The organism is Streptomyces sp. NPDC085900, assembly GCF_044540925.1.
Taxonomy (GTDB): Bacteria; Actinomycetota; Actinomycetes; order Streptomycetales; family Streptomycetaceae; genus Streptomyces; species Streptomyces gilvifuscus.
In genome coordinates, this window is the sequence record NZ_JBITSP010000016.1 from 1 (window position 1) to 56,195 (window position 56,195).

55 protein-coding genes (1 of these 55 running past the window's edge) are annotated in these 56,195 nt (G+C 72.0%); 28 read left to right on the top strand and 27 right to left on the bottom strand.

Annotated features, from left to right (window positions below; translation table 11 throughout):
• Both ACIGDI_RS38380 and ACIGDI_RS38385 read right to left on the bottom strand, forming a co-directional pair.
• Positions 1-686 (bottom strand): maltotransferase domain-containing protein (locus ACIGDI_RS38380; RefSeq protein WP_399906770.1); only part of this gene is annotated, 686 nt, incomplete at its 3' end.
• A 119-nt stretch (positions 687-805) separates the two neighbouring features.
• Entirely contained in the window at positions 806-1,057 is a 252-nt protein-coding gene (locus ACIGDI_RS38385; protein WP_200701343.1) for a DUF5133 domain-containing protein, read from the bottom strand.
• Between the two features lie 242 nt (positions 1,058-1,299).
• Between ACIGDI_RS38385 and ACIGDI_RS38390 the strand changes: the two genes are divergently transcribed.
• The gene (locus ACIGDI_RS38390; protein ID WP_200701344.1) at positions 1,300-1,803 is read left to right on the top strand and encodes a pep a2; all 504 of its coding nucleotides are present in this window, start codon (positions 1,300-1,302) and stop codon (positions 1,801-1,803) included.
• A 26-nt stretch (positions 1,804-1,829) separates the two neighbouring features.
• On the top strand, positions 1,830-3,947 hold the full coding sequence (gene glgX, locus ACIGDI_RS38395; protein ID WP_399907095.1) for a glycogen debranching protein GlgX: 2,118 nt from the start codon (positions 1,830-1,832) through the stop codon (positions 3,945-3,947).
• A 3-nt stretch (positions 3,948-3,950) separates the two neighbouring features.
• On the opposite strand, the gene ACIGDI_RS38400 is transcribed toward glgX, so the two are convergent.
• Positions 3,951-4,754, bottom strand: a complete 804-nt coding sequence (locus ACIGDI_RS38400) for a VOC family protein (RefSeq protein WP_200701346.1) — start codon at positions 4,752-4,754, stop codon at positions 3,951-3,953.
• Positions 4,755-4,948: 194 nt separating this feature from the next.
• On the opposite strand from ACIGDI_RS38400, the gene ACIGDI_RS38405 reads away from it, so the two are divergent.
• Complete coding sequence (locus ACIGDI_RS38405) at positions 4,949-5,269, top strand: ANTAR domain-containing protein (protein WP_399906772.1); 321 nt, start codon at positions 4,949-4,951, stop codon at positions 5,267-5,269.
• 36 nt (positions 5,270-5,305) lie between these two features.
• Here ACIGDI_RS38405 and ACIGDI_RS38410 read toward each other — a convergent pair whose 3' ends face one another.
• Entirely contained in the window at positions 5,306-6,100 is a 795-nt protein-coding gene (locus ACIGDI_RS38410; protein WP_399906774.1) for a SigB/SigF/SigG family RNA polymerase sigma factor, read from the bottom strand.
• 258 nt (positions 6,101-6,358) lie between these two features.
• On the opposite strand from ACIGDI_RS38410, the gene ACIGDI_RS38415 reads away from it, so the two are divergent.
• The 4 genes from ACIGDI_RS38415 to ACIGDI_RS38430 all read left to right on the top strand — a co-directional run bounded on the left by ACIGDI_RS38415 (position 6,359) and on the right by ACIGDI_RS38430 (position 9,219).
• Positions 6,359-6,811, top strand: coding sequence for a MarR family winged helix-turn-helix transcriptional regulator (locus ACIGDI_RS38415; RefSeq protein WP_399906776.1), 453 nt, complete (start codon positions 6,359-6,361; stop codon positions 6,809-6,811).
• Positions 6,808-7,689 (top strand): ABC transporter ATP-binding protein, encoded by an 882-nt coding sequence (locus tag ACIGDI_RS38420; RefSeq protein ID WP_399906778.1) that lies wholly within the window; start codon positions 6,808-6,810, stop codon positions 7,687-7,689. Before ACIGDI_RS38415 ends, ACIGDI_RS38420 begins: the two co-directional genes overlap by 4 nt.
• Positions 7,649-8,503: an ABC transporter permease gene (locus ACIGDI_RS38425; RefSeq protein ID WP_390627789.1), complete on the top strand. Its 855-nt coding sequence runs from the start codon at positions 7,649-7,651 to the stop codon at positions 8,501-8,503. Before ACIGDI_RS38420 ends, ACIGDI_RS38425 begins: the two co-directional genes overlap by 41 nt.
• Before the next feature lie 194 nt (positions 8,504-8,697).
• Positions 8,698-9,219 carry a hypothetical protein gene (locus ACIGDI_RS38430; RefSeq protein ID WP_200701352.1) on the top strand — a complete coding sequence of 174 codons (522 nt, stop codon included), beginning with the start codon at positions 8,698-8,700 and terminating at the stop codon, positions 9,217-9,219.
• A 12-nt stretch (positions 9,220-9,231) separates the two neighbouring features.
• Here ACIGDI_RS38430 and hemC read toward each other — a convergent pair whose 3' ends face one another.
• The 3 genes from hemC to ACIGDI_RS38445 all read right to left on the bottom strand — a co-directional run bounded on the left by hemC (position 9,232) and on the right by ACIGDI_RS38445 (position 12,281).
• The gene (gene hemC / locus ACIGDI_RS38435) at positions 9,232-10,167 is read right to left on the bottom strand and encodes a hydroxymethylbilane synthase (RefSeq protein ID WP_399906781.1); all 936 of its coding nucleotides are present in this window, start codon (positions 10,165-10,167) and stop codon (positions 9,232-9,234) included.
• Between the two features lie 302 nt (positions 10,168-10,469).
• A complete protein-coding gene (gene ligD / locus ACIGDI_RS38440; RefSeq protein WP_399906783.1) occupies positions 10,470-11,450 on the bottom strand; it encodes a non-homologous end-joining DNA ligase in 981 nt (326 codons plus the stop codon).
• Between the two features lie 81 nt (positions 11,451-11,531).
• Complete coding sequence (locus tag ACIGDI_RS38445) at positions 11,532-12,281, bottom strand: SDR family oxidoreductase (RefSeq protein WP_399906785.1); 750 nt, start codon at positions 12,279-12,281, stop codon at positions 11,532-11,534.
• A 114-nt stretch (positions 12,282-12,395) separates the two neighbouring features.
• On the opposite strand from ACIGDI_RS38445, the gene ACIGDI_RS38450 reads away from it, so the two are divergent.
• Entirely contained in the window at positions 12,396-13,097 is a 702-nt protein-coding gene (locus ACIGDI_RS38450; protein WP_399906787.1) for a TetR/AcrR family transcriptional regulator, read from the top strand.
• A 127-nt stretch (positions 13,098-13,224) separates the two neighbouring features.
• Here ACIGDI_RS38450 and ACIGDI_RS38455 read toward each other — a convergent pair whose 3' ends face one another.
• Positions 13,225-14,703 carry an MFS transporter gene (locus ACIGDI_RS38455; protein ID WP_399906789.1) on the bottom strand — a complete coding sequence of 493 codons (1,479 nt, stop codon included), beginning with the start codon at positions 14,701-14,703 and terminating at the stop codon, positions 13,225-13,227.
• Between the two features lie 263 nt (positions 14,704-14,966).
• Here ACIGDI_RS38455 and ACIGDI_RS38460 point away from each other — a divergent pair, with 263 nt between their 5' ends.
• The 5 genes from ACIGDI_RS38460 to ACIGDI_RS38480 all read left to right on the top strand — a co-directional run bounded on the left by ACIGDI_RS38460 (position 14,967) and on the right by ACIGDI_RS38480 (position 19,608).
• Positions 14,967-15,617 (top strand): TetR/AcrR family transcriptional regulator, encoded by a 651-nt coding sequence (locus ACIGDI_RS38460; protein WP_399906791.1) that lies wholly within the window; start codon positions 14,967-14,969, stop codon positions 15,615-15,617.
• 91 nt (positions 15,618-15,708) lie between these two features.
• Complete coding sequence (locus tag ACIGDI_RS38465) at positions 15,709-16,227, top strand: MarR family winged helix-turn-helix transcriptional regulator (protein WP_399906793.1); 519 nt, start codon at positions 15,709-15,711, stop codon at positions 16,225-16,227.
• Between the two features lie 114 nt (positions 16,228-16,341).
• Positions 16,342-16,722, top strand: coding sequence for a DoxX family protein (locus tag ACIGDI_RS38470; RefSeq protein WP_200701359.1), 381 nt, complete (start codon positions 16,342-16,344; stop codon positions 16,720-16,722).
• Positions 16,719-17,189 (top strand): peroxiredoxin, encoded by a 471-nt coding sequence (locus ACIGDI_RS38475; protein WP_399906795.1) that lies wholly within the window; start codon positions 16,719-16,721, stop codon positions 17,187-17,189. Before ACIGDI_RS38470 ends, ACIGDI_RS38475 begins: the two co-directional genes overlap by 4 nt.
• Before the next feature lie 76 nt (positions 17,190-17,265).
• The gene (locus tag ACIGDI_RS38480) at positions 17,266-19,608 is read left to right on the top strand and encodes a SpoIIE family protein phosphatase (RefSeq protein WP_399906797.1); all 2,343 of its coding nucleotides are present in this window, start codon (positions 17,266-17,268) and stop codon (positions 19,606-19,608) included.
• Here ACIGDI_RS38480 and ACIGDI_RS38485 read toward each other — a convergent pair whose 3' ends face one another.
• The 4 genes from ACIGDI_RS38485 to ACIGDI_RS38500 all read right to left on the bottom strand — a co-directional run bounded on the left by ACIGDI_RS38485 (position 19,609) and on the right by ACIGDI_RS38500 (position 22,681).
• The gene (locus ACIGDI_RS38485; protein ID WP_272178898.1) at positions 19,609-20,043 is read right to left on the bottom strand and encodes a cupin domain-containing protein; all 435 of its coding nucleotides are present in this window, start codon (positions 20,041-20,043) and stop codon (positions 19,609-19,611) included.
• A 116-nt stretch (positions 20,044-20,159) separates the two neighbouring features.
• The gene (gene ligD, locus ACIGDI_RS38490; RefSeq protein ID WP_399906800.1) at positions 20,160-21,176 is read right to left on the bottom strand and encodes a non-homologous end-joining DNA ligase; all 1,017 of its coding nucleotides are present in this window, start codon (positions 21,174-21,176) and stop codon (positions 20,160-20,162) included.
• Between the two features lie 6 nt (positions 21,177-21,182).
• Positions 21,183-21,794: a DNA polymerase ligase N-terminal domain-containing protein gene (locus tag ACIGDI_RS38495; protein ID WP_399906802.1), complete on the bottom strand. Its 612-nt coding sequence runs from the start codon at positions 21,792-21,794 to the stop codon at positions 21,183-21,185.
• Positions 21,795-21,850: 56 nt separating this feature from the next.
• The gene (locus ACIGDI_RS38500; RefSeq protein WP_399906804.1) at positions 21,851-22,681 is read right to left on the bottom strand and encodes an aldo/keto reductase; all 831 of its coding nucleotides are present in this window, start codon (positions 22,679-22,681) and stop codon (positions 21,851-21,853) included.
• Between the two features lie 245 nt (positions 22,682-22,926).
• Between ACIGDI_RS38500 and ACIGDI_RS38505 the strand changes: the two genes are divergently transcribed.
• Positions 22,927-23,901 carry a TauD/TfdA dioxygenase family protein gene (locus tag ACIGDI_RS38505; protein WP_399906805.1) on the top strand — a complete coding sequence of 325 codons (975 nt, stop codon included), beginning with the start codon at positions 22,927-22,929 and terminating at the stop codon, positions 23,899-23,901.
• 2 nt (positions 23,902-23,903) lie between these two features.
• Here ACIGDI_RS38505 and ACIGDI_RS38510 read toward each other — a convergent pair whose 3' ends face one another.
• Both ACIGDI_RS38510 and ACIGDI_RS38515 read right to left on the bottom strand, forming a co-directional pair.
• A complete protein-coding gene (locus ACIGDI_RS38510; protein ID WP_399906807.1) occupies positions 23,904-24,935 on the bottom strand; it encodes an LLM class flavin-dependent oxidoreductase in 1,032 nt (343 codons plus the stop codon).
• 91 nt (positions 24,936-25,026) lie between these two features.
• Entirely contained in the window at positions 25,027-26,532 is a 1,506-nt protein-coding gene (locus ACIGDI_RS38515; RefSeq protein ID WP_399906809.1) for a metallophosphoesterase family protein, read from the bottom strand.
• Positions 26,533-26,647: 115 nt separating this feature from the next.
• Between ACIGDI_RS38515 and ACIGDI_RS38520 the strand changes: the two genes are divergently transcribed.
• A complete protein-coding gene (locus ACIGDI_RS38520; RefSeq protein ID WP_399906811.1) occupies positions 26,648-28,924 on the top strand; it encodes a zinc-dependent metalloprotease in 2,277 nt (758 codons plus the stop codon).
• A gap of 25 nt (positions 28,925-28,949) precedes the next feature.
• Here the strand turns inward: ACIGDI_RS38520 and ACIGDI_RS38525 are convergent, their stop codons facing one another.
• The 7 genes from ACIGDI_RS38525 to ACIGDI_RS38555 all read right to left on the bottom strand — a co-directional run bounded on the left by ACIGDI_RS38525 (position 28,950) and on the right by ACIGDI_RS38555 (position 36,033).
• Positions 28,950-29,903: an MHYT domain-containing protein gene (locus tag ACIGDI_RS38525; RefSeq protein WP_399906813.1), complete on the bottom strand. Its 954-nt coding sequence runs from the start codon at positions 29,901-29,903 to the stop codon at positions 28,950-28,952.
• 185 nt (positions 29,904-30,088) lie between these two features.
• Positions 30,089-31,228, bottom strand: a complete 1,140-nt coding sequence (locus tag ACIGDI_RS38530) for a site-2 protease family protein (RefSeq protein WP_399906815.1) — start codon at positions 31,226-31,228, stop codon at positions 30,089-30,091.
• A gap of 89 nt (positions 31,229-31,317) precedes the next feature.
• A complete protein-coding gene (locus tag ACIGDI_RS38535; RefSeq protein WP_399906817.1) occupies positions 31,318-32,370 on the bottom strand; it encodes a class I fructose-bisphosphate aldolase in 1,053 nt (350 codons plus the stop codon).
• 116 nt (positions 32,371-32,486) lie between these two features.
• Entirely contained in the window at positions 32,487-33,512 is a 1,026-nt protein-coding gene (locus ACIGDI_RS38540) for a 6-phosphofructokinase (protein WP_399906819.1), read from the bottom strand.
• A 282-nt stretch (positions 33,513-33,794) separates the two neighbouring features.
• The gene (locus ACIGDI_RS38545) at positions 33,795-34,337 is read right to left on the bottom strand and encodes an FABP family protein (protein WP_399906821.1); all 543 of its coding nucleotides are present in this window, start codon (positions 34,335-34,337) and stop codon (positions 33,795-33,797) included.
• A gap of 68 nt (positions 34,338-34,405) precedes the next feature.
• Positions 34,406-34,858, bottom strand: coding sequence for a hypothetical protein (locus ACIGDI_RS38550; protein ID WP_399906823.1), 453 nt, complete (start codon positions 34,856-34,858; stop codon positions 34,406-34,408).
• A gap of 50 nt (positions 34,859-34,908) precedes the next feature.
• Positions 34,909-36,033: an MFS transporter gene (locus ACIGDI_RS38555; RefSeq protein WP_399907097.1), complete on the bottom strand. Its 1,125-nt coding sequence runs from the start codon at positions 36,031-36,033 to the stop codon at positions 34,909-34,911.
• 487 nt (positions 36,034-36,520) lie between these two features.
• On the opposite strand from ACIGDI_RS38555, the gene ACIGDI_RS38560 reads away from it, so the two are divergent.
• Positions 36,521-38,914, top strand: a complete 2,394-nt coding sequence (locus ACIGDI_RS38560; RefSeq protein ID WP_399906825.1) for a M4 family metallopeptidase — start codon at positions 36,521-36,523, stop codon at positions 38,912-38,914.
• 62 nt (positions 38,915-38,976) lie between these two features.
• Here the strand turns inward: ACIGDI_RS38560 and ACIGDI_RS38565 are convergent, their stop codons facing one another.
• The 4 genes from ACIGDI_RS38565 to ACIGDI_RS38580 all read right to left on the bottom strand — a co-directional run bounded on the left by ACIGDI_RS38565 (position 38,977) and on the right by ACIGDI_RS38580 (position 42,366).
• A complete protein-coding gene (locus ACIGDI_RS38565) occupies positions 38,977-40,176 on the bottom strand; it encodes a glycoside hydrolase family 64 protein (protein WP_399906827.1) in 1,200 nt (399 codons plus the stop codon).
• A 190-nt stretch (positions 40,177-40,366) separates the two neighbouring features.
• On the bottom strand, positions 40,367-41,122 hold the full coding sequence (locus ACIGDI_RS38570; protein WP_399906829.1) for a dienelactone hydrolase family protein: 756 nt from the start codon (positions 41,120-41,122) through the stop codon (positions 40,367-40,369).
• A gap of 119 nt (positions 41,123-41,241) precedes the next feature.
• Positions 41,242-41,862 carry an L-threonylcarbamoyladenylate synthase gene (locus ACIGDI_RS38575; RefSeq protein ID WP_399906831.1) on the bottom strand — a complete coding sequence of 207 codons (621 nt, stop codon included), beginning with the start codon at positions 41,860-41,862 and terminating at the stop codon, positions 41,242-41,244.
• A gap of 9 nt (positions 41,863-41,871) precedes the next feature.
• The gene (locus ACIGDI_RS38580; protein ID WP_399906833.1) at positions 41,872-42,366 is read right to left on the bottom strand and encodes an FBP domain-containing protein; all 495 of its coding nucleotides are present in this window, start codon (positions 42,364-42,366) and stop codon (positions 41,872-41,874) included.
• Between the two features lie 72 nt (positions 42,367-42,438).
• Here ACIGDI_RS38580 and ACIGDI_RS38585 point away from each other — a divergent pair, with 72 nt between their 5' ends.
• From ACIGDI_RS38585 to ACIGDI_RS38615, 7 genes are all read left to right on the top strand, one after another.
• Entirely contained in the window at positions 42,439-43,017 is a 579-nt protein-coding gene (locus tag ACIGDI_RS38585) for a TetR/AcrR family transcriptional regulator (RefSeq protein ID WP_399906835.1), read from the top strand.
• A 16-nt stretch (positions 43,018-43,033) separates the two neighbouring features.
• Positions 43,034-44,218, top strand: a complete 1,185-nt coding sequence (locus ACIGDI_RS38590) for a GDSL-type esterase/lipase family protein (RefSeq protein ID WP_399906837.1) — start codon at positions 43,034-43,036, stop codon at positions 44,216-44,218.
• Positions 44,219-44,321: 103 nt separating this feature from the next.
• The gene (locus tag ACIGDI_RS38595; RefSeq protein WP_399906839.1) at positions 44,322-45,857 is read left to right on the top strand and encodes a helix-turn-helix domain-containing protein; all 1,536 of its coding nucleotides are present in this window, start codon (positions 44,322-44,324) and stop codon (positions 45,855-45,857) included.
• 263 nt (positions 45,858-46,120) lie between these two features.
• Positions 46,121-47,470 carry a transaminase gene (locus ACIGDI_RS38600; protein WP_399906840.1) on the top strand — a complete coding sequence of 450 codons (1,350 nt, stop codon included), beginning with the start codon at positions 46,121-46,123 and terminating at the stop codon, positions 47,468-47,470.
• Positions 47,471-47,585: 115 nt separating this feature from the next.
• Positions 47,586-48,026 (top strand): Lrp/AsnC family transcriptional regulator, encoded by a 441-nt coding sequence (locus ACIGDI_RS38605; protein WP_399906842.1) that lies wholly within the window; start codon positions 47,586-47,588, stop codon positions 48,024-48,026.
• 62 nt (positions 48,027-48,088) lie between these two features.
• Positions 48,089-48,325 carry a hypothetical protein gene (locus tag ACIGDI_RS38610; protein ID WP_142148669.1) on the top strand — a complete coding sequence of 79 codons (237 nt, stop codon included), beginning with the start codon at positions 48,089-48,091 and terminating at the stop codon, positions 48,323-48,325.
• A gap of 220 nt (positions 48,326-48,545) precedes the next feature.
• Positions 48,546-49,073, top strand: coding sequence for a hypothetical protein (locus tag ACIGDI_RS38615; RefSeq protein WP_399906844.1), 528 nt, complete (start codon positions 48,546-48,548; stop codon positions 49,071-49,073).
• Between the two features lie 77 nt (positions 49,074-49,150).
• On the opposite strand, the gene ACIGDI_RS38620 is transcribed toward ACIGDI_RS38615, so the two are convergent.
• Positions 49,151-49,714 carry a hemerythrin domain-containing protein gene (locus ACIGDI_RS38620; RefSeq protein WP_399906846.1) on the bottom strand — a complete coding sequence of 188 codons (564 nt, stop codon included), beginning with the start codon at positions 49,712-49,714 and terminating at the stop codon, positions 49,151-49,153.
• Between the two features lie 178 nt (positions 49,715-49,892).
• Here ACIGDI_RS38620 and ACIGDI_RS38625 point away from each other — a divergent pair, with 178 nt between their 5' ends.
• A complete protein-coding gene (locus tag ACIGDI_RS38625) occupies positions 49,893-51,089 on the top strand; it encodes an amidohydrolase (RefSeq protein ID WP_399906848.1) in 1,197 nt (398 codons plus the stop codon).
• 81 nt (positions 51,090-51,170) lie between these two features.
• On the opposite strand, the gene ACIGDI_RS38630 is transcribed toward ACIGDI_RS38625, so the two are convergent.
• Complete coding sequence (locus tag ACIGDI_RS38630) at positions 51,171-52,094, bottom strand: hypothetical protein (RefSeq protein ID WP_399906850.1); 924 nt, start codon at positions 52,092-52,094, stop codon at positions 51,171-51,173.
• A 150-nt stretch (positions 52,095-52,244) separates the two neighbouring features.
• Between ACIGDI_RS38630 and ACIGDI_RS38635 the strand changes: the two genes are divergently transcribed.
• The 4 genes from ACIGDI_RS38635 to ACIGDI_RS38650 all read left to right on the top strand — a co-directional run.
• On the top strand, positions 52,245-53,615 hold the full coding sequence (locus ACIGDI_RS38635; RefSeq protein ID WP_399906852.1) for a diacylglycerol/lipid kinase family protein: 1,371 nt from the start codon (positions 52,245-52,247) through the stop codon (positions 53,613-53,615).
• Complete coding sequence (locus ACIGDI_RS38640) at positions 53,612-54,238, top strand: phosphatase PAP2 family protein (RefSeq protein WP_399906854.1); 627 nt, start codon at positions 53,612-53,614, stop codon at positions 54,236-54,238. The genes ACIGDI_RS38635 and ACIGDI_RS38640 overlap by 4 nt, the downstream gene beginning before the upstream one ends.
• 228 nt (positions 54,239-54,466) lie before the next feature.
• A complete protein-coding gene (locus ACIGDI_RS38645) occupies positions 54,467-55,372 on the top strand; it encodes a peptidoglycan-binding protein (RefSeq protein WP_399906856.1) in 906 nt (301 codons plus the stop codon).
• A gap of 115 nt (positions 55,373-55,487) precedes the next feature.
• Positions 55,488-56,195: the 5' portion of a PfkB family carbohydrate kinase gene (locus ACIGDI_RS38650; RefSeq protein ID WP_399906858.1), read on the top strand. 192 nt of this gene lie beyond the right edge of the window; 708 of the gene's 900 nt are visible here — the first part of the coding sequence; it begins with the start codon at positions 55,488-55,490; the stop codon falls past the right edge of the window.

Consider the following 56,195-nt stretch of genomic DNA (forward strand, 5'->3'; position numbering starts at 1 on the left):
GGCAGCCGCCGCGCCGCGGTACGGAAGGTGCCGTGCGGTTCCTCGGCGGTGCCCTCCGAGCGCGGGAAGAACTCGTACCAGGCGCCGTACAGCGCGCGCTCGCGCTCCACCAGCAGCGGCAGCGTCTCCGAGGCCGTCACCAGCTCCCGCAGCGGATGCGCGGCCAGCACCGCGTCCACCTCCGGCGTCAACGCCGCCGCCAGCCGCGTGGCCACGGGCAGTGAGTCGTCGCGCAGCACCTCCGTCGCCGCCAGCACGGCCGCGCGGCCGGCTCCCGCGGGCACCCCGGCGGCCACCCGCTGCAACAGGTCGGCGCCCTCCTCCAGCACCAGTCCGACGTCGATGCCGGCCGGGACCTTGATGCGGGCGTGCCGGCGCCAGGTGGCGACCGGGTCGCTCCAGGCCTCGACGCGGTAGGTCCACCGGCCCTCCGAGGTGGGCGTGACCTCCGCGCCCCACACGTCGGTGCCGGGGGCGAGCTCGCGCATCGGCGTCCACGGGCCGTGCGTGCCCTCCGGGTCGGTCAGGACGACGTTGGCCGCGACCGCGTCGTGGCCCTCACGGAAGACGGTCGCGGTGACCTCGAAGGTCTCACCCGCGACCGCCTTCGCCGGACGTCTTCCGCACTCCACGACCGGGCGGACATCACGCACCGGGATTCGGCCGATGGCCGGGATCGAACTCATGGGTCTCGCCTCCGCCGTGCTCAGGACCGGGCCGTTCGCCCGATCGGGGATTTCCAGCCGCGCCGGAAGGCCCTGCCTCCCCGCGGGTGAAGCCGGTCCGCCGGTGGCGGACCTCCGTGCTAGGCGGTGCCTGCCCGGGGCCGTTCGTTCTGCTCCCCGAGGTAGGCGCCCAGGCTGCTGCGCAGATAGCGCTCGGCGGCGTCGGCGGCCTCGCGCGCACAGCGCTTGCCCATCAGCACACACAGCGTGTAGCCGGAGTCCTCGAAGGTGGCTCGCACCGTGCGGTCGGCAGGGGAGGCGAGCATGACGCGCTCCCAGGCCCGGTACCGCCGCAGTTGCCGGGCCACTTCGGCTTTTGCCGGTAGCAGCATGACGCCGTTCACCTTCCGGGATGTGACAAGCACGGGCAGAGAGAGGTCTTCACACATGGTGCATGTATGGCCACGCAACGTCTTGTTGGGGCTTCAACAACGCGCTCGTGTTGCACGAATGGCGTACCACTCCCACGCTTGAGGTGACTCAGAAGCGATCAGCGCTCACGCTCCGCGTTCGGTGGCCCGTCCCGCCCGGGACGAGGAGGAGCGGGAGCTTCGCCGGTGAGGAGCCAACGAAGATGAAGACCGCAGTGCCCTGCTACTACCACCTCGACGTGGAAGTCAGTCCGGAGCGGGTCGGACAGGTCAGGCGCATCCTGGCCGCACACCTCAGGCTCTGGGACCTGGAAACACTGGTCGAGCCGGTCTGTCGCGGCGCCGAGCTGCTGCTCAACGCCATCGACGAGCACGCCACGGACAAGAACACGTCGATCGAGTTGTGGTGGAACGGTCAGCACCTGATCACCGCCATCGGGGAGAACGACTGCGAACTGCGCCCGGACCAGGACCTGCGGGCCTGTCTGGAGCACATCGCCGTGATGAGCGACGGCTGGGGGTGCTGCGCCACCGACACCGGCAGCAAGGTCATCTGGTTCTCGCAGCGCGCCCGCGCCGGCGAACGCGTGCCGCTGGTCCCCGTGGCGCCCGCGCCCAGCCTGCGCGCGGTGCTGCAAGTGCCCCGCGAGGTGCCGGTCGCGGCCCTCGCGGGCGAGTCGAGCGGCGTGCTGGAGGCCGCCCGGTGACCGCGAAGCGCCGCCGCAAGGCAGGGGTGCCCGTGTGGAGCGGGCACCCCTACCCGTTGGGAGCGTCCTTCGACGGGGAGGGCACCAACTTCGCCCTCTTCAGCGAGGTCGCCGAACACGTCGAACTGGTCCTCGTCGAGGACGACGGCACAGAGCGCCGTGTCCCCATGACCGAGGTCGACGGCTTCGTCTGGCACTGCTACCTGCCGAAGACCGGTCCCGGCCAACGCTACGGCTACCGCGTGCACGGTCCGTGGCAGCCGGAGTTGGGCCACCGGTGCAATCCGGCGAAGCTCCTCCTCGACCCCTACACCCGGGCGGTGGACGGCCAGGTCGACAACCACGCCTCCCTGTTCGAACGGGCGTCGCACGGCCGCTCCCGCGCGGACAGCGCCGGCCACACCATGCTCGGGGTGGTCACGGACGCGGCCTTCGACTGGGGCGACGACCGGCCGCCGCAGCACTCGTACGCCGAGACGGTCATCTACGAGGCCCACGTCCGCGGACTGACCCGCACCCACCCCGAGGTCCCCGCCGAACTGCGGGGCACCTACGCCGGTCTCGCCCACCCCGCGGTGACCGACCACCTGACCTCGCTGGGCGTGACGGCCGTCGAACTGATGCCGGTGCACCAGTTCGTGCAGGACGGCGTGCTGCGCGACCGCGGTCTGTCCAACTACTGGGGCTACAACACGATCGGCTTCTTCGCCCCGCACAACGCCTACGCCGCCAACGGCACCCGCGGTCAGCAGGTCACCGAGTTCAAGGCGATGGTCAAGGCCCTGCACGCGGCGGGCCTCGAAGTGATCCTCGACGTCGTCTACAACCACACCGCCGAGGGCAACGAGAAGGGCCCCACGCTGTCCTTCCGCGGCATCGACAACGCCTCCTACTACCGCCTGGTGGACGGCGACTGGCGGCACTACTACGACACCACGGGCACCGGCAACAGCCTGCTGATGCGGCACCCGTACGTACTGCAGCTCATCATGGACTCGCTGCGGTACTGGGTGACCGAGATGCACGTCGACGGCTTCCGCTTCGACCTCGCGGCCACCCTGGCACGGCAGTTCCACGAGGTGGACCGGCTGTCGGCGTTCTTCGACCTGATCCAGCAGGACCCGGTCATCAGCCGGGTGAAACTCATCGCGGAACCGTGGGACGTGGGCGAGGGCGGCTACCAGGTGGGCAACTTCCCGCCGCTGTGGTCGGAGTGGAACGGCAAGTACCGTGACGCCGTGCGGGACTTCTGGCGCGCGGAGGAACACACGCTCGGCGAGTTCGCCTCCCGCCTGACCGGCTCCTCCGACCTGTACCAGCACAGCCGGCGCCGCCCGCGCGCCAGCGTCAACTTCGTCACCGCGCACGACGGTTTCACCCTGCGCGACCTGGTGTCGTACAACGACAAGCACAACGAGGCCAACGGCGAGGGCAATCGGGACGGTGAGAGCGACAACCGGTCCTGGAACTGCGGCGCCGAGGGCGACACGGACATCCCCGGCGTGCTGGAACTGCGCGCCCGCCAGCAGCGCAACTTCCTTGCCACACTGATGCTTTCGCAGGGCATCCCGATGCTCTGCCACGGCGACGAACTGGGCCGCACGCAGGGCGGCAACAACAACGCCTACTGCCAGGACAACGAGGTCTCCTGGATCGACTGGCGGCTGACCGGCGAACAGCGCGACCTGGTCGACTTCACCAGGTACGTCATCGGGCTGCGCGCCGCCCACCCCGTGCTGCGCCGGCGGCGCTTCTTCCGCGGCGAGACGCCGACCCACGCCCGCCAGCCGTTGCCGGACTTGGTGTGGCTGGCGCCGGACGCGCGGGAGATGACGGAGGAGGACTGGCAGCGCGGCGACGCGCACTCCGTCGCGGTCTTCCTCAACGGCGACGCCATCGTCGAACCCGACCCGTGCGGCCGCCCGGTGGTGGACGACTCCTTCCTGCTGCTGTTCAACAGCTACTGGGAGCCGGTGGAGTTCGTGCTCCCGGACGTCTCCTACGGCGAACGGTGGACGACCCTCCTCGACACCGCGATCACGCAGGGGCCGCCGGACGAGACCGAGCACAAGGCGGGCGCGGAGACGACCGTCGAGGCGCGCAGCCTGGTCCTTCTGACCCGGCCGTCGCGCAGGCCCCGCTGAGGGTCAGCGTTCCTTGCGCGAGGTGACCGTGAACTGCGCGCCGTCCGTGTCGCGCAGCACGGCCTCGTCGCCGCCCTTGGACAGGACGCTGCCGCCGTGCCGCTCCGCGGCCCGGACACAGGCCGTCACGTCCTCGACCGCGAAGTGGATCTGCCAGTGCGGCCGAATGGTGGGGTCGGGGGCCGCCCCGAGCGCGCCCGACTCGATACGGGCCACGATGTCGCCCTGGCTGCGCAGCACCACCTCGCCGCCCTCGTAGCGGACCTCGCAGCAGCCGGCGCGCTCGGTCGCCCAGTCCAGGACCTCGCCGTAGAAGATGGCGGCGTCGAAGGCGTCGCGGGTGTGCAGCCGGATGAAGGCGGGGGCGGCCGCGCGCCACTTCTCCCAGTCGGAGAACAGCTCGCCCTCCCAGATCCCGAAGGTCGCGCCGTCCCGGTCGGCGAGCAGCGCCGCCCGGCCGGGCGGGAAGGAGAGCGGGCCGACGGCCGCCGTACCGCCGCGTTCCTGCGCGCGGGCCGCGGCCTCGTCGGCGCTCGGCACGGCGAAGTACGGGGTCCAGGCCACGGCCATCTGCCACATGGAGGCCACGGCGGCGATGCCCGCCACCGGGGTGTCGCCCATCATGGCGATCCGGAACCGGTCGCCGAGCTTGGCGGAGCGCAGCCGCCAGCCCAGCACGGCTCCGTAGAAGTCCTCGGCGACGTCGAGGTCGCGGCTGGTCAGACTCACCCAGCAGGGTGCGCCGAACACGGAGTGCGAGGAGACCACCTCTTTGGCGGCGGTGGGGCGTGTCGTGTCGTCGTTCATGGCAGTCGCGTCCTGGTCTCGTCGACCGGCCGTCACCGGTCTGTCACCAGTGTCCAACCGGAACCGCTCCGTGCGCCTGCCGAGTACCCCGGAAGAGGCCGCGAAACGGCCGAGAGGCCCGGTGGCGCGGGCCTGCGGGAGTGGTGAGGATGGAGGAGACCGAAAGAGTTTCGACCATGCGCCGGGGAGGTGCGATGCCCAGGGACGGGGGCTCGGAGCGGATCTTCGAGCTGCAGGAGGAAGTGCAGCAGCTCAAGGAGGCGGTCGCCTCGCACGCCGTCGTCGACCAGGCGATCGGGATGGTCGTCGCGCTCGGCCGCGTGGGGCCGGACGAGGGCTGGCAGGTGCTGAAAGAGGTCTCCCAGCACACGAACATCAAGCTGCGGAACGTGGCCGAGCTCATCCTCACCTGGGGCCGCAGCGGGGCCATGCCCGCGGAGATCCGTGCGGAGCTGGAGGACGCGCTGGACCGGTTCGGCCCCACGCAGATACCGGGGGAGCCACCGGAGCAGTGACCGGTCCGCCCCGCGCGGGGCCGGACGCGGCGCGGCTCAGCCGGTCTGCGCGAGGAGTTCCTCCCGCAACTGGGCGAAGCAGCCACTGAGCAGCCGGGACACGTGCATCTGCGAGATGCCGAGCTGCTGGGCTATGCGGCTCTGTGTCATGCCGCGGAAGAACCGCAGGTAGAGGATGGTTCGCTCGCGCTCGGGCAGTGCCTGCAGGCAGGGTGCGACCGCCACACGGTCGACGACGACGTCGTACGCCGGATCGGGGCCGCCGATCGCGTCCGCGAGGGCGTAGCCGTCGGTGCCGGGCATCTCGGCGTCGAGGGACAGGGCGGAGAAGCACTCCAGGGCCTCCATACCGATGCGCACCTCGTTCTGGCTCAGCCGTGTGTGCAGGGCGATCTCGGCGACCGTAGGCGAGCGGCCCGGGACGGTCTGGGACAGCTCCTTGGCGGCCTGCCTGACCCGGTTGCGCAGGTCCTGGACCCGGCGCGGCACGTGCAGCGTCCACATGTGGTCGCGGAAGTGCCGCTTGATCTCGCCGGTGATGGTCGGCACCGCGTACGCCTCGAAGGCGTGCCCGCGGGCCGGGTCGTAGTGGTCGACGGCCTTGACCAGACCGAGGGCCGCGACCTGGTAGAGGTCTTCGAGGCTCTCGCCGCGCCCCTTGAAGCGGACGGCGATCCGCTCGGCCATGGGCAGCCACATCTGGACCAGCTCGTCCCGCAGCGCCTTGCGCTCGGGACCGTCGGGGAGCCCTGCCAGCCGTTCGAAGGCCGCTGCCGTGTCAGGGGCGTCGTTGTGCGGATGGGGCTTGTTTCTACCGGTGGTGACGCGCATCGCGCGCACCTCCCTCGGGCGGTGCCGGGTGGACAGACACCATGGGAGAAACGGGCTCGGACCAGCGGAGACATCCGGGGCCAGGCCGGCTCCCACGGACGTGCCTCCTGTCCGAAGCACTCAATGCACATGCCCGGGGTAGCCACATTCAAAACAAATCAGACATTCCGGCGGCGTCTGGTGCGATGTGGAGGGGTCGCCCGCACGCTTGACCGTTCCTTGGGGCCATTACCTCTGCTACAGAGGTAAATTCGGGACGTGGAATCGGAAGCCTTCCCGGACGAGCTCGTCGACGCCCTCGTCGGAGTCCAGCGGCGCCTCAGACGCCGACTGCGCCGGCAGATCGCCCCACAACTGCGCGGCGCCGAGGTCGAACTGCTGCGCCTGGTCGTGGACCGGCCCGGAGTCGGCATCTCGGGCGCCGCCAAGGACCTCCATCTGGCGGGCAATTCGGTGTCCACGCTGGTCAACCAGCTCTCCCGGCAGGGCTATCTGGTGCGCGAGACGGACCCCGCCGACCGGCGGGCCGCCCGGCTGATGCCGACCCCCGCCGCCGACGCGCGGCTCGCCGAATGGCGCAAACGGTGCGGAGAACTCGTCCGTGACGGTCTGTCCGGGCTGAACGAGACGGACCGGGAAGCGCTGCGCGCCGCCGTTCCCGCGCTGCGCAGGCTCGCCGAGAACCTGTACGAGGAGGCGGAGGAGTCATGACGAACGACGCGGGCGCACCCCGGGCCGGCACGGGCGCTCCAGGGGTCGTGGACACCCCGACGGCCGACGCCGTCTCCTGCATCCGGCTCGCCTACGAGTTCGGCGAGACCCGCGCGGTCGACGACCTCGAACTGTCCGTGGCGCAGGGCGAGGTCTTCGGACTGCTCGGCCCCAACGGCGCGGGCAAGACCACCGCGATCCGCTGCATCACCACCCTGCTCCCGGTCCCCGCCGGCATGGTCCGCGTCTTCGGCCACGACGCCGCCAAGGAACGCATGGCCGTACGCCGCCTGCTCGGCTACGTGCCGCAGCAGCTCTCCGCCGACGCCGGGCTCACCGGGCGCGAGAACGTCGCCCTGTTCGCCCGCGTCTTCGACGTCTCCCGCCGCGAGCGCGGCGCGCGTGTCGCGCAGGCCCTGGCGGCCGTCGACCTCACCGACGCCGCCGACCGGCTCGCCGGCACCTACTCCGGCGGCATGGTCCGCCGCCTCGAACTCGCCCAGGCCCTGGTCAGCGCGCCCCGGCTGCTGATCCTCGACGAGCCGACCATCGGCCTCGACCCCATCGCCCGCACCGGCGTGTGGGAGCACATCAACGCCGTACGGGACGCCACCGGCATGACCGTGCTGGTGACCACCCACTACATGGACGAGGCCGACCAGTACTGCGACCGGGTCGGTCTGATGCACCGCGGCCGCATCCGAGCCCTCGGCACCCCGGCCGAACTGCGCCAGGGCCTGGCCGAACGCCGGGGGACGGACACCCTGCCCACCCTGGAGGACGTCTTCCGCGACGTCGCCGGCAGTGGCCTCGACGACAAGTCAGGAGATTTCCGTGATGTCCGAAGCACCCGCCGCACCGCCCACCGCGTCGGCTGAGCGCACGGACGGCATCGACCTGCTGCTGCGCCCGCCCCAGCCCCGCGCGGGCTGGCGTCTGCTGCCCGCCCGGGTGGCGGCGATGTGCGCCGTCGAACTGCAGAAACTGCGCCACGACCGCACCGAGCTCTACACCCGCGCGGTGCAGCCGGCCCTGTGGCTGCTGATCTTCGGTCAGACCTTCACCCGGATCAAGGCGATCCCGACCGACGGCATCCCCTACGTCGACTACCTGGCACCCGGCATCATCGCCCAGTCCGCGATGTTCATCGCCATCTTCTACGGCATCCAGATCATCTGGGAGCGCGACGCCGGCATCCTCAACAAGCTTCTGGTCACGCCCACTCCGCGCTCGGCGCTGATCACCGGCAAGGCCTTCGCCGCCGGCGTGAAGTCGCTGATCCAGGCCGTCGTCGTCATCGTGATCGCAGCGCTGCTCGGCGTGGCGCTGACGTGGAACCCGCTCAAACTCCTCGGCGTGGCGGCGATCGTCGTCCTCGCGTCCGCCTTCTTCTCCTGCCTGTCCATGACCATCGCCGGCGTCGTCCTCAGCCGCGACCGGCTCATGGGCATCGGACAGGCCATCACCATGCCGCTGTTCTTCGGCTCCAACGCCCTGTACCCGGTGTCCATCATGCCCGGCTGGCTTCAGGCGATCAGCAGGTTCAACCCGCTGAGCTATCAAGTGGACGCCCTGCGCGGCCTCCTCCTCGGCACGCACGCGCACGTCGCCCTCGACCTCGCGGTGCTCCTCGTGGCCGCCGTGCTCGGCATCACCGCGGCCTCCTCACTGCTGGGCCGGCTCGCCCGGTGATCACGCCGTTCGGAACGTGATGTGCGGCACGCACCCTCCCACGGACGTGTGCCGCATTTCGCCGATTGTTCCTGCGCACGGCTTGATCAGTGATCAAAGGTGATGAATTCGCTGGCCACAGCGCATTCTGCTCATTTGACAGTGCGCTGAGCACACAGATAGGAAGCAGCTCTCTGAGGTCGAAGAGGTGGATTGTGTACGAGCCGAACGTGGTCGGGGACTGGCAGGAGTACGACGAGCATGCCGGTCTGCGTGTCCGCGTCCACCGCCTGGAAGCCGCCGAGCCGCCGCGCGGCCGGGACGACGCGGCCGCCGGCCTCACCTACTTCTGCGTCCGCGTGACCGTCGAGAACCGCGGCGACCGGCCCTCGACCATCCACCTCGAGGACGGTCAGATCGACGTGCGGATCGGCCCGGACGGCGAGGCCGCGTTCATCGACTGGCGCAACTCGCAGTTCATCGAGGGCTTCGACGTCTACCCGCTGCGCCGGGCCACCGCCGTGCTGTTCGCGGCCGGCCCGGAGGGCTCCCTGAGCCAGGTCGACGTGCAGATCCAGCTGCGCGTCGACGAGGAGTGGGCCGACCGACGGCTGTGGGCGGGCGGCATCGGACTGCACGAGGAGACGGTGGGCGCCCACGCGGTCTCCGCGCGGGACGTCCTGGCCCACCAGGTCAGCACGTTCCTGCGTGAACAGGCGGAGGAAGGCACCGCCTGATCCGCGCCCGCCTCAGTGCGGGATGCCGTCGATGATCTCGCGGGCACCCTGACGCAGCAGCGCCACGGCGACCGACGTGCCCAGGGTGGCCGGGTCGAGCCGGCCGGCCCATTCGTGGGCGTTCAGGCGCGTCTTGCCGTCGGGGGTGAACACGCACGCCCGCAGGGACAGTTCGCCGCCGTGCCCCACGCGCGCGTACCCGGCGATGGGGCTGTTGCAGTGCCCCTGCAGCACGTGCAGGAACATGCGCTCCGCGGTCGCTTCCCGGTGCGTGTCCGGGTCCCCGAGTCCGCTGACCGCGTCGATGAGATCGGTGTCGTCCTGCCGGCACTGCAGTGCCAGGATGCCCGCGCCGATCGGCGGCATCATCGTCTCCACCGAGAGGACCTCGGTGATCACGTCCTGGCGGCCGATGCGTTCGAGGCCGGACACCGCGAGCAGCAGCGCGTCCGCCTCGCCGGCCTCCAGCTTCGCCAGCCGCCGGTTGGCGTTGCCGCGGAACGGCACGCACTCCAGGTGCGGATGGCCGGCGGCCAGCTGGGCGACGCGGCGCACCGCCGAGGTACCGATCCGCGTGCCCTCCGGGAGTTCGTCCAGCGTCAGACCGCCCGGATGGACGAGGGCGTCGCGGACGTCGTCGCGTTTGAGGAACGCGGCGAACGTCGTACCCGCCGGAAGCGGCCGGTCGGCGGGAATGTCCTTGACGCAGTGCACCGCGAGATCGGCCTCGCCCGCCAGCAGCGCGGCGTCAACCTCCTTGGTGAACGCCCCCTTGCCCTCCACCTGGGACAGCACGCCCATCCACTTGTCGCCGGTCGTCTTAACCGGCACGACCTCGGTGCGCACACCGGGGTGCAGGGCCGCCAACTCGGCTCGGACACGCTCCACTTGGGCGAGCGCCATGGGCGAGTCGCGGGAGACGATACGGATCAGTTCGGGGACGGACATGCGGACACGATAGACCCCCGGAAGGGTGCGTTTGGACGGTACGGGCCTATTCGGGCGCGCATCACACCGACGCCGGGCCCGCGGCGGAGCCCCTTCGAGCACCGCCGGGTGTCGTCGTGGCCGTGTCACGGAGCCGCCACCTGCGCAGGCGTGTCCGGACGACTCCCGCTGCGGTGAACCCGGGCCGTGCGCAGCGGAGTTGGATGCGGGGCGCCGCCCGCACCAGCACCGTCTTGTGTCCGTGGGTTGACGCCCCAGAGCCACCGCCGCCCACTGTTCGGTGGGTCGGTCGTGACGGCGGGTCAGAGCAGGTCGTCCGGGAAGTCTGCCGCCGCCTCCTCGGGGGTCAGGTCGGGTCGCAGCCGCAGCCAGGAGGGCTGGCGCAACATGCCGGACCGGGTGCGGGTGCTGTAGCGGACCTCGCCGACCAGCCGGGGCACCACCCAGTGGGCGCCGGGCACCGAGGGGACGGGATCGAAGGGGCACACGGTGGTCTCGGCATCCCGCAGGAGCCCGGCGAGCCGGGTGCGCTCGGCTTCGCTCCAGCCGGTGCCCACCCCGCCGACGTACCGCAGCCGCCCCGCCGCCCGCTGTCCGACCAGGACCGCGCCGGGCAGCCCCGACAGCCGTCCCCTGCCCGCCAGCCAGCCGCCCACGACGACATCCTCGCTGCGCATGTTGCGGATCTTGATCCAGGCTCGGGAGCGCACCCCGGGTTCGTACACCGAGTCCAGCCGCTTGCAGACCAGGCCTTCCATGCCGTGCTCACGCGTGGCGTTCAGCGCCTGCCGTCCGTGCCCGACGAGTGCGGCGGGCGTGGACCAGAAGGGCCCGTCGAGTCCCAGTTCCTCCAGAAGCCCCCGGCGGCGGACGTAGGGCAGCGCGGTGAGATCCTGGCCGGCCAGGTGCATCACGTCGAACAGCACCAGGTGGGCGGGCACCTTGGCGGCCTGCCGCGCCGCCCGGGCGGGCGCGTGGGCCAGCCCCATGCGGGACTGCAGCAACTGGAAGTCGGCGCGGCCGTGTTCGTCCAGCGCCAGGACCTCCCCGTCCAGCACCGCGGCCGTGGTCCCCAGTGCCGCGCCGAGGGCGTGAAGTTCGGGATACGCGGCGGTGATCTCCTCCCCGGACCGGGCGCGCAGCCGCACGGCGCCGTCCCCTTCGAGGTAGGCCACGACCCGCTGGCCGTCCTGCTTGGTCTCGTAGGCCCAGCGGGCGTCCTGCGCCACGGGCGGCAGTGTGCCCGGGGTGGCGAGCATGGGCCGGATCAGGGGGAGGGTCACGGGTGAGTTGTCGACGCTGCCGCGCGCCGTCACGCGCCCGGCCCACCGGTTTCCCCTGAACGGCGCTGCCATCGGCCGCCGTCAGATGATGCCGCCGTTGGCCCGCAGCACCTGCCCGTTGACCCAGCGGCCCTCGCTTCCCACGAGGAAGGACACGACGCCGGCTATGTCCTCCGGGGTCCCGAGGCGTTCCAGCGGCGGCTGCGCGGCCAGCCGGGCGACGGTCTCCTCGTCCTTGCCGTCGAGGAAGAGGTCGGTCGCCGTCGGGCCGGGCGCCACGGCGTTGACCGTCACGTCACGGCCGCGCATCTCCCTGGCCAGGATCAGCGTCAGCGCCTCGACCGCGCCCTTGCTCGCGGAGTAGGCGCCGTAGCCGGGGAAGGCGAGTCCCACCACGGAGCTGGAGAAGTTGACGAGCGCTCCACCCGGACGCAGTCGGCGCGCGGCCTGCTGGTCGACGACGAACGTGCCGCGGATGTTGGTGCGGTACAGGGCGTCGAGTTCGCCCAGGTCGAGCTCGGAGACGGGGGACAGGGGCATCCGTCCGGCCGCGTGCACGACCGCGTCGACACCGCCGTAGGTGGCCTCGGCCAGGTCGAAGAGGGCGGCGACGTCTGCCTCGTCGCCGACGTCGGCGCGGGCGGCGTACGCCGTACCGCCGGTCGCCTCGATGGTCTGGACGACCTCGTCCGCGGCGTCCTTGTTGCCGGCGTACCCGACGACGACCGCGAACCCGTCGGCGGCGAGCCGCCGGGCGACCTGCCGTCCGATGCCGCGTGATCCACCGGTCACGATCGCCACGCGCCGGTCCTGCTGGGGCTGAGTGGTCATGGCTGCATCCTTTGTTAGCGCTGCTACGGCTGCTTCGTATCGACGATAACACAGCTTCGTAGCGTTGGTACCCTCAATTTCGTATCGGCGCTACGCATGGCGTACGGTGGTCCCATGGATGCGCGGGAGAAGATCCTGGAAGCGGCCACCGACCTGCTGGCCGAGGCGTCGGTCGCCGACGTCTCCACGCGGGCGGTGTGCGAGGCGGCGGGCGTGGGCGCGCCGATGCTCTACCGGCTGTTCGGCGACAAGGCCGGGCTGCTGGCCGCCGTCGTGGACCGGGGCTTCGAGGCCTATCTCGCCTCAAAGCGGGCGGCCCGGCCCAGCGACGACCCCGTCGCGGACCTCCGCAGCGGCTGGGACAACCACATGCGCTTCGCGCTGGAGCACCCCAACCACTACCGGCTGATGTACTCGCCCGAGCTGACGGTCCCGCCCGCGGCGGCGCGGGAGGCGCACGCCCTGCTGCACGGCATCCTCGAACGCTGCGCCGCCGCCGGCCGGCTCACCGTGCCGCCCGCCCTCGCCACGCAGATGATCATGTCCGCCAACGTCGGGGCGGCCCTGTCCGTACTCACCAGACCGGAGCAGTACCCGGACCCGGGGTTCTCCGAGCGCCTGCGCGACGCCGTACTCGACTCGGTCACCCGCCCGCCCGCCGACGTGCCCGACGGCCAGGAGGACGACGGGGACAGGGCCGTCCCCGTAGCCGCCGCCACACTGGCGGCCCGGCTTCGCGCCGCGCAGTCCCCGCCCTTCACCCCGGCCGAATCCGCCCTGCTGGGGCAGTGGTTGGACAAGCTGTCCGCCGGGTGACCGGCAGTGCGCCATGGGCGTCACAGTCCGCCGAGGCACGCTCTTGCCCCCGGTGAGGGGCCGTCCCTGATGGCCGCGGCCCGCCGGTCGGCGGCCATCAGGGACGGCGAGTCGGCCCAGCGGCGAGTCAGCTCACCTTGGAGGCGTCGGCCGATGCTTCGGTGGCGGGCGTCGACGCGTCCACGGCGACCGGACGGCGGCTCGGGATGAACGACGCCACGGCGAAGGCCAGCAGCGCGGCCCCGGCGCCGAGGGCCATGACGACCTTGAAGCCGTTCCGCGAGGGCAGCGAGTAGCCGCCGAGGCCGATCGTCAGGTGCGAGAGGACGACACCGGCGAGGGCGCTGGCCACGGACGTACCGATCGACCGCATCAGAGTGTTGAGGCTGTTGGCGGCCGCGGTCTCCGACGGGTCCACGGCGCCCATGATCAGGGCGGGCATGGCGCCGTACGTGAAACCGATACCGGCGCCGATGACGCACGACACCAGCACCAGGTGCCACACCTCTGACATCAGCACGATGTTCAGGCCGTACCCGCAGGCCACGATCAGCGCGCCGATCATCAGCGTCACCTTCGGGCCCTTCGCCCTGGAGACGGCGGCGGACACCGGTGCGAACGCCATCATCACCAGACCGGAAGGCGCCATCACCAGACCGGCGGTCAGGAGCGACTTGCCCAGGCCGTAGCCCGTCTGCGCGGGCAACTGCAGCAGTTGGGGCAGGACCAGGGACATCGCGAACATCGAGAAGCCGATCGCGATCGAGGCCAGATTGGTCACCAGGACCTGACGGCGGGCGGTGGTGCGCAGGTCCACCAGCGGTTCGGTCGTGCGCAGTTCGAAGAAGCCCCACGCGAGCAGCACCACGACCGCCGTCGCGAGCAGGCCGAGGGTGGTGACATCGGTCCAGCCCCAGTCGGCGCCCTTGGATATCGCAAGCAGCAGAGACACGAGCCCCACCGCCATGCCCACGCCGCCGACGACGTCGAAGCGGCCACCGGAGCGCACCCGCGACTCGGGCACGAAGAGCAGGACGAGCGCCAGGGCCACCAGGCCCATGCCGGCCGAGCTCCAGAACAGGGCGTGCCAGTCGAAGTGGTCCGCGATCAGCGCCGCCGTCGGCAGGCCCAGGGCGCCGCCGACGCCGAGCGAGGCGCTCATCAGTGCCGTGGCCCCCGCCAGTCGCTCGGTGGGCAGTTCGTCGCGCATGATGCTGATGCCCAGCGGCACGACCGCCGCCGCCAGGCCCTGTACCGCCCGTCCGACGATCATCGGAGCCAGCGAGTCGCTGAGTGCGCAGACCACCGAACCCGCCACCAGTAGCACCACGCTGACCAGCAGCATGCGCCGCTTGCCGAACATGTCGCCGAGCCGGCCCACCACCGGCGTCGCCACCGCGGCGGCCAGGAGCGTGGCGGTCACGGCCCAGGCGGTGTCCGCGGCGGGAGCGTCCAGCAGCTTCGGCAGCTCCGGAACGATCGGGATGACCAGCGTCTGCATCAGCGATACGACGATGCCGGCGAAGGCCAGCACGGCCACCACGGCGTTCGACCGCGGTGCGGGCGGTCCGCCCGGGCTCACCGGGCTGGTAAGGGCGTCGGACATGAAGAAGCCTCCATGGGCAGGGGAGGAGCCGGGGACACGACCCGATCCAAGATTTAAGGCAGGTGATTGACTTAGCTTAGAGGCTCGGTCGACCTGACGTCCGCCGGGTCCAGCCGGGTCCGATCGCGTCCGGCCGGGTCCGGTTCGGCCGGTGTCATTGCGTAGGCTTCCTAAGCTGGAACTCGCCGCGCGGGCGGCGGACCTGCGGCGGTTCGAGGGACTGGCCGCCGCGGGCTGAACGAAGTCCCGGTGCGGTGGTGAGCATGGCGGCCAGGACGGCACGCGCGGAACAGGTCAGCGCGACCAGGGAGCTGATCCTGACCGCCGCCGAGCGGCTGTTCGCCGAGCGTGGCGTCAACGCCGTCTCCAACCGCCAGGTCAGCGAGGCCGCCGGACAGGGCAACAACACCGCCGTCGGCTACCACTTCGGCACCAAGGCCGACCTGGTGCGCGCCATCGTCCGCAAGCACGCGACGCAGATCGAGGAGATCCGCGCCCGGCTGCTGGCCGGCATCGGCGACTCGCCGGACGTGCGCGACTGGGTGGACTGCCTGGTGCGTCCCGTCCCGCAGCACCTGGGGGCGTTGGGCGGCCCCACCTGGTACGCCCGCTTCTGCGCGCAGATCATGACCGACCCGGTGCTGCACCAGATCGTCGTCGACGAATCGCTGACCTCCCCGTCCCTGCGGAAGATCATCGACGGACTCACCGCCTGTCTGCCCGACCTGCCGCCGGAAGTCCGCGCCGAGCGGAGCGAGATGGCCCGTCATCTGATCGTGCAGATGCCCGCCGAGCGTGAGCGCGCCCTCGCCGAGAACCGGCCCACCCCGCGCGCCACCTGGGACGACGCCGCGACCGGCCTCGCCGACGCGCTCGTCGGCCTGTGGCTGGCGCCCGTGGCGAAGCGGTCCTGACCGGTCGGAGGGGGACGGAAGGCTGTCGTGCGGGACCCGAGGGAGCACGGGACTTTACTTGAGTTACGCAACAAGCTGGTAGCGTGGGCGTATGCCCGCACCGCCGCTCCCCGACGTCCCCGCGTCCGACGAGGTCGTCGAGATCGAGCGCGCGCTCACCCGCATCACCTACATGAGCACCCGCGCCCGTCGGCACGAGCGGCTGATGGCGCTGGCCGGTGTGCCGCTGGACCGTGCCGCCGTCGCACTGCTGCGCCAGGTCGCCGACTCGGAGCCGCTGCGCCCCGGGGAGCTGGCGATCCGGCTGGGCGTGGAGGCCTCCCATGTCACCCGCACCGTGCAGCAGTTGCAGAAGTCCGGCTACGTCACCCGCGTGCCCGACCCCGACGACCGCCGGGCCCAGCGCATCGAGCTCACCGAGGCGGGCCGGGAGGCCATGGCGCGGGTACGGGACGCCGGTGCCCGCGGCATGCAGTTGGCCCTGTCGGAGTGGACGCCGGAGGAACTGCGGCAGCTCGCCACCCTCTTCCACCGCATGGTCGACGACTTCCTCGCGTACGCCGTCGACGAGGAGATGGAACCGCAGGCCGACCCGGCGTCCACCTCTTGAGCCCACCCCCGCGGCGCCCCTCTGACGCCACCCGGGCCGCCTTCGGGGGAGGCCGGTCACGGGCCCTCTCTACCCTCCGGTAACATCGCCCGGCAGGTCATCAGAGGAGGAACCGTGTCACGGTCCGAACGCTCGCCCCTGCTGCTCGCCGGTCTGCTTGCCGCCGCGGGCACCGCCCACTTCGCCGTTCCCCGCCAGTTCGACGCGATCGTCCCGCGCTCCCTGCCGGGTACGCCCAGGACCTGGACGTACGTCAGCGGTGCCGCCGAACTCGCGCTCGCGGCCGGCATCGCGCTGCCCCGCACCAGGAAGACCGCGGCCCTCGCCGCGGCCGCGTTCTTCGTCGGTGTCTTCCCCGCCAACGTCAAGATGGCCGTCGACTGGCGCGACCGGCCCGCGCCGCAGAAGGCCGCGGCCATGGGGCGACTGCCGCTGCAGCTGCCCCTCGTCCTGTGGGCCCGCAGTGTCGCCAGGAGCGGGGAGGGCGCGGCATGAGTCAGTCCGTGAACGTCGGTGACAAGGTCGACGACTTCGAACTGCCCGACGAGACCGGCACCGTCCGCAGGCTGTCCGAACTGCTCGCCGACGGACCGGTCGTGCTCTTCTTCTACCCGGGCGCCCTCACTGCGGGCTGCACCGCGGAGGCCTGCCACTTCCGCGACCTGGCCGCCGAGTTCGCCGCGGTCGGTGCCCGGCCGGTCGGCGTCAGCGGCGACACCGTCGAACGGCAGCAGGAGTTCGCCGGCCGGCACACCCTGGGCATGCCGCTGCTGTCCGACGCCGACGGCGCGATCCGGGAGCGGTTCGGCGTCAAGCGCGGCTTCTCCCTGGCGCCGACCAAGCGGGTCACGTTCGTCATCGGCCAGGACCGCACGGTCCTCGACGTCGTCCGCAGCGAGCTGCGCATGAACACCCACGCCGACCGGGCACTGGAGGCCCTGCGGGCCGCACGCCAGAAGTGACCGCAGGGAAGCGGAGGGCTCCACCGGTCCTTCGTTTCGGTTGAAGCCCCACGACAAAAGCACCATCCTGTGGAATATGGAGCACGCCTCCGCTGCGGCGATTCTCGATGCCCGGGGCATGGTGACGGGGTGGAGCGAGGGTGCCCGGCGGCTGACGGGATATCCGGCCGAGGAGGCCCTGGGACGGGCCGCGCGCGACCTGCTCGCCGAGGAGGTGCCCGCGGAGGCCGTCGCCGCGCTGCACGGCACCGTCGTACTGCGCCACCGCGACGGCTCCACCGTGGCGCTCCGGCTCAGCGGCTGCCCGGTCGTCGGCGAGGACGGCGATCCCGGCGGCTATGTGATCACCGCCGAGGCGCCGGGCGACCGCCGGACCGCCCTGGCCGCCGAGGCCTTCCAGCGGGCCTCCATGTCGATGTCCGTTTTCGACACCCGCCAGCACTACCTGCGGCTCAACGACGCCGGCTGCCGGGTCATGGGCGTGCCGGAGGAGGCCCTGACCGGCCGGTTCTTCGCGGACACCGTCGAGGACACCGAGTCCAGCCGCGGCTTCCTCGACCATCTGCGCCTGGTGGCCGAGACGGGCCGGCCGACACGCTACGAGAGCTTTACCGGCGCCCCCGCCCTCAACCGCGACCACGCCTGGACCACCGAGATGTGGCCCCTGCGGGACGCCGGGGGCGAGGTCAGCGCGGTTGCGTTGGCGGCGTTCGACAGCACCGAGCAGTACTGGGCCCGCGAGCGCCTGGCGCTGCTCAACGAGGCGGCGGCCTGTATCGGCACCACCCTGGACGTGGTGCGCACCGCCGAGGAGTTCGTCGAGCTTCTCGTGCCGCGCTACGCCGACTTCGCCAGCGTAGACCTGCTCGACTGGGTGCTGAGCGCCGAGGAACGACCGGGCATGCCGGAGAACGACATCGTGCTGCGCCGAGTCGCGCACGGCTCGGGCACCGAGGGCACGCCCGAGGCAGCGGTGCACGTCGGTGAGGCGGACGTGTACCCGTCGTTCTCCCCGCCGGCGAAGGCACTGCGCTCGGGGAGGGCCGTGGTGAGCCAGGCCGGTGAGCCGGACTTCGTGCGCTGGGTCGCAGAACGCAACGCACGGGCCCCGCGGGGCCGCCCGTACCGCAAGGGCGTGCACTCGATGCTCGCGGTGCCGCTGCGGGCCCGCGGCACCACGCTGGGGGTCGTCGTCGGCGTCCGCATCGCCAACCCGGACGACTTCGCCGCCGACGACGCCGTCCTCGGGGAGGAGCTCGCCAGCCGTGCCGCCGTCTGCGTCGACAACGCCCGCCGTTTCGCCCGCGAACGCACCACCGCCCTGGCCCTCCAGCACAGCCTGCTGCCCAGGGGGCTGCCCGGCCAGGCGGCGGTGGACGTGGCCCACCGCTACCTGCCCTCGGGCTCGCTGGCCGGCATCGGCGGCGACTGGTTCGACGTGATCCCGCTGTCCGGCAGCCGCGTCGCCCTGGTCGTCGGCGACGTCGTCGGCCACGGCATCCCCTCCTCGGCGACCATGGGCCGCCTCTGCACGGCCGTACGCACCCTCGCGGACGTGGACCTCGCGCCGGACGAACTCCTCACCCACCTCGACGACCTGGTGATCCACCTCGCCTCCGGCGACCTGGGCGACGAGGCGGCGGAACTCGGCGCCACCTGCCTCTACGCCGTCTACGACCCCGTCTCGCGCCGCCTCACCCTCGCCGCGGCCGGTCACCCCGCGCCCGCCCTGCTGTACCCCGACGGCACGGCGAGCCTCGTGCGGATGGCGGCCGGGCCGCCGCTGGGCGTCGGCGGCCTGCCCTTCGAGGCTACGGAGCTGGAACTGCCCGAAGGCTGCGTCGTCGCCCTCTACACGGACGGCCTGATCGAGGACCGCGACCGCGACGTCGACCACGCCACGGCCGAGCTGTGCCGCGCCCTCGCCGCCCCGGCCGACACCCTCGACACCCTGTGCGACACGGTCCTGAAGGCCGTACTGCCGGAGGAGCCCGGCGACGACGTGGCGCTGCTGGTCGCCCGCACCCGGGCGCTGGGCGCGGACCAGGTCGCCACCTGGGACATCACCCCGGACCCCGAGCAGGTCGCCGCCGCCCGCCGGGCCGCCACCCAGCAGGTGATCGCCTGGGGCCTGGACGAGGCCGCGTTCGTCACCGAACTGGTCGTCAGCGAACTGGTCACCAACGCCATCCGCTACGGCGCCCCGCCCGTCCAGCTCCGCCTGATCCGCGACCGTGCCCTCATCTGCGAGGTGTCCGACGGCAGTTCGACCTCCCCGCACCTGCGCCGGGCGCACGCGTTCGACGAGGGCGGCCGCGGGCTGCTGCTGGTCGCCCAGCTCACCCAGCGCTGGGGCAGCAGGCAGACCCCGCGCGGCAAGACCATCTGGGCCGAGCAGACGCTGCCGCCCCCGGTGTGATCACTGGAAGGAGCAGCCCGGGTTCGGGACGTCCTCCGAGTAGGGCGCGCCGTGCGGCAGCACGTACAGCACGTCGAGGACGAGCGGGGTGTCACCCTCGTTGCGGCCCAGGTGGACGTCGCTCGGGCCGCCCGGCTCGCGGACCGTGGTGCCCCTCGGATAGACGCCGTCCTCGGCGCAGTCGGCGTGGTAGTGACTCAACGTGCCCTGGCGGACGAAGCCGTAGACCACGCCGTCGTGGAAGTGCCAGCCGGTGCTCTGGCCCGGCGGGACGGTGATCTCGCGCAGCACGTAGTCGGTGTCCCCGACGGTGGTCGTGCTGATCAGCTTGGCGGTCACCCCCGGCCCCGGCGGCGTGGCCCCCGCCGTGCCGCAGGTCAGGACCGAACCGGTGACGATCGCGCCGACGACGGCGGTGCGGAGTGCGGTGCGCATGCTTGAACGGCCTTCCGGACGAGGGGCGAAGATCGAGTACCGCCGTGAACATAGAGGCCTGGAAGGCCTGTTGGGGCCGGAACGCGTCAATCCGGAGACCTCCTCGGCCGGTTCGCTCAGGCCGCGGGCCGCTCGCGCACCACGTCGGCCGGCTTCTTGTCGTCCCTGAGGCCCAGGAACCGCGGGTGGCGCAGCATCCCGTCCCGCGTCCACTCGGTGAAGTCGATCTGCGCGACCAGCTCCGGCCTCACCCAGCGGGCGCGCGCCTCCCGCACCGGGCCCTCGAACCGTGAGCCGTCCACCCGCAGCCGGTCGAGCCGCTCGCGCAGCGACAGCAGCGTGGCCCGGTCGAAACCGGTGCCGACCTTTCCCGCGTAACGCAGCTTCCCGTCCTGGTGGTAGCCCAGCAGCAGCGCGCCCAGGCCGACCCGGCTGCCGGCGGGCTCGGTGAAACCGCCGACGACGAACTCCTGCCCTTGGGAGCACTTCAGCTTCAGCCAGTCCGGGGACCGGCGTGGCTGGTACGGCCTGTCGGCACGCTTGGCGATCAGCCCCTCCCAGCCGCGGGCGCACGCGGCGGCGAGCGTCTCGGCGCCGCCGGCGTTGCGGTGGGAGGTCCAGCGCAGCGGTGCGCGGTAGGAAAGGGCCCGGCGCAGCAGGGACTTGCGCAGCCGCAGCGGCAGCCGGGTGGTGTCCGCGCCGTCCAGCCTGAGCAGGTCGAACACGTAGTACGTCACGGCGACACCGGTGGCCTCGATCTCCTGTCTGCGCGTCAGCCCCATGCGCTGCTGGAGCCGGGCGAAGTCGGTGCGGCCGCGGGAGAACGCGACGACCTCGCCGTCGACCGTGAAGTCGGCGCAGGACTGGGCGGACAGCGCCTCGACGATCTCGGGGTAGCTGTCGTCGAGGCGGCGCCCCGTGCGCGACAGCAGGGTCACCCGCCCCGCCTCACGGACGGCCAGCAGCCGTACGCCGTCCAGCTTCCGCTCGAAGATCCACTCACCCGTGTCGGGGAAGTCCCGCCGGTCGCTCAGCGTGGCCAGCATGGGCCGTTCGGCGAGTTCCGTCCCGGGACGCGCCGCGGCCAGGAGCCCGCGCTGTTCCTCGGGGAGCGAGTCGAGCAGACCCGGCACGGCCGTTCACTTCCGTCCGTCGTCGGCGGCGACCTGGGCGAGGGTACGGCCGCTGGTCACCGAGCGGGCCCGCCGCGGATCCGGCGCCCCGTGTCCGCCCCGCTCGCCGCCGGCCTTCACCAGCAGCCAGGACTCCCTGCCGTCCCCGTCCTTCCCGCCGCGGAACCGGGTGAGCGCGTACTCGCCGCGCAGTTTGGCGCCCTTGAGCCGGAACCGGGCGTGCCCGTGCTCCAGCGACTCCTCGAAGTCGACGGGCCGTCCCTTGCGGTCGTGGCTCAGCGGCTGGTAGGTGCCGTGGTCCCAGACGATCACGGTGCCGCCGCCGTACTCGCCCTCCGGGATGACTCCCTCGAACTCCTCGTACTGCAGCGGATGGTCCTCCGTGGGCACGGCCAGCCGCTTGTCGTGGGGGTCGCCCGAGGGGCCCTTCGGGATGGACCACGACTTCAGTACCTCACCCACCTGGAGCCGGAAGTCGAAGTGCATGGTGGACGCGTCATGGATCTGCACGACGAAGCGGGGTTCGCCGTCCGGGGGAGCGGACCCGCCCTCCGGCTCCGCGCTCCGCCGGAAATCGCGTTTGCCGCGGTACTCCCGCAGCCGGTCCCGGTCACCCACCTCCGGCTCCTTCCGTGCGTCCTGCCTCGCGGGCCTGCGAGTACCCCAGGGGCGCCTCAGAACTCCTCGTGCACCTCGGGGTCGCCGCCCAGGCGGCGGTGGGCACGGTCGGCGACGGCCCGCATCTGCCCCGCGTCGAGCTCGAAGCCGAAGACGTCGAGGTTGGCGCGCTGCCGGCCCGGGTCCGAGGACTTCGGGATGGGCACCGCGCCGAGCTGGGTGTGCCAGCGCAGCACGACCTGGCCGGGGGTCACGCCGAGATCTTCGGCGATCGAGACGAGCGCCGGGTCGTCGAGCAGGTCGCTGCCGCGGCCGAGCGGGCTCCAGCTCTCGGTGACGATGCCCTTGGCGGTGTGGAAGGCGCGCAGCTCCTCCTGCGGGAAGAGCGGGTGCAGCTCGATCTGGTTGACGGACGGCAGGACGCCGGTCTCCTTCTCCAGCCGCTCGATGTGCCCCGGCGTGAAGTTGGAGACGCCGATGGAGCGAACCAGGCCGTCCTCGCGGAGCTTGATCATGGCGCGCCACGAGTCGACGTACCGGTCGACCCGGGGGAGCGGCCAGTGGATCAGATACAGGTCCACGTACTCCAGGCCGAGCCGGCGTCGGGATTCCTCGAAGGAGGCGAGGGTCTCCTCGTGGCCGTGGTCGCGGCCCGGGAGCTTCGTGGTGACCACGATCTCCTCGCGGGGCACGCCGCCGCGGGCGATGCCGAGGCCCACCCCGGACTCGTTGCGGTAGTTGGTGGCCGTGTCGACCAGGCGATAGCCCAGGCCCAGGGCCTCGGCGACGGCGCGCTCCGCCTCGGCGTCGCTCATCGGCCAGGTGCCCAGGCCGACCGCGGGGAGCCGCGTGCCGTCGTTGAGCGTGTGCGTCGGGATGCTGACCACGGGGGGACCTTTCCCTCGACTGTGCCGGACCTCCAGCGTCACCGATGAGGTGAGGCTTGATCAAACGCACAGGTCGGGTGAGGCGCGAGCCGGTCGTCCGAGGCAGCGGCCGTGACCGCGCCCGGCAGGGCCCTGTCGCCACACCCCGCGAACGCTGTCACGATCTCCGTGGAAGCGGCTCCCGGCCGCACGGCACGCGGGGGACCGGCGGTGCGGAGCCGATGCGCACGAGCGACGGAGTGGCTATGACGACGGAGTGGGACGCGGTGGCGGAGGCGGAGCGGGCCGCGGGTGTCGAGGTGAAACCGGTCGCCGGACACATCGGAGCGGAGATCACCGGCGTCGACCTGGCCGACGACCTCGACGACGCCGTGGTCGCCGCGATCCGCGCGGCCGTGCTGCGCTGGAAGGTGGTGTTCTTCCGCGAGCAACGGCTCGACCACGCCCGGCACGTGGCGTTCGCGCGCCGCTTCGGCGAACCCGTCGTCCTGGGCAAGCGCGGCAGCGCCTCACCGCCGGACTTCCCCGAGGTGGAGACCACCGCCGACCGGCTGGAACTGGGCGGCCGGTTCGGCATGGAGCACGAGGAGTGGCTGCAGCGCCGGCGCCACACCCTGCTGCGCGGCTGGCACTGCGACCACGGCGCCCGGATCGACCCGCCCGCCGCGACGATCCTGCGCGCCGAGACCGTACCGCCCTACGGCGGCGACACGACCTGGTCCAACCTGGCGGCCGCCTACGCCGGACTGTCCGCGCCGGTGCGGGAGTTCGTCGCCACCCTGCGTGCCGAGCACCGGCTCGGGGTGGGCTACCAGCCCCGGCCGGGCGACGACGCGTACCTGCGTCACCTGCTGGACCACCAGGTCGCCTCCGTCCACCCGCTGGTGCGCGTGCACCCGGAGACGGGGGAGCGGGTGCTGTACGTCAACGGCTACTACGTCGAGCAGATCGTCGACGTCTCCCGCCCGGAGAGCCGGGCCCTGCTGGAGATGCTGCTGGAGCAGGCGGTACGGCCCGAGTACACCGTGCGGTTCCGCTGGGAGCCGGGCAGCGTCGCCTTCTGGGACAACCGGGCCACCATCCACCTGGCGCCCAGCGACAACGCCCACCTCGGCCTCCCGCGGATCATGCACCGGGTCATGCTCACGGGCGACGCACCGGTCGGCGTGGACGGCAGGCCGTCGCAGCCTGTGGTCGGCACCGAACCCGGCAGGTGGTGAGTTCAGACGGAGGGCCGCCGGCCCAACGCGGGGCCGAGCCGTGTCGCCATGTCGGTCAGGATCTGCACGTAGTCCTCGTGGGCGAAGGTGAACGGCAGAGCGAACGCCACCTCGTCCACCTCGCGGAACGCGGCATGCGCGTGCAGCCGCTCGGCGATCTCCTGCGAGGTGCCGACGATGTCGGGCGCGAACAGCAGCCGCGCCGGGCCCTGCGGTGACGTCGTACGGGGGGTGCGCCGGGCCGCGTACTCCTCGTACCGGGCTCGCTGTTCGGGCGATGCGGAGTCGGTGGGGATGACCACCAGGCCCTGGGAGACGCGGGCGCTCTCGCCGTCGGGGTGGTGGGCGCGGAACGCGCGGATGTGGGAGAGCTGGATCTCGGCGAAGTCGTAACCCGGTCCGTCCGCCCCCTCGGCCTTGACGACGCTGCTGGTCAGGAAGTTCATGCCGTTCTCGCCGGCCCAGCGCGCCGAGCTCAGGCTGCCGCCGCCGTACCACATCCGCCGGCCCAGGCCCGGCGAATGCGGCTGCACCCGGTCCGAGAACGTCTCGAATCCCTCGACACCGCTGAAGTCGCTGGCGCTCTTGCCCCGCACGAGGTCCAGCAGCCGCCGCACCCGCTCGTAGGAGAAGTCCTCCGCGTCCGCCGTGTCCGGGTAGAGCGCCTGCTTGACCTGGTCGAAGTGCATCGGCGGACCCACGCTGACGCCCGGGTTCACCCGGCCCCCGGAAAGGACGTCCACGGTCGCCAGGTCCTCGGCCAGCCGCAGCGGGTTCTCCCAGCCCAGCGGGATGACCGCGGTGCCGAGCTCGATGCGGCTGGTGCGCTGCGAGGCCGCCGCCATGACGGCGACGGGGGAGGAGATGCCGTACTGCAGATGCCGGTGGCGCAGCCAGGCGCTGTCGAAGCCGAGCCGCTCACCCAGCTCGATGATCTCCAGGGTGGATTCGTGGCCCCGGCGCGGATCGTCCTCGTCGAACAGGCCGATGGTCAGGAAACCGAGCTTGCGCAGGGGACGGGAGGTCGGCGGCACGGGCTGCTCCGTAGTTGTTTGACGTATCAAGCAGTACGGCAGTGCCAACCAGGTCCCCAGGCCTCGTGTTCCCCGTGCCGGGAGCGCTCTTTCAGGCCAGCGGAATGGTCACCTCGTCCTCGACGGGCGGCTCGATCTCCTGGGCGAGGTTGCCGGTGGCCGCGAAGCACCGCAGCCGGACGGCGTCCGGGGTGACGTCCAGGCGCAGGAACTGCTTGAAGAAGGGCGGGCTGTAGGTGGCCGAACCGGGTGAGAACAGCTGCGTGTAGATCTTGCGGACCGGGAGGCGGAAGCGGGAGGTGCGGTCGGGGCGGCCGCCCGCGCCGAGCAGGCTCGCCACGAGGCGGATGCGGCGGGTGACGCGTACGGGGCCGCCGGGCGCGCGCGTGGGTGTGATGCCCAGACGCTCGGCGACGACCGCCGTGGCCTCGGCCTCGGTGATGGTGAAGAAGCGGCGCAGGCGCAGGCGGCGTCCGTAGAGCCGGCTGTAGAAAGCCAGGGAGTCACCGCGCAGCGGGTAGCAGCGGAAGTCCTTCTCCGTCACGTTCGCGATGTTCACGCGGGGGATGGTGTGGGTGGCGTGCATGAACGCCCCGCCGCCGCCCGAGACGACGTACTGGATGGTGCGGCCGTCCACCTGGACCGGATAGCGCTGGTAGTTGTGGATGTCGCCGCCGATCGCCGCGACGAAGTGGTGCTCGGGGTCGCGGACGATGTCGTCGACCGTGCCGCCGCCCCCCTCGATCGTGCACGGGTGGTGTTCACCGTCCACGTACAAGGGTGAGCCGGTGAGCAGGATCTTCGGGCGGGGCCCCTGGGAGACCTCACGCAGCCAGGCGCCCTGTTCGGCGTCGATGGTGCCGAGCAGACCCGTGTCGATGCCTATGAGCCGCAGCGGACCGGCGTCGATCGCCCAGTAGGGGCCCGGCTGTACGGCCTGTTGGGCGGGTGCGGACCGCAACTGCCGTGCCTCGTCCAAGCGCTGACCGTCCGTCGGACGGGGCCGGTGCCACAGCAGCGACCTCCACCACGCCCGGGTGAGGACGCGCGGTGCGGGCTCCGCGGGGAGCGGTGGGGCGTCCCCGCAGAATACGCGCATGAAGGCGCCGAGGCCCTCGTACCAGTCGTGGTTGCCGGGTATCGCGTAGATCGGCGCCGGATAGTCCCGGTACGGGCGGAAGAACTTGCTGCCGTAGTCGTCGGCGCTGCCGACCGGGTAGATGACGTCACTGGTGATGACCGCGAAGTCGGTGCCCTGACCGGTCTTCAGGAAGCCCGGTACGACGGCGTACTGGGGTTCGTCGCCCTCGCCGGTGTCGCCGATGACCATGAACGAGAAGCGGTCCGGGTCGTCACGCCGGATCACCTTGTCGGCCGGGGCGCCGGCCGCTTCCCGCTGGGCCACCCAGCGGCTGCGGGTGCGGCCCGTGGGGTCGCCGAACCAGGAGGCCAGCACGCCGTTGCGGGCGGACCACAGCGTCCTGGGGTCGAGCCAGGAGAGCTTCTCTACCTTGGCGGGCATCAGCCGCTTGTACGCGCCGGGTTCCGCGGTGCCCCAGCCGGCGCCCTCGGCGGTATCGCGTGAGGAGTCAGACACCGGTGCACGGTAACAACGATCAAGCGGCGGACGGGAGGCGGGTGCGTCGCCATGGCGACCGCGCCGTGCCTGAGGGAGGATCACGAGCGAGCTCCGTCCGCGCGAAAGGCTCCGTATGACCGCCGACTTCATCGACCTGGTGCCCGATCCGGACCGGCCGGGCGGCCGACTGCTGCTGGGGATCCGCCACTTCGACCAGCCTTTCCTGCTCACCGTCTCCCTCTCCCAGGGCCTGGGCTCCAGCGAGTTGTGGCTGGACCGGGGGAGGGCGGGCAAGGCGCGGCTCGCCGAGTTCCGGCGGATCGGGGACCGGGTGCTGTTCGTCGTCCGGAACAAGCACTTCCAGGCGTACGGCGACGCGACCGCCGTGCGTGCCGGGCAGGAGTCGTTCCCGCTGTCCGTGGTGTGGAGCGGGCCGGTGCTGCGCGAGGAGGACGGCACGGCGGTCGTGGACGCCACCGGACTCGCCCTGGCCGACCACGACCGGATCGCCGAGCACCTGTACGACGAGGAGCAGGGGGAGTACGCCGTCGACGACTCGCGCAGTCTGCCGCTCGTCGCGGACAGCCGCACCGGTCCCTCCGCCACCCGGCTGCCCGCTCTCCTCACCTTCGCCGGGCCCGGCCGCGGCACGGCGGTTCGCGCGGTCGCCGCCGACCCGCGGGCTCTCACCGTCGTACAGCAGCTCAACCTGGTCCGCCTGCCCTCCGAACCGCTGCCCGTGCGCCGCTTCCACCCCAACTCCGGCGGGTACGGCGTCGGTTACGCCGATCACGGCCGGGTCGGCGTGCGTGACACGCAGGTGAGGATGCAGCCGCGCTTCCGGGCCGGTCCGCAAGCCGAGCCGATCGTGTTCCGGGTCGATCCGGCCGTCCCGGAGCCGTTCAGGTCGGCGGTGATCGAGGGCGGCAACTGGTGGCGGGAGGCCTTCGCGCTGATCGGGCTGCCCGACGCCTACCGGGTCGAGGCCGGCGACGAGGCGTTCGACCCGTACGAGGTGGGCGTCAACGGCGTGGTGTGGGTGCACCGTTCGGGCCGCGGCTGGTCGCTGGGGCAGGGGCTGACCGACCCTCGCACCGGCGAGATCCTGCACGCCCGGGTCCGCCTCGGCTCCCAGCGCCTGGAGCAGGTGCGCGCCCTCGGCGAGGCCCTGCTCGCCCCTTACGGCCGTCCCGACGAGGCCGAACGGCTCGCGGCCGTCGAGGAGTTGGTTCTCGCGCGACTGCGCCACCTGGCCGCCCACGAGATCGGCCACGCGCTCGGGTTCATGCACAACTTCGCCAGTACGACCCACCCGAAGCCGTCCGTCATGGACTACCCGCACGCCCGCGTCACCGTCACCGACGACGACCGCATCGACCTGTCCGCCGCGTACAGCACCGGACTCGGCCCCTGGGACCTCTTCCTCGTGGCCCACGCCTACGGGCACTTCGCCGACGAGGACGCCGCCCTCGCCCAACTGCGCGCCGAGGCAGCTGAGTCGGGCCTGCGCTTCGTCTCCGACGAGGACGCGCAGGGCCCGCACGCGGCAAACGCCGACGCCGTCACCTGGGTGACCGGCGGAGACGCGCGGCAGGCCCTGGAAGCGATGCTGCGGGCCCGCCGCATCGCGCTGGAAGGGTTCTCGCGTGGCGTCCTCCCACCCGACCGGCAGACCGGCGAACTGGAGGAACGGCTGACCCTCCTGCACCTCCTGCACCGCCACGAGGTGATCGCCGTGGCCCGGCTGGTCGGCGGGGTCCGTTACGCCTACGGCCTGGCCGGCGAGGACGGCCGCGGCACGGAGGCCGTGGACGCGGCCACCCAGCGCTCGGCCCTGACCGGTCTGGCCCAGCTGCTGCGCGCCGAGCAACTCGTGCTTCCGCATGCGGCGTTGAGTGCCTTGACGCCACCCGCGGTCCGCTACGGCCGTACCGAGCAGTACCTCGACAGCGGTGCCGGACGTGTCTTCGACCCGCTCGACGCGGTCCGGGTCGCCGTCACCCTGGTCACCGAACAGCTCCTGGAACCGGCCCGCCTCAACCGCGTCGCCTGGCAGCACGCCACGGACCCGGCCTCCCCCGGTGTCACCGAGGTCGTCGACGCGCTCCTGACCGTCACCTGGCGGCGCACGGACCCGGTGCCGACGGACCTCCCCGGCGGTGTCGCCGTCCAGTACACGGCCGCCTGGACGCTGTTGAACCACCTGCTGACCGTCCTGCGGGAGGGCGCGTTGCACGCCGCCGTCCGCACGTCATTGCGCAGCGCCCTGCGCCGGTTCGCCGCGGAGCTGCGGCAGGGCGGCCACGACGGTCAGCGCGAGGCGGCCGACCTGATCAGCGGCGTCCTGGCCGACCCCGACGCGGTCCGCCTGGACCCGCTGCCCAGGGTGCCGTCGGGCGCGCCCAACTGAGCCCGCGCGGTCGGTCGCCGGAGCGTCACGGCCGTGGCCTGTCGCTCCTCGGCCTGCCGGGCGGCGGCGCCCAGCGCGGGGTGGTCTGCGGGGCGCCGTATCCGTTCGAGGGGGCGGACCCGGCCTGCGGTGCCCGTGGAGTGCGGGCCGGACGGCCGACGAGGCGACCGTCGGGGTGCGGCGCCGGCTCGGGCGTCCTCGCCCGCGCGCGGGTCCGCCGGTTCGTCGCCGACCGGTTCCAGTCGCCCTCGCCCAGGACCAGCAGCGGGTCGAACATGACCACCACTCCGGCCAGCAGCAGGAACACCGCCGGGCCGAGAAGCATGGGCAGCAGCAGTGAGGTGGGCGAGTCCCCGGCCCAGGCGACGTCCGAGCCGTGCACATGGACGCTGACGGCGGCCATGGCCGTGTAGTGCATCCCGGACACCGCCACACCCATGACCAGGCTGGCCCCCAGGCTCGTCATGAAGCCCCGTACGGTGACGGCCGCCCAGAGCGCGGCGGTCGCGGCGACGATCGCGATCAGCACCGACACGCCGACCGTGACGGCGTCGTAGCGGACGTCGCCATTGAGCTCCATCGCCGCCATGCCCAGGTAGTGCATCGCGGCGACCCCCAGACCGGTGATCACACCCGCGAAGGCCAGCGTCGCGGTGCCGGCGCCCCGGTAGCCCACGATGAACACACCGATGCCGACCACGACGATCGCCACGAGGAGGCTCAGCAGGGTGAGGCCGGTGTCGTAGCGGATTCCGGTCTCGCGGACCTGGAAGCCGAGCATCGCGATGAAGTGCATCGTCCAGATGCCGCAGCCGATCGTCGCGGCCCCGAGCGCCAGCCAACCGCCCTTCCGGGACTGTTCGTTGAGCAGGGACCGGACGATGCAGCGCAGTCCCAGAGCTCCTCCCAGGCAGGCCATCAGATAGGCCGCCACCGGGGTCACCGCGCCGTAGCGGAACCCGTCGACAGTGCCTTGCATGCGTCAACTCCCCCCAGAGTCAAGGCGTTCAGTGAAGCAAGGTCCGTGGGTGAGGACTGCTTGAAGCGAAAAGTTACCGCCGGTAGCTGTGCACGTCTCGAGTGGTGACGGTGAACTTCGGTCACCGAGTGACGAGTTCGGGCCAAGATCGGACGCGTCGGCGCGGTCCGATGCGGGCCGGACGGTCACGCCTGTGGCCGGGTGGTCGCGGTGAGCCAGGACAGGGCGCGGGTGATGTCGGCGAGGGTGACGATGCCGACGACGTGACCGTCGTCGAGGACGAGGGCGCGACGGTCCCGGCTCGTCTGCAGTCGGGGCAGGAGGTCGGCGACCCAGTCGTCGGGGGCGGCCGTGACGACCTCGGGAAGCGGTCGCATCACCTCGCCGATCGTCGTCGTCGAGCGGGCCTGGAGCGGCGTGCGGTCGATGAGGCGGACGGTGACGAGGCCGGCGGCGGTGCCGTCCGGGGCGAGGACGGGGAAGGCGGAGTGGCGGTGGCGGCCGAAGGGACCCTCGGACAGGAAGGCCGCCAGGGTCGTCGTGGCGGGCACGGTGACCGGGTCGCGGGTCATCACCCGGCCGACGGGGACCCGGTCCAGCACTCCCCGCAGCCGTGTCTGGCGTTCCTCGGCGGTCGCGGTGGTGATCAGGAACCAGCCGATCAGCGCGGGCCACAGCCCGGACAGGTCACCGGAGAGGACCATGGCAGCGAACCCGGTCACGATCATGAACCAGCCGAGCACGCGGCCGGCGGCCGCGGCGCCGTGGGTGGCCCGCATCCGGTCCCCGGTGCGGTGCCACAGGAAGGCGCGCAGCAGCCGGCCGCCGTCCAGCGGAGCCGCCGGCAGGGCGTTGAAGACCGCCAGCACGATGTTGATCGCGGCGAGCCACGCGACCGCCTCGACCACCAGCCCCGATGCGTGCACGGCGTCCAGCCACACCGCCAGCCCCAGAAACCCTCCGCCCGCCACGGCACTGGTCAGCGGCCCCACCCCGGCGATGCGCAGCTCCGCGGCGGGCGTGGGCGCCTCGCTGTGCAGCCGGGCGACGCCGCCGAGCATCCACAGCGTGATGCCGTCGACCTGGACGCCGTTGCGGCGGGCGACGATTGCATGCGCGAGTTCGTGCGCGAGCAGCGAGGCGAGGAACACCACGGCCGCCGACAGCGCCGACGCCCAGTAGGCCCAGGCCGGGTGGCCGGGGTGGGCGTCGGGGAAGCGGCCCTCGGCGAGCGTGACCGTGACCAGGGCGATGATGAACAGCACGCTCCAGTTCAGGCCGACACGGACGCCGGCGATCCGCCCCAGACTCAACGTCTCCTTCATCGGGCTCACCGCCTCAGAACGCATGGCCCCGTGCGGGACGGTCGGACGGCTCTGCGCCGCCGTCCGCCGTCCCGGCCGGGATGTCACCGTCAGGCGATGGTGACGCTGTCGTCGAGGTAGACGTCCTGCACGGCGTGGAGAAGCCCGACGCCTTCGGCGGTGGGCCGCTGGAAGGCCTTGCGGCCGGTGATCAGACCCGTGCCGCCGGCCCGCTTGTTGATCACCGCGGTCCGTACGGCCTGGGCGAGGTCGCCCTGGCCCGCCGACGCGCCCCCGCTGTTGATCAGCCCGACGCGGCCCATGTAGCAGTTGGCCACCTGCCAGCGCGTGAGGTCGATCGGGTGGTCGCTGGTGAGGGTGTCGTAGACGAGCGGGTCGGTCCTGCCGAAGCCCAGGGCGCGGTAGCCGCCGTTGTTCTCCGCCTGCTTCTGCTTGACGATGTCGGCCTCGATGGTCACGCCGAGGTGGTTGGCCTGGCCGGTGAGGTCGGCCGACGCCGAGTAGTCCACGCCGTCCTGCTTGAACGCCGCGTTGCGCAGGTAGCACCACAGCACGGTGAACATGCCGAGCTCGTGGGCGCGGGCGAAGGCCTCGCCGACCTCCCGCAGCTGGCGGTCGGACTGCTCGGAGCCGAAGTACACCGTGGCGCCGACGCCGGCCGCGCCGAGGTCGAAGCACTGCTGGACGCTGCCGAACATGACCTGGTCGTAGTGGTTGGGGTAGGTCAGCAGCTCGTTGTGGTTGAGCTTCACGATGAACGGGAGGCGGTGCGCGTAGCGCCGCGACACGGCCCCGAGGACGCCCAGGGTGCTGGCGACGGCGTTGCAGCCGCCCTCGACGGCCAGTTCGACGATGTTCGCGGGGTCGAGATACCGGGGGTTGGGGGCGAACGCGGACGCCGCGGAGTGCTCGATGCCCTGGTCGACCGGCAGGATCGACACGTACCCCGTGCCGGCCAGCCGGCCGTGGTCGAAGAGGGCCTGCAGGTTGCGCAGCACGCGGGGCGAGCGGTCGGTGGCGGCCACGACCCGGTCGACGAAGTCGGGGCCCGGCAGCACCAGGTCCTCCTTGGGAATCCCCAGGGAGACATGGGTCAGCAGTTCCTTCGCCTCGTCACCCAGCAGTTCTTGGATGTCGGTCATCGGCACACCCCCAGGGCGTCGTGCGGCCGTCTCTCGGCCCACTGCCACCGTGCGGCGTGGCGTGGCGGCGCGGCAGAGCCCGTTCGGCACCTGGCGGAGGTCGAACGGCCCTCGCCTCAGCCGAAGAACACCTCGAACTCGTCGTACAGCGCCGGATCGACGACCTTGATCCTGCCCCGGGTCTCGTCGAGCGGGACACGGACGATGTCGGTGCCGCGCAGGGCGACCATGGTGCCGAAGGCTCCGTCCCTGACCGCGTCCACGGCGTGCAGGCCGAAGCGCGTGGCCAGCCAGCGGTCGAAGGCGCTCGGGGTGCCGCCGCGCTGGACGTGTCCGAGGACCGTGGTCCGGGCCTCGGTGCCGGTGCGTCCCTCGATCTCCCGGGCGAGCCACTCGCCGATGCCGGACAGGCGCACATGGCCGTACTCGTCCCGCGAGCGGTCCTTGAGGACCATCTCGCCCTCCTTGGGGACGGCTCCCTCGGCGGCGACGACGATCGGGGCGTAGTTGGTCTCGAAGCGCTTCTTCACCCACCCGCAGACCTGGTCGATGTCGAACGGCCGCTCCGGGAGGAGGATCACGTTGGCGCCGCCCGCGACGCCGGCGTGCAGGGCGATCCAGCCGGAGTGGCGGCCCATCACCTCCACCACCAGGGTCCGCATGTGTGACTCGGCGGTGGTGTGCAGCCGGTCGATGGCCTCGGTCGCGATGCCGACGGCGGTGTCGAAGCCGAAGGTGTAGTCGGTGCCGGCCACGTCGTTGTCGATGGTCTTCGGTACGCCGACCAGGTTGATCCCCTGACGGCTCAGTTCCGTGGCCGCGCCGAGCGTGTCCTCGCCGCCGATCACGATCATCGCGTCGACGTCGTGCGCGGCCAGGGAGTCCCGGATGCGCCGCACCCCGTCCTCGTGCTTGAACGGGTTGGTGCGGGAGGAACCGAGGATGGTTCCGCCGCGCGGCAGGATTCCGCGCACCGCGGAAACGTCCAGCGGGATCATGTTGTTGCGCAGCGCGCCGAGCCAGCCGTCGCGCACACCGACGAACTCGAAGCCGTAGTCCTGGACGCCTTTACGGACGACGCTGCGGATGACGGCGTTGAGACCGGGGCAGTCGCCGCCGCCGGTCAGCACTGCGATCTTCATGGCTTCCTCCCTATCTCCCCGGGCGGAGGCCGGCCGTCGATCCCGGCGCGACGCGTCGCACGCCGCCCGATTGCCCGGCGACGTCGTCGGTCCGCCTCCGCGGATGCGCACCCGGAGAGCCAGGTGTGTCTTCCTCCATCATGAGCGCCAGGGGGCCCGGCGGCGACTCCCGGGCGGCCCGCCGGTGAGGACGTTCGGCCCCGTGACAGGGGCCGCCGGCATCCGATCATGAAGAGGGGACGTGCGGCGCGCGGCCGGGCGGCGGCGCGGAGTCGCGACGGCCTACTTCACGCGGCGCAGGCTCGCGGAGAGGTGGTGCTGCAACGGCAGGCCGACGGCCGCGAGCTCGTGCTCGAACGCGAGCGTGTCGTCGTCGGTCAGGGTGTAGCGGCGGCCGGTGGCGTCGACGCGCTTGGCGGTCGGGGTGAGCGCGACCTGGTGCGTGGCGAGTTCGACGGTGGCCTCGGCCGCGCGGCCGACCGCGATCTCGGCGATGCCGGTGGGCTGGGTGATCAGCGCCTCCACCCGCCCGTCGGGCTGCAGTCGCCACCAGCCGCTCTCCCGCGCGGCCGGCCGCAACGGCGCACCGTCGGCGTCCAGCAGCCAGGCCCGTGCCTCGTACCGCAGGAAGGGCCGGCCGTCATGGCTGAAGACGACGTCCTGGGCGTAGGCGAAGTCTCCGTCGAGCGTGGGGTAACCGCCGTGCCCGCGCCCGTGCCACCTGCCCAGGAACCCGAGCACGGGTGCGAGCAGCGCGTGCGGTTCGGGCGCCGCGTCGGGCCGGTCGCCGTCGGGATAGGGGCACTCCACCGCGGGGTCGAACACGTCTGCACTCCTCAAGCCGTTCCGGTCCGGGCTGCAAGCCTAGGGGCACGCCCGTCGAGGTGGGACGCTCAGTCGAACCAGACCACGAGCCGCACGTACGAGGACCCGTGCACACCGGCAAGCGTGCGCATCACGTCCCAGACCGGCGCCCAGTGGGTGCCCGCCCCGGCAACGCTCCTTCGGCTGAGCCGACCGGACGCGTCCGTCTCGTCCCGGTCGGCGGCCTCCAACTCGGCCCAGCCGATCCAGGTTGTACCGTGTGCGTCCGAGGGGTCGCCCCAGGCCCGGAAGGTGTCGCGCAGGCCGTCCGAGGCGTCCGCCGGGAGACCGCGGCCCTCGGCGAGCGGGTGGAAGCCGAAGCCGTTCCGGACGCCGAAGAGGCAGGCGAGGGCGTCATAGGCGTTGCCGATATCGAGGAGGAAGAGGTCGATGGCGGCGTGCCACACGGCGTCCTCGTCGTCCTCGCCCCGGAGCCGGGCCATGGGCCTGCACTCGATCATGCCGTGCACGTCGGTGGACATGTGCGCAGTGTGCGGTGAGCGCGCGGGGCCCGTCGCCTCGTTTTCCGCCGCTATCCGGAGGATGCCGGTCGGCCGTCCAGCAGTCGCTCGGTGAGCAGTACCCCGTACGCCGCGGCGGTCGCCAGGCCGCCGGTGAGGAACGTGGTCCGGACGTCGGTCAGCGACAGGACCAGTCCGCCGAGGGCGGCACCCGTCGCGATGCCGGCGTTGTAGAGGCCGGAGTTCGCGGCGAGGGCGATGTCGGTGCGGCCCGGGGCGCACCACAGCATCGCGTTCTGGGTGGTCATGAAGACCGGACCCAGGGCGCCGCCCATCAGCGTCAGGAACAGCACCACCGCCACCGGCCGGTCGCCGAGCGCGTAGAGGCCGAGCATGCCGACGGCCTGGGTGGCGATCGCGGTGCTCAGCGCGGACCGTGGCCGGCGGTCCAGCACCGCCCCGGTGAGGGTCACGCCGGCCAGACACGCGACGCCGAAGGCCACGAGGAGCGAGTTCAGCGCGCCGGGGGAGAACCCGCCGACCTCCCCGAGGAACTTCACGAGGTACGTGTATCCGGAGAACGCCCCGGTGGCCGACAGGGCGGACGCGGCCAGCACGGTCGCGAACCGGCGGGTGTCGGGGCGGCGCGCGTAGGCGGCCGGTTCCTGCTCCGGGCGCGAGGTCGGCAGCAGGGCGGCGATCGTCGCCAGTGAGACGAGCGCCGGAACGGCGAGCGTGGCGACCGGCAGCTGCCAGCGACTCCACCGCCCCAGCCAGGTCCCGAAGGGGACACCGAGGACGAGGGCCAGTGAACCCGCGACGGACAGGGCTCCGACGACACGGCCACGGACCCCGGGAGCGAACAGCCCCACCGCGACCGGGCCCATGACAGCCCAGAACAGCGCCTGCGCCAGAGCGGTCAGCAGCCGTGCCGCGAGGAGCAGCCCGTAGGAGGTCGCCAGCGCCGCCGCCGCGCTGGACACCGCCAGCGCGCCCAGCACACCCGTGAGCACATGGCGCCGGGGCACGGTCCGTACGCCGTGGGCCAGCGGCAGGGACGCGACGGCCACCGTCCCGCCGTAGCCGGTCACCAGTAGCCCCACGGCCGACACCGACACGCCGAGGTCCCGGGAGATGGGCTCCAGGAGTCCGACCGGCAGGTTCTCCGCGGTGTTGAAGGTGAACGCGGCCAGCATCAGCGCCGCCAGCACCGCCGCTGCGCGCCACGCGGCCGGCCGCGGGACGAACGCACCCGCCCGTCCCGTCCCGGCCCGTTGCGCTCCCTCCGCGACGCCGTCCATGGACTCACCCCACCGGGCCCGCCGGTCACAACGCAACCGAATTCCGCCTCGCGGGCTCGCGGGCTCCTGGGCTGTCGCCGGCCGGTCCGCGCCCGCCTCCGCGGTGCTCACCGAGAATGTCCTGAATGCGAAGTCGACTCACGGCAGCGGGAGTTCGGGATTTCCCGCGTGGTGCCACCGGCACAGAGGGATAACCCTTGATTGGACCGGACGTCGCTGACATGCCACGGTCAACCTGCCATTCTCCCTCCAACCGCCGTACACACCCCCCACGTTCTCGACACGCAGTCGGTCCCGCACAGCTCGGCTCGTCCCGGTCAGTACGCCCGTCTGTCCGGTCTGGCATCGGCCGCCCCACGCGGCCACCGCAGTAGGAGAACGAGTGAGACCCATTCCCCGCAAGCGGACCGCGGTAGGAGCCCTGCTCTCCACCGCCGCCTTCCTCGCCGTCGGCATCCAGTCGGTCCCGGCGAACGCGCAGCCCGCAGCCCCCCACCCCACCCCCCTCCGCGCGGGGGGCCTGGAGGCGAAGCTCTCCCCGGCCCAGCGCACCGCTCTGATCAGGAGCGCGTCCGAGAAGGCGGGTGCGACCGCCCGCACCCTCGGCCTGGGCGCCAAGGAGAAGCTGGTCGTCAAGGACGTCGTCAAGGACAACGACGGCACCGTGCACACCCGCTACGAGCGCACCTACGCCGGACTGCCCGTCCTCGGCGGCGACCTGGTCGTGCACACCCCGCCCGCCTCCCTCGCGGCCGGCACCGTGAGCACGACGTTCAACAACAAGCACACCATCAAGGTCGCCTCCACCACGGCGGACGTCGCCAAGTCGGCCGCCGAGACGAAGGCCCTCACCGCGGCCAAGGCCCTGGACGCCAAGCAGCCCAAGGCCGACAGCGCCCGCAAGGTCATCTGGGCGGGCACGGGCACCCCGAAGCTCGCCTGGGAGACCGTCGTCAGCGGCTTCCAGGACGACGGCACCCCCAGCAGGCTGCACGTCATCACCGACGCCACCACGGGCAAGGAACTCCACCGCTACCAGGCGATCGAGACCGGCACCGGCAACACCCAGTACAGCGGCACGGTCACGCTGAACACGACGCTGTCGGGCTCGACGTACCAGCTGTACGACACCACACGCGGCGGCCACAAGACGTACAACCTCAACAACGGCACCTCGGGCACCGGCACCCTGATGACGGACTCCGACGACGTCTGGGGCACCGGTTCCGGCTCCAACACCCAGACCGCCGGTGCGGACGCGGCCTACGGCGCCCAGATGACCTGGGACTTCTACAAGAACACCTTCGGGCGCTCCGGCATCAAGAACGACGGTGTCGCCGCCTACTCCCGCGTCCACTACAGCAGCAGCTACGTCAACGCCTTCTGGGACGACAGCTGCTTCTGCATGACCTACGGCGACGGCTCGGGCGGCACGCACGCCCTCACCTCGCTGGACGTGGCCGGCCACGAGATGAGCCACGGCGTCACCTCCAACACCGCGGGCCTGGACTACAGCGGCGAGTCCGGCGGCCTGAACGAGGCGACCTCCGACATCTTCGGCACGGGCGTGGAGTTCTACGCCAACAACTCCTCCGACGTCGGCGACTACCTCATCGGCGAGAAGATCGACATCAACGGCGACGGCTCGCCGCTGCGTTACATGGACAAGCCGAGCAAGGACGGCGGCTCCGCGGACAGTTGGTACTCGGGTGTCGGCAACCTCGACGTGCACTACTCCTCGGGTCCGGCGAACCACATGTTCTACCTGCTGTCCGAGGGCAGCGGCAGCAAGACCATCAACGGCGTCACCTACAACAGCCCGACCTCCGACGGCGTCGCCGTCACCGGCATCGGCCGGGCCGCGGCCCTGCAGATCTGGTACAAGGCGCTGACGACGTACATGACGTCCAGCACCAACTACGCCGGAGCCCGCACCGCCGCCCTGAACGCCGCCGCCGCGCTGTACGGCACGAGCTCCACCCAGTACGCCGGCGTCGGCAACGCCTTCGCCGGCATCAACGTCGGCAGCCACATCACGCCGCCCTCCTCGGGCGTCACGGTCACCAACCCGGGCAGCCAGTCCTCCACCGTCGGCACCGCGGTGAGCCTGCAGATCTCGGCCAGCAGCACCAACAGCGGCTCGCTGACGTACGCCGCGAGCGGACTGCCGACGGGCCTGTCGATCAACAGCTCCACGGGCGTGATCTCCGGCACCCCGACCACGGCCGGCACCTACAGCACGACCGTCACGGTGACCGACAGCACGGGCGCGACCGGCACCGCCTCCTTCACCTGGACGGTGAGTTCCAGCGGTGGCGGCACCTGCACCTCCGCCCAACTCCTGGGCAACCAGGGCTTCGAGTCGGGCAACACCACCTGGACCGCCTCCAGCGGGGTCATCACCAACTCCACCGGTGAGAGCGCCCACGGCGGCTCGTACTACGCCTGGATGGACGGCTACGGCTCCACCCACACCGACACCCTGTCGCAGTCGGTGACCATCCCGAGCGGCTGCAAGGCGACGCTCACCTTCTACCTGCACATCGACACGGCGGAGACCACCACCAGCACCGCGTACGACAAGCTGACGGTCACCGCCGGTTCGACCACCCTGGCGACGTACTCGAACCTCAACGCCGCCTCCGGCTACGCCCAGAAGTCCTTCAACCTGAGCTCGTACGCGGGCTCCACGGTGACCCTGAAGTTCAGCGGTGTCGAGGACTCCTCGCTCCAGACCAGCTTCGTCGTCGACGACACCGCCCTGACGACCAGCTGATCCCTCGCACCGAACCCTCGCACCAAAAGGGCCTCACCCCCGTGGGTGAGGCCCTTTTGCCGTCAGTTGAAGGGGTCGAGGGTCAGATACGCCTGCTGCGGACTGCCGTCCTGGACGAGCGACTCGTGGTTGCCGACGTCGTCGAAGGCGAACGCGTAGGCCTTGCCGTCGGCCATCTGCGCGTGGATGGCCCGCGCGTACTGGTTGGTCACCGCGTCCTGGTAGAAGTTCGCCGAGGAGGTGTCCGGCTGGTTGGGGTTGACCAGGAGCGTGGTGCGGTTGAAGCCCGCGCACAGCGTGCGCGAAATGGGGCCGCGCACCTGGTCGTTGGGGGCGTCGAGCAGCTTGTGGCAGCCGAAGACGCTGTCCGCGTCCGGCTTCTGGAAGCTGGTGACGACGGCGCCGGAGCCGTTGGTGAAGTTCATGACGCCGCCCGAGACCCGGCCGTAGTACTTGGTGTTCGGCTGGTCGGTGAACGGGGTGACGGTCAGGGTCGACGAGGCGTACTTCTGCCAGACGCGGTTGATGTAGTCGTCCATGACGGACGCGGGCAGGGCTCCGGACTCCAGCCCGTGGCCCGGGGACAGTGCGCGCAGCACCGTGCCGTCGGATCGGGTCTGGATCAGCCCGGCCCAGCCGCCCGACCTGCCGCGCAGGTCGTTGAGAACGCCGTTGTAGCCGCCCGACTTGAGGTGTCCGGTGGACGCCGTGCTCCCGTCGGCCCGCTGCACGCCCACCGCGTAGGGCGCCGAGAACATGTCGACCTGCGTGCTGTTGATCCACAGGCCGGAGTCGTTGAGCGTGTACTCGGACCAGTTGAAGAGGATGTCGTGGTTGGGGTCGCTCGGGTTCTGCACGGCAGGCTGCACCAGACCGCCGGTGGTCAGCTTGAACACGAGCTTCTGGCCGTAGGAGAAGTAGATCCGCCCGGAGAACTTGGGGATCTGAATGGTCTTCGACTGGCCGGCGGCGGGACCCGGGATCGACGCGTCCGGCGCGGGCGTCGGCGGATTGCCGCCGGCGGGCCACGCGTGGAAGGTGCCGCTCGCGTCCGCCCAGCCCTGCTGGCCCGTGGAGAGCAGGGTGCCGATCGTGTAGACGTAGACCGCGTCGCCGCGGCCCGAGTTGTTGGTCACCTTCAGCGGAATCGTCGCGGGGACGGCCGCCTCGGCCGACGAGGGCGACTGGACGGCGATCACCGCCGAGAACAATGCGGCTGCGGCTGTGGGGGCCAGCAGTCGTCGCAGGAGCTTGTGGCGCACGCTCCACCTCCGTGTGTGGGGTCACTCGAGGGGTTGGTCCGTACCTGTTCTGAGAGCGCTCTCAAAGTGACACTCAGGTTGCGTGCATGTCAATAAGATCGCCGTGAGCTAAATGGCGAGGGCGCCCACGGAGCGAACCCGCGGGCGCCCGAAGCGACTTGTCGAAAGGCGCGTCCAGCAGGGCGACTTGTCAGAAAGCGCGTCCCAGGAGGTCGAGCAGCGCGGCCCAGTGCCGCTCGGCGCCCTCCTTGTTGTATGCGGCCGTGTCCGCCTGCGTGTACCCGTGCTGCGCGCCCGGGTAGACCTCGCAGCGATGGCGTACACCCGCCGCGGTCAGGGTCTCCTCCAGCAGCCGCTGCTGCTCGGGCGGCATGGAGGGGTCTTCGTCGGCGTGGCCGAAGTACAACTCGCCGGTGACGTTCGGAATCACCGTGTGCGGGCTGTCCGGAGCGTCCGTGGCCAGGTGACCGCCGTGGAAACCGGCCATCGCCGCGACCCGCTCCGGGTAGGAGCCCGCCGTGTACAGGGCCAGGCGCGCGCCCAGGCAGTAGCCGGTCACCGCGACCTTGCCGTCGGCCACGAGCGGGGAGTCGGCCAGCCATCGCAGATAGGCGCCCGCGTCCCGGACGGCGAGGTCCGAGGTGTGGGACATCATCACCGGGGCGACCTGCTCCCAGATCTGCGGCCGGGCCGAGGGGTCGATGAACTCGGGCAGGTCGAACACCGGTGAACGGCCGTGCCGGTAGAAGACGTTGGGCACCAGGACCGTGTAGCCGGCCTCGGCCAGCCGGTCCGCCATCGACTCCAGGTGCGGACGCAGGCCGAAGGCGTCCATGTAGAGCAGTACGCCGGGGTGGGGCAGACCGTCGTCGGGGTGCGTCACATAGGCGTCCGCTACGCCGTCCTCGGTGGTGATGTCGATGGCTGTTCCCTGTACGGAGGTCATGGGGGTGCCTCTCTGCATGCTCGGCGACGACCAACTGCGCGGCCCCGCGGGCCGGGCCCGGTCATCGTTGCACGGGCCACCGATCCGGCCGGCACGGCCCCCGGCTCAGGCAGAAGGGCTCATTCGAACCGTGAGACGTCCCCGGCGCCCCGCCGGATGATCTCGGCCTCGCCGCCGGAGAAGTCGATGACGGTGGTCGGTTCGGTACCGCACTCCCCGGAGTCCACGACCCCGTCGAGCACATGGTCCAGCCGGTCCTTGATCTCCCAGCCCTGCGTCATCGGCTCCTCCTCGTCGGGCAGGAGCAGGGTGCTGGACAGCAGGGGTTCGCCCAGTTCGGCGAGGAGGGCCTGGGTGACGACGTGGTCGGGGATGCGGACGCCGACCGTCTTCTTCTTCGGGTGCTGCAGCATGCGCGGCACCTCCCTGGTCGCCGGCAGGATGAAGGTGTAGCTGCCGGGCGTCGACGCCTTGATGGCGCGGAACACGTCGTTGTCGATCCGCACGAACTGGCCCAGTTGCGCGAAGTCCTGACACACCAGGGTGAAGTGGTGCCGGTCGTCCAGGTGGCGGATGGTGCGGATCCGGTCGATGCCGTCACGGCTGCCCAGTCGGCAGCCGAGCGCGTAACAGGAGTCGGTCGGATACGCGATGAGCGCACCCGACCGGATGCTCTCCGCGACCTGCGAGATGGTGCGCGGCTGGGGGTTGTCGGGGTGCACGTCGTAGTACTTCGCCATCCGCCGAGCTTATGCCGTGCGCACCTTGGCGACGAACGCGGCGAGGTTCGCCACGGTGCGCCGGATCTTCTCCTCCAGTGTGATCGTCTCGTGCATCCGGGCGCCGGCGCCCGCGTCCTTCCGGCCGCGCACGTACAGCGAGCAGGCGAGGTCGTCGCAGAGGTAGGCGCCCACCGAGTTGCCCTGCTGCCCGGCCTTCCCCGCCTTCGGCGCGACCATCAGCGACACACCGCCGGAGTGGACGGTCAGGCATATCGAGCACATGCTGCGCCGCGTCTGCCCCGAGCCCGCGCCGGAGGTGCGCAGCACGACGGCCACGGGGCGGGCGTCCGGTGCGGCGGCCAGGTAGGCGCGGTCGGGGGCCTGCGGGTCGCGCCAGCCGAGGTAGTCCAGGTCCTCCCAGGGGCGGTCGGCCAGGTCGCGCGGCACGTGCAGGCGCTTGGCCTCGCCCTTGGAGCAGTTCACGAAGGCGGCGCGGATCTCTTGCTCGGTCAGCGGTTCCATAAGGTCACGCTAATTTGCCTAAAGGTTTTAGGCAAACGCATAATCGATGCAGGCGAGGGAAGAGGGCTGACCATGGGTCGTATGGGACTGACCACGGAACGTGTGGTCCGGGCGGGTGTGGAGCTGGCCGACGAGGTCGGGTTCGAGCACGTCACCGTCTCGGAGGTGGCCCGGCGCTTCGACGTGAAGGTCGCCAGCCTGTACTCCCACGTGAAGAACTCCCAGGACCTCAAGACCCGCATCGCCCTCTTCGCGCTGGAGGAACTCGCCGACCGGGCCGCGGACGCGGTGGCCGGACGGGCCGGCAAGGACGCCCTGGTCGCCTTCGCCGACGTCTACCGCGACTACGGCCGCGAACACCCCGGGCGCGCGACCGCGGCCCGGTTCCCGCTCGACCCGGCGACGGCGGCCGCGAGCGCGGGCGTCCGCCACGCCCGCATGACGCGGGCGATCCTGCGCGGCTACGACCTGCCGGAGCCGGAACAGACACACGCCGTACGGCTTTTGGGCAGCGTCTTCCACGGTTACTCGAGTCTGGAGACGGCCGGCGGCTTCAGCCACAGCGCCCCCGGCTCCGAGGAGTCCTGGGCGCGCATCCTGGACGCCCTCGACGCCCTGTTGCGCAACTGGCCCGCCCATCCCACCCCTTGATCGACAGGCTGAGGACATGGACACCGAGCACGACTGGATCACCACGCCCGTCACCGCCGAACTGCTGCGCGGCGCGATCGACGTGGAGCACACCGAGCGCGGGGTGCTGCCGCACCGGCTGCCCGCCTGGGCCCGGGCCCAGTACGACGACGGGCAACTGGCGATGGCGGAGTCCCAGCCCTCCGGGGTGCGACTGGTCTTCCGTAGCCGAGCCACCGCCGTCGAACTCGACGCCCTGCCCCTCAAGCGCGCCTACACCGGCGCCCCGGCCCGCCCCGACGGCCTGTACGACCTCCTCGTCGACGGGCGTCCGGCCGGCCAGGCCTCCGTGGCGGGCGGCGACACCGTCACCATCGACATGAGCACGGGCGACACCGAACTGCGGTCCGGCGAGCCCGGCACCCTCCGCTTCACCGGCCTGCCTGACCGACTCAAGGACATCGAGATCTGGCTCCCGCACAACGAGACCACCAGACTCGTGGCCCTGCGCACGAACGCCCCCGTCGAACCGGCACCCGACCACGGCCGCAAGGTCTGGCTCCACCACGGCAGTTCCATCAGCCACGGCTCCGACGCCGCGAGCCCCACCACCACCTGGCCCGCCCTCGCCGCCTCGCTCGCCGGCGTGGAACTGATCAACCTGGGCCTGGCCGGCAGCGCCCTCCTCGACCCCTTCACCGCCCGCACCCTGCGCGACACACCCGCGGACCTGATCAGCGTCAAACTCGGCATCAACGTGGTCAACACCGACCTGATGCGGCTGCGCGCCTTCACCCCGGCGGTCCACGGCTTCCTCGACACCATCCGCGAGGGCCACCCCACCACGCCTCTGCTGGTCGTCTCGCCCATCCTGTGCCCCATCCACGAGGACACGCCCGGCCCCACCGCCTGGGACATGAGCGCGCTGAGCGCCGGCCGGCTCCGCTTCCAGGCCGCGGGAGACCCGGCGGACCGGGACAACGGCAAACTCACCCTGACCGTCGTCCGAGAGGAACTGGCCCGGATCGTCGAGCAGCGGGCCGCCGACGACCCGCACCTGCACTACCTCGACGGCCGCAGCCTGTACGGCGAGGCCGACAGCGCCGAACTGCCCCTGCCCGACGACCTCCACCCCGACGCGGCCACCCACCGGCGCATCGGCGAACGCTTCGCCGAACTGGCCTTCGCCGAGGACGGCCCCTTGGGCAAGAGCGGCTCCTGAATCCCGGTTCAGCGGGACGGTACTCGTGCGGCCGTCGGGCACTCGTGGGGTAACGTCCCCGCGACATGCCGAGGCCGATGCGACGTACGAGGAGAAGGGCGACATGACTGGCCCGACGGACGACGCCCGTTCCGCGCGGACGACGGGCGCCGCCGACGACGCTTCCTGGGCGCGGGAGCTGCTCGAACAGCTGCGGCCCACCGGCCACGGTGTGGACCGGGTCGTCGCCTGGCTCGCACAGGCCGTGCGGGGGACCGCCTGCCTCCACGACGGCGACGGCACCCTCCTCGCGGGAGTCCCGGTCCCGCTCGACGCCGACCTTGTCGCGGACATCACCGCGGGCCGCATCGCCTCCGCCGCCTGGGGCGACCCGGGCCGTCATCTGCGCCTGGTCGGCGTGGAGCTGCCGCACTCCGGCACCGTCGGGGTCCTGGCCGTGTCCCGCACGACCGCCTTCGACCGGCGGGCGTCGGACATCGTCACCCACACCGCACAGGTCGTCGCACTCCTGCTCCGGGCGCGCGAGACGAACCAGGCGGCGCACCGGCTCCGGCGGGCCACCTCCGATCTGCGCCTGGCGATCCTGCAGCTGCTGATGGTGGAGGACACCGTCTCCGCGCGCCGCGTGGCCGCGGGTCTGTGGCCCGGCCTGCTCGACACGGACACCGCGTGCGTCTACGTCCTGGAAGGCCATACGGAGGAACGCGACCACATCGCCGAGGAGTGTCTCGACGTCACCCGGGAGCGGGCGCTGGTGGTGCGGTGCCCCGCGATGGACGCCCACGTCATCGTCGTCGCCCCGCACGACGCAACCGCCGACGCGCTGCGCTCCCTCACCGGGCGGTGGCCGGGCCTGCTCCTGGGCGGCAGCGCCCCGCACAGCCTCGCCCGCACCGCCACCGCGTACGGGCAGGCCGTCAGCGCGCTCGCCGTGGCCCGCTTCCGCCCCGACAAGCAGGCCGTCTACGCCGAACGCACCCACCCCGAACGCCTGATGGACCCGGCCGTGCTGGGTGCCTGGACCGCGTCCCTGCTGGAACCGCTCGACACCCTGGCCCACCACACCCGCGCCGAGCTGCTCGCCACCTCCCGGCTCGGCCTGGAGTTCACGGCCGTGAGCGCCGCCAAGATCCTGGGCGTCAGCCGCAACACCGTCCGCGCCCGCATGGAACGCGTCGAGGCGCTGCTGGACGCGGACTTCTCCGACCTCACGGCCCGCGCGGTGGTCCACCTCGCGCTCAACACCCAGGTCGGCCTGGCCGACGACGACCGCCGGCCCGACCGTGCCGAGACCGACCGCGCCCGGCTCACCGACCTGCTGGCCGGCCCGGCGCTGCGCACCTGGGCCCACGACCTGCTGGCCCGACTGGACGCTGACGCGCGCGACCTGCGGCGCACGCTGCGCACCTGGATCGCCGCCGGAGGCAACGCCGAGCGCGCCGCCCAGAGCCTCGGCATGCACGCGCAGACCGTCCGCGAGCATGTCCGCAGCGCGGAACCCGTCATCGAACGCCAGCTGCTGACCGGCGGCAGCGACCTCTACGAGGTCGTCCTGGCCCACCTCGCGCTCGGCGAACTGGACGAGCCGGGCCTCGACCGTGCGAACCGGGATCATCCGGACTCACCTGTGCACGGATGAGCCTCGCGGTGCTCGCAGCGGGCACCGACGCGGTATCCAACGGATCCGCAGGTCACGTAAGTTCGGCAACCAGCAGGGCGCGACCGGAACGGGGGACTGGTCGCGCCCTTCGTGTTTCTCCCTCCGGGTGCGGGCGCCACGCGCACGGCGCGTGATTCGATTGTCTCGACGCTCGAATCAGTTGCGAAGGCTTGCTCTGGCCACTCTTTCCGTCGTACGGTCCGATTGTTCGACTGTTCGAGCCCCACGCCCAGAGGTGATCCATGGACCGCTCCCGCCTGCAGGACCTGCTGGCCCGCGAGACGGCGGAGGCCGCGCGCCGCTGCCCGCGTTCGAAGGACGCCTACGGGCGCGCCGACCACCTCTTCGGGCGGGTGCCGATGACGTGGATGAACAAGACGGCCGGTGCCTTCCCGCGCTACCTGGCGGCCGCCCGGGGCGCCCGGGTCACGGACATCGACGGGCACGAGTACATCGACTTCTGCCTCGGCGACACAGGTGCGATGACCGGGCATTCGCCGGCCGCCGTGGCCGACGCCGTCCAGCACCGCTTCGCCGAACTGGGCGGCGCCACCGCGATGCTGCCGACGGAGGACGCCGAGTGGGTCGGCGCGGAGCTGACCCGCCGTTTCGGACTGGCCCGCTGGAGCTTCTCGCTGACCGCCACGGACGCCAACCGCTGGGCGATCCGCCTCGCCCGCGCCGTCACCGGCCGCCCCAAGATCCTCTTCAACAGCTACAGCTACCACGGCAGCGTCGACGAGTCCCTCATCGTGGTGGGCCCCGACGGCCGCGGAGAGGCCCGCCCCGGCAACGTCGGCGCCCCGTGCGACGTCACGCTCACCAGCCGCGTCGCCGAGTTCAACGACCTGGAGCAGCTGGAGCGCGAACTCGCCCACGGCGACGTGGCCGCCGTCCTCATGGAGCCGGCGCTCACCAACATCGGCATCGTGCTGCCCGAGCCCGGATACCTCGAAGGCGTCCGCGAACTGACCCGCCGTCACGGCACCCTGCTGATCAACGACGAGACCCACACCTTCTCCGCCGGTCCCGGCGGCTGCACCGCGGCCTGGGACCTGGACCCCGACCTGCTCACCATCGGCAAGGCGATCGGCGGCGGCATCCCGGCCGGTGCCTACGGCCTGTCCGACGAACTCGCCGACCGGCTCCTGGGCCGCACCGACCTCGACCTGATCGACATGGGTGGCGTCGGCGGCACCCTCGCCGGCAACGCCCTCTCGGTGGCCGCGATGCGCGCCACCCTCGAACACGTCCTGACCGACGACGCGTTCACCCACATGGCCAAGCTCTCCGAACGCTTCGAGGCGGGCGTCCGCGCGGGCATCGACGCCCATGACCTGCCCTGGACGGTCAGCCGCCTCGGCGCCCGCACCGAATACCGCTTCGCCTCCCCGGCGCCGCGCACCGGCACCGAGTCCGCGGCCGCCGCCGACGCCGTTCTGGAGGACTTCCTCCACCTCTACCTGGCCAACCGGGGCATCCTCCTGACCCCGTTCCACAACATGGCCCTCATGTGCCCCGACACCACCGAGCAGGACGTCGACACCCACACCGAGCAGTTCGCCGCCGCCCTGGCCGAACTGGTGCGGTGAACCGGCGCACGGGCCTGACGGGTGCGGTAAACCGCCTGCGCACAGGCCGAACCCGTGCGGCAAGTCGCCGCGGATAGGGTCGGGCCAGCCGACCGGACGAGGGAGTACGAGGAACGTGGACGAGATCGACCGGGCCATCCTGCGCGAACTGCAGACCGACGGCCGTATCGCCTACGCGGACCTCGGCCCCAAGGTCGGCCTGTCCGCGTCGGCGGCCCGCCAGCGCCTGCAGCGGCTGCTGGACACCAAGACCGTCCAAGTCGTGGGCGTCACCGACCCGATGGCCATGGGCGGGCAGGCGATGGCCCTGCTCGGCATCGCCGTCGACGGTGACCCGCGCGCGGTCGCCGACGAACTGGCCCGCCGTGACGAGGTCGTCTACGCGGTGCTGACCTCCGGCGGCTTCGACCTGTTCGCCGAAGTGGTCACGCCCGGCCCGCGCGAGCTCCTCGACTTCGTCAACGACGTCGTACGGCCCGTCGAGGGCGTCCGGCAGATCCAGTCGTTTCCGTACTTCGGCATCCACACGCACCGTTTCCTCTGGGATGTCGGCTGATTGCCCGGCGCGGGACGGGTACTCGGACCTCTCCGGAACGACAACCGCTGGAGGAGGGCTCAATGACCAGCAGTACGGAGACCGGCGGCGTGACCGGTACGCCGGACAAGGACTACAACCTCATCTGGTACGTCGAGGCATGCCTGAGCAACGCCCTGCGCCTGGAGAGCTACATCCAGGACGCCGAGCGCGAGAAGGACAGCGAGGTGGCCGACCTGTTCCGCAAGGCGCAGGCGGACAGCCGCAAGGGCGCGGAACTGGGCAAGAACCTGCTGCGCGCACGCCTCAACGGCGGCTGATCACCGCCGCCCGCACCGGGCCCGGACGCCGTGCACACCACGGCGCCGGGCCTTCGACGTGTCCGGCGGCCGACGAGGCAGACGTGGGGGGAGCGTGCAGTGCCCGGGCTCGCGGGGTGTGGCCGATCCCACGCGTCCGGGCGGCGGAGAGGCATGTCGTCGTGCCGGGGCCGCAAGTTACCGTCTTCGCACAGCCCCCTCGCAGTACGGACGGCCAGCAGTGCTCACTGACCTCTCCCCGCTCATCGCCGCGACCGCGGAATGGCTCACGCGCGCCTACCCGGCGAGCGGCGGCGCGCTGGCATCGGCGCTGTGCGAGGTACAGGCCCGCCAGGCCGTGACGGTCGCCGCGTGGCTGCGCTATCCGACCCCCACGGACGCAGCGCTCGTCGGCATCGCGGGCCCCGGCGGATCCGCCCGGCTCGACTGGATCACTGGCGCCGACGCCGCCGCGCACTCCGACGACGACGCCCACGCCTGGCGCACCTGGGTCGACGAGGTCGTGGCGAGCTGGGCGGCCGCCCTGCTGACCGACCCGGAACTGGCCGGCCTCGCGGTGGCCGCGCTCGCCGAGGGCAGCCACGCGGCCGGCGCACCGGTCCGCTTCCGCCGTCTCGTCGCGCCCGACGCCACCGACCGGCGTGCCGCGGCACTCCTGCGCCATCCGGATCTGCTCGCTCCCGTCGCCTCGCTCCACCAGGACCAGCTCGTGGACCTGCTGAAGCCCGGCCGGGCCCTCATCGCCTGAGAGCACGGAAACACACCCCGGGGAGCCCGCCGCACGTGCGGCGGGCTCCCCGGGGTGTTGCCGGCAGGGGGCTTGCGTCAGTCGAGCTTGCCGCGGCCGCTGAGCGCGTCGCGCAGCCGGTCGACCATGCCCGTGCCCGGCGCCAGAAGCTTGTTGCCCGGAGGAGTGTCCGGTGCGGAGGGGTGCGGCCGGGTCGGCGCCAGCTTCTTGGCCTGACGGATCTTGTCGCCGAGCTTGTCCAGCGCCTCCGGAGAACACGCGGCACGCAGCTTGGGGAAGAGGTTCTGCTCCTCGTCGGCGATGTGCGAACGAACCTCCGTCATGAGCTTGCCGATGAGCCGGTCGAACTCATGGTGGTCCGCCTCGCAGCTCTCCAGGTCCTTCATGAGCTGCTCGGCCTCGGAGTGGTCCTCGATCTCCCTGTCCGCGATGGCGTCCCCGCCGGCGACGTGCTCGCGCACGGCCGGGTAGAGGTACTCCTCTTCGGCGACCGAGTGCCGTATCAACTCCATCGTGGCCTGATCGGCGTAGACCTTGCGGTCCTTGTGTCCGATCGGCAGGGCCTCGATCCGGCCGAAGATCTCCTCGACCTCGCGATGGTCGGTCATCAGCTCGTCGATGACGTTTCCGCCGTGTCCCATGCTCTTCACCTCCAGCCAGGAAATGGCGGCTCCCGGTCCGGATCCGCCACGGCCCTCGAGTGCCCTGGCGCCGGGCGAGCTAACGCACCGCTTCCGAAGCGGTGCACTTGGTGTGGTGTCCCTCCTCCTTGGAACCCGGACTCACGACAACGACGCGGAGGGCGAAGGAGAGGCCGACGTGGGGCACGCTGTGGACGAGGCGGTCGGACGAGTGGCGGGCGAGGTGGCCGTACGGGCGGATCGGCTGTGGGAGACGGCGCAGACGCTGCACGGCGATCCCGAGTGCGCGTTCGCGGAACACCGGGCGGCGGAGTTGCTGAGCGGGGAACTGGAACGTGAGGGGTTCACCGTCGAGCGCGACCTGGCCGGTCTGCCCACCGCGTTCGCGGCGCGGTCGGGAACGCCCCGGCGGCCGGCCGTGGCCCTGTTGCTCGAGTACGACGCCCTGCCCGGCCTCGGGCACGCCTGCGGCCACAACCTCATCGCCGCGGCCGGTCTCGGAGCCGCCCTCGCGGCCAGGGCCGTGCTGGGCGACGGGGACGGCGCTGTATGGGCCGTGGGGACCCCCGCAGAGGAGGGCGGTGGCGGCAAGGTCATCGAGACCGACGCGGGCGTCTTCGACGACCTCGACGCCGCGCTGATGTTCCATCCGGGCGTCCACAGCTGGCGGTGGGCGCCGCTGACCGCCCAGGCGCAGTACCGCGTCGGCTTCCACGGGCGCGCCGCGCACCCCACCGGCAACCCGACCGAGGGCATCGACGCCCTGGCCGCGCTCATCCAGCTGTTCAACACCCTCGCGGTCGTCGAGCGGCGGCTGCCGCCGGGCTCGCACGTCCAGGGCATCATCACCGACGGCGGCCGGGCGACGAACATCGTCCCCGAGTACGCCGAAGCACTCTTCGGGCTGCGCGCCGCGACGACCGCCGGGCTCGAGGACCTCGCGGGCGAGCTGCTGACCTGCGCGCACGGGGTGGCCAGGGCGACCGACACCACCGTCACGGTGGAGCGGGCCACTCCCCGCTACGAGCACTTCCGCGACAGCGGCGTGCTGTCCGGACGGTTCGCCCACCACCTGTCCCGCGCGGGCATCGACCTCACGCCTCCGGAGCCCGGCGTGTTCCTGGGCTCCTCCGACATCGGCAACGTCAGCGGCCGCGTTCCCGCGATCCATCCCTTCGTCGCCGTCATGGGCGAGGACGGCTCCGACCACACTCCCGAGTTCGCGGCCGCCGCGGCCTCCGACCGCGGCCGGCGCGTGATGCTGGCGGCAACGGAGGCCCTCGCCTGCACGGCGGTGGAACTCCTGCTCTCCCCGGACCTGCGCGACCGAGCATGGTCCGAACACGAACGCACCACGGTCGCGGCCGTGGTCTGAGCGGGCCCAGGCTTCAGGCGGTTTGCCGCGTGTTCGTGCGGTGGCCAATGTGCCCTGGCCGCAGGCCCAGGCGACGCAGCCTCACCCGCCCGTCACCGTGCCGGTGACCCCGACCGGGTTGCCGTCCGGGAGCAGGCCGGACTTTCGGACCGCGGCTGCCAAGGGGTCGAGCAGCTCGGCCAGGCGGGCGGTGTTCTCCTGGCCGAGCGCCCTCCACGGCGCTTCGGCCACCGCGTCGGTCTGCGCCTCGATCGCCACGCGTCCCGTGACCCCCGCCCGGGTCAACGCACCGGCGTCGTCGAGCCAGCCGCGCTCCCGCAGTTCCGTCTCGGCCGCGTGCCAGTCCGCCTGCTCCCACTTGCGGCCCTCCCGCAGCAGCGCCGCGTCGGACTCCCCGGCGGCCGCCTTGAGCACCATCGCCGCCACGGGGGCGACGCCGTGGCCGACCAGGGTGGCGACGTGCCCGTCCCCGCGGTGCTCCCGCAGCGTGGTCAGGGCCTGCCAGAGTCGCGCGCACGATCGGCGGGGCCGGTCGAGGGCCTGGTTCCCGGCGGCCAGCGGCCGGCCGGCGGTGTCCGCGGCCTCGGCGGCCCGCCACGCCAGGTCCGCCGCCTCGGTCATCCGCGCCGAGGAGACGACATCGGGGCCGAACAGGCGCGTCATCGCCGCGTCCATCGCCCGTTCCCGCGCGTCGAGGACGTCGCCCGGGGCGGCGTACCGCCAGGCGTCCGGCAGGGCGCGCGTCACCCGGTCCGGGTGGAAGACGTAGAAGCACGCGGTGACGACCGGGGCGGGCACCGGCCCCAGAGGCGCCGCGCGCAGCGCGAAGTAGCCCATCCAGAACCCGCGCATCCCGAGTTCGTCCGCGGCCCCGCGGGCCTCGGGCGCGAAATACACGAGATCGTGGACCGGTTCGAACCGCTCCCACATGGCCCGTGCCGCCATCGTCACCATGCCGGTCCCTCTCGCTCGCCCGCTCGCCGTCCAGGAGGCAGCATCCGTCATGACAGCGGTCATAACAAGCTGTTCCGGTAATCGGGATAGCCTCGTGGCTGACACACAAGGGCCTGTATTCTTGATCCACTTCGCTGTGCAGGCCATTCACCGCGCGACGACGACTGTCCGATCCGGCCGTGACGGGAATCGACATTGAACGTGACCCGAACGACGAGTGCGGCAGAGCCGGACGGCTCCGACAGAACACCACTGTCGGCGCGCGCCCTGGCACGGTTCGCCCTGCTCTGTGTGGCCGGCGCCGTCGCGGCCGTGCTGGCCGGGGCCGGCCAGTGGCTGATACTCCTGCTGGGCCTCGCCGGGCTCGCACTGGCCGGCGCCGGCCTGTGGTGGGCCCTGGCGCACCGCGGACTGGCCCGCCTGTGCGGCGCGCTGCTGGCGATCGGCGCGCCCATCGGCGTCCTGGTGCTGTACGCCGTCTCGGGCCTGTGGGTGGTGGCCGTGGCCGCCGTGGCGGCATGGACCACCGCGGTTGCCTGTGCCAGAAGCGCCCTGCGCCGACTGCGCTCACCGCACGGCATGCGCCACCGCTCCGCCCGGCCGTTCCGGCGCGCCGTACTGATCATGAACGCGCGGTCGGGGGGCGGGAAGGTCGGCCAGTTCGGCCTGGTGGAACGGGCCGAGGCGCTGGGCGCCCGGGTGATACTCCTCGACCTCGACGCCGCCCCGGACCCCGTGGCGCTGGCCCGCCAGGCGGTCGCCGAGGGCGCGGACCTGCTCGGCGCGGCGGGCGGCGACGGCACCCAGGCCCTGGTGGCGAGCGTGGCCGCCGAGCACGGGCTGCCGTTCGTGGTCGTGGCCGCCGGTACCCGCAACCACTTCGCCATGGACCTCGGCCTGGACCGCGACGATCCGGCGAAGAGCCTGGACGCCCTCACCGACGGTGTGGAGCTCCGCGTCGACCTGGGGGAGGTGGGCGGGCTGCCGTTCGTCAACACGGCCTCGTTCGGGACGTACGCGCAGATCGTGCAGAGCCCGGAGTACCGGGACGCCAAGGCGGCCACGGCGCTCGAGCAGCTGCCGGACCTGCTGACCGGCGACGCGGCGGCCTCGCTGACCGCCCGGACGGACGACGAGGTCGTGGAGGCCCCGCAGGCCGTGCTCGTCAGCAACAACCCCTACGCCCGTGCCGATCCGCTCGGCGTCGGCCGCAGGCCGCGGCTCGACTCCGGCAGCCTCGGTGTGATCGCCGTCCGGGTGGAGAGCGCGGCACGTGCCGCGGAACTCGCGCTGCTGGGTGAGCGGGCCAGCGGCATCACCTCACTGACGTCCCGCCGGGTCGTGATCGAGTCCGACGACGAGCTCATCCCGGTGGCGGTGGACGGTGAGGCGCTCACCCTGCCCTCACCGGTGGTGTGCAGGGTGCGGCCGGGCGTCCTGCGGGTACGTGTGCCCAGGCACCGCCCCGGTGCCCCGTACATCGCGCCGTCCGTCGACTGGCGACGGGTGGTGCGCCTCGCCTTCGACCGAACCCCCGACCCACGCGAAAAGGAACCAGGAGCACAGCGATGACCGACTGCCCGCCGCGCGAACAACGGGTGCCGCGAGGACTGCTGCACGATCTGGCCGCTCTCGACCAGGCGCTCTACGAGGCCGTGACGGTCACCAGTACGCCCACGCTGGACGCCGCGCTGCGGCGGCTGTCCGCGGCGGCCGACCACTCCAAGATCTCGTTCGCGGTCGCCGGAGCGCTTGCCCTCTGGCCGGGCAGCTCGCGTCGCGCCGCGGCACTCGGAGTCGCGGCGATCGGCGTCGCGTCGGCGACGGCCAACCTGCTCGGCAAGCGTCTGGTGCGGCGTCCGCGCCCCCATCGCGCCGAGGACTCGCCGTTTCCCGGACGGCACGTGCCCATGCCGGAATCCGCCTCCTTCCCCTCGGGGCACACGGCCTCGGCGGTCGCCTTCGCCGCGGCCGTCAGCCCCGCGTTCCCGGCGGCCACCCTGCCCCTCGGTCTGCTGGCCTGCGCCGTGGGCTACTCGCGCGTGCACACGGGCGTCCACTACCCGGGTGACGTGATCGCCGGCGCCGTGCTCGGGACCGGTGCCGCGGCCGCGGTGCTGACGGCCGCCCGCTGGGAAGGGCTGGGCGACATCCGCATGTCGATGGCGGCACCGTTCGCGGCCGCCCGGAAATAACCCATAGGCAAGTTCTGGCCAAAGGTTTAAGCGTCACAGACCGCCGGTGGACGCCGCCGTCCCGCGTGATCGCGGGGACCCGTGCAGATGACAGACCCACCCGGGGCCTTCACGCCATGGCCGTTTTTCGACCCTCCGGACGTGCCCCTTCCGAGTTCCGACAGATCTTGAAGATTCCGTGTGGGAATCCTGTCTAGGATCTGGAGCCGGTACGGAGAGGAAGCACGTGTGAGTGAACAGGCGGGTCCCGGCTGCCCGGAGTGCGGCAAACCCCGGGCGGCGGACGGCACTCCGACCTGCTCCTGCACGCTCCGCGCCGCCGACGTCCGCAGCGAGACGCGCACGGCCGAGGCGGCGGCCGCGGAGGACTTCGACCCGGTGCGCATACGGCCGTACGTCGAGATCGACGTCGTAGCCGAACCGGCCGACGAGTCCGGCGTCGACGCAACATCGCAACACCCCGGCGTCCCGGGGGAGTTCGACGACCTGCTCACGGCAGGCGCCGACCCGGCCGATCCGCTCCCGGCGCCCCCCACCGACGCGGCCCCGGCCCGGCGACGGTCCCGGGCGCTGCTGATGACGGGCGTGGGCGCCGCGGCGGCCGTCCTGGTGACGGGCGGAGTCGTCGGGGGCATCTTCTGGTACGACAGCCCCGCGCGGAAGGACTCCGTGGCGGACGGCGTGCGGGCGGGCCTGCCGGACCAGCGGCCCTCCGGAAGTGCTCCGGCTTCCGCACAGCCGTCGACCACCGCGTCCTCCGCGCAGCCGTCCACGACACCGAGCTCCTCGCCCAGCGCCACCGCGACCGGCGGCCCGGCCACCCCCACCGGCTCGGGCACCCCGAGCGCGACACCCACCGGAACGGGCACGGCGACCGGCGCCCCCGCGCCGAGCGAGTCCGGCGGCCGCCCACCCGTCCTCCGCAACGGCGACAAAGGGCCGGAAGTCGTCGAACTGCAGCTGCGGCTGAAGCAGGTCGGCTACTACGACGGTCCCGCCGACGGCAAGTTCGACAGCGACGTGGAGAACGCCGTCCGCGGCTACCAGTTCACCCGCGTCATCCTTCAGGACGAGCCCGGCGTCTACGGCGCGGCGACCCGGACGTCACTCGAATCCGAGACGAAGGAGCCGTGACGGCCGGAGACGGTCATGGCGCCCGCCCTTCGCGGCGCGGACATGCGGGCCCTGCCCCCGATGCCGCTTCGTACACTGACGGCGGCCCGAGCGGCCCGAGCGGCAGGAGGTGCTGGTGGGTGGAGCCGGTGGCGAGAGGCGTCCCGCGGGGCTGTTCGTCGGCCTGTGCACGCTGGACGTCATCCAGCTCGTCGATCACCCACCGGGCCCCAACGAGAAGCTGACGGCCCGCCGCCAGGAGGTCGCCGCGGGCGGGCCGGCGGCGAACGCCGCCGTGACCTTCAGCCATCTCGGCGGCGTGGCCACACTGCTGACCGCCGTCGGCACCCATCCACTGGGCGTCGGTGTCACGGCCGACCTGCGCCGGCTCGGCGTGACCGTGTCCGACCTGGCGGCCGACTCGGCCGAACCGCCCGCCGTGTCGTCCATCCTGGTGACCGCGTCGACCGGGGACCGGGCGGTCGCCTCCACCAACGCCGTCGGCCGCCGTCTCGCGCCGCCCGACGACCTCGACGCGCTGGTCGCCGACTGCGATCTCGTCGAGTTCGACGGCCACCACATGGAACTGGCGGTGGCCACCGCCCGCCGGGCCCGGGCGGCCGGCCGAACCACCTTGTTCGACGGCGGCAGTTGGAAGGAAGGGACGCCGACGCTGCTGTCGTCGGTCGACGTGGCCGTGTGCTCGGCCGACTTCCGGCCCCCCGGAGCCGACACACCGGCGGACACCCTGCGGTTCCTGAAAGAGCTCGGTGTCCCGTGGTCGGCGGTCAGCGGGGGAGGGGAGCCCCTGGTGTGGCAGGGCCCCGGCGGCGGGGGCACGGTG

Coding starts and splice junctions, on each gene's coding strand:
- ACIGDI_RS38385 (WP_200701343.1), bottom strand. CDS start 1,057: ATGCTGCTACCGGCAAAAGCCGAAGTGGCCCGGCAACTGCGGCGGTAC.
- ACIGDI_RS38390 (WP_200701344.1), top strand. CDS start 1,300: ATGAAGACCGCAGTGCCCTGCTACTACCACCTCGACGTGGAAGTCAGT.
- ACIGDI_RS38400 (WP_200701346.1), bottom strand. CDS start 4,754: ATGAACGACGACACGACACGCCCCACCGCCGCCAAAGAGGTGGTCTCC.
- ACIGDI_RS38405 (WP_399906772.1), top strand. CDS start 4,949: ATGCCCAGGGACGGGGGCTCGGAGCGGATCTTCGAGCTGCAGGAGGAA.
- ACIGDI_RS38410 (WP_399906774.1), bottom strand. CDS start 6,100: ATGCGCGTCACCACCGGTAGAAACAAGCCCCATCCGCACAACGACGCC.
- ACIGDI_RS38420 (WP_399906778.1), top strand. CDS start 6,808: ATGACGAACGACGCGGGCGCACCCCGGGCCGGCACGGGCGCTCCAGGG.
- ACIGDI_RS38425 (WP_390627789.1), top strand. CDS start 7,649: ATGTCCGAAGCACCCGCCGCACCGCCCACCGCGTCGGCTGAGCGCACG.
- hemC (WP_399906781.1), bottom strand. CDS start 10,167: ATGTCCGTCCCCGAACTGATCCGTATCGTCTCCCGCGACTCGCCCATG.
- ACIGDI_RS38445 (WP_399906785.1), bottom strand. CDS start 12,281: ATGACCACTCAGCCCCAGCAGGACCGGCGCGTGGCGATCGTGACCGGT.
- ACIGDI_RS38450 (WP_399906787.1), top strand. CDS start 12,396: ATGGATGCGCGGGAGAAGATCCTGGAAGCGGCCACCGACCTGCTGGCC.
- ACIGDI_RS38455 (WP_399906789.1), bottom strand. CDS start 14,703: ATGTCCGACGCCCTTACCAGCCCGGTGAGCCCGGGCGGACCGCCCGCA.
- ACIGDI_RS38460 (WP_399906791.1), top strand. CDS start 14,967: ATGGCGGCCAGGACGGCACGCGCGGAACAGGTCAGCGCGACCAGGGAG.
- ACIGDI_RS38465 (WP_399906793.1), top strand. CDS start 15,709: ATGCCCGCACCGCCGCTCCCCGACGTCCCCGCGTCCGACGAGGTCGTC.
- ACIGDI_RS38475 (WP_399906795.1), top strand. CDS start 16,719: ATGAGTCAGTCCGTGAACGTCGGTGACAAGGTCGACGACTTCGAACTG.
- ACIGDI_RS38480 (WP_399906797.1), top strand. CDS start 17,266: ATGGAGCACGCCTCCGCTGCGGCGATTCTCGATGCCCGGGGCATGGTG.
- ACIGDI_RS38485 (WP_272178898.1), bottom strand. CDS start 20,043: ATGCGCACCGCACTCCGCACCGCCGTCGTCGGCGCGATCGTCACCGGT.
- ACIGDI_RS38505 (WP_399906805.1), top strand. CDS start 22,927: ATGACGACGGAGTGGGACGCGGTGGCGGAGGCGGAGCGGGCCGCGGGT.
- ACIGDI_RS38520 (WP_399906811.1), top strand. CDS start 26,648: ATGACCGCCGACTTCATCGACCTGGTGCCCGATCCGGACCGGCCGGGC.
- ACIGDI_RS38525 (WP_399906813.1), bottom strand. CDS start 29,903: ATGCAAGGCACTGTCGACGGGTTCCGCTACGGCGCGGTGACCCCGGTG.
- ACIGDI_RS38530 (WP_399906815.1), bottom strand. CDS start 31,228: ATGAAGGAGACGTTGAGTCTGGGGCGGATCGCCGGCGTCCGTGTCGGC.
- ACIGDI_RS38535 (WP_399906817.1), bottom strand. CDS start 32,370: ATGACCGACATCCAAGAACTGCTGGGTGACGAGGCGAAGGAACTGCTG.
- ACIGDI_RS38540 (WP_399906819.1), bottom strand. CDS start 33,512: ATGAAGATCGCAGTGCTGACCGGCGGCGGCGACTGCCCCGGTCTCAAC.
- ACIGDI_RS38550 (WP_399906823.1), bottom strand. CDS start 34,858: ATGTCCACCGACGTGCACGGCATGATCGAGTGCAGGCCCATGGCCCGG.
- ACIGDI_RS38555 (WP_399907097.1), bottom strand. CDS start 36,033: ATGCTGGCCGCGTTCACCTTCAACACCGCGGAGAACCTGCCGGTCGGA.
- ACIGDI_RS38570 (WP_399906829.1), bottom strand. CDS start 41,122: ATGACCTCCGTACAGGGAACAGCCATCGACATCACCACCGAGGACGGC.
- ACIGDI_RS38575 (WP_399906831.1), bottom strand. CDS start 41,862: ATGGCGAAGTACTACGACGTGCACCCCGACAACCCCCAGCCGCGCACC.
- ACIGDI_RS38580 (WP_399906833.1), bottom strand. CDS start 42,366: ATGGAACCGCTGACCGAGCAAGAGATCCGCGCCGCCTTCGTGAACTGC.
- ACIGDI_RS38585 (WP_399906835.1), top strand. CDS start 42,439: ATGGGTCGTATGGGACTGACCACGGAACGTGTGGTCCGGGCGGGTGTG.
- ACIGDI_RS38590 (WP_399906837.1), top strand. CDS start 43,034: ATGGACACCGAGCACGACTGGATCACCACGCCCGTCACCGCCGAACTG.
- ACIGDI_RS38595 (WP_399906839.1), top strand. CDS start 44,322: ATGACTGGCCCGACGGACGACGCCCGTTCCGCGCGGACGACGGGCGCC.
- ACIGDI_RS38600 (WP_399906840.1), top strand. CDS start 46,121: ATGGACCGCTCCCGCCTGCAGGACCTGCTGGCCCGCGAGACGGCGGAG.
- ACIGDI_RS38610 (WP_142148669.1), top strand. CDS start 48,089: ATGACCAGCAGTACGGAGACCGGCGGCGTGACCGGTACGCCGGACAAG.
- ACIGDI_RS38620 (WP_399906846.1), bottom strand. CDS start 49,714: ATGGGACACGGCGGAAACGTCATCGACGAGCTGATGACCGACCATCGC.
- ACIGDI_RS38630 (WP_399906850.1), bottom strand. CDS start 52,094: ATGACGGATGCTGCCTCCTGGACGGCGAGCGGGCGAGCGAGAGGGACC.
- ACIGDI_RS38640 (WP_399906854.1), top strand. CDS start 53,612: ATGACCGACTGCCCGCCGCGCGAACAACGGGTGCCGCGAGGACTGCTG.